The sequence below is a fragment of the Enterobacter sp. C4G1 genome (assembly GCF_052886895.1).
Map to the genome: position 1 here is coordinate 2,761,040 of NZ_JBQVVV010000001.1, position 56,036 is coordinate 2,817,075.

Consider the following 56,036-nt stretch of genomic DNA (forward strand, 5'->3'; position numbering starts at 1 on the left):
GGTTACTGAAAAATATTGCGTTATTACAGCCTGAACGCTAAGAGTAATTCCCGGATCGTCATAAAACAGACAATAAGGCGAAGGACATGAAATCACAATCACGCACTAACTTTACACTTTCTTTGTTAACCGCAGGCATCCTGTGCGCAAGCACGGCAAGCCAGGCGGCTAACGTGCCAGCAGGAACACAGCTGGCAGAGAAACAGGAACTGGTCAGGAATAATGGTAACGAACCGGCATCACTCGATCCGCACAAAGTCGAAAGCGATGTCGAATTCAATATTCTCAGCGATTTATTCGAAGGGCTGGTGAGTGTCTCCCCTACGGGTGAAATCCAGCCGCGGCTGGCAGATAAGTGGGAGAACAAAGACAACACCGTCTGGACATTCCACCTGCGCCCGGGCATTACGTGGAGCGATGGAACTGCCATTACCGCGCAGGATGTTGTGTGGAGCTGGCAGCGTCTGGTTGATCCGAAGACCGCCTCACCCTACGCCAGTTACCCGGGCAATATGCATATTGTGAATGCTGCCGCCATCGCTCAGGGCAAACAGGCACCCGACACACTTGGGGTGAAAGCCGTTAACGATACCACCCTGGAAGTGACGCTCACCCAGCCAAACGCCGCCTTCCTTGCCATGCTGGCGCACCCGTCGATGGTACCGGTTGATAAGGTGCTGATTAATCGCTTTGGCGAGAAGTGGACCAAGCCAGAGCACCTCGTCACCAGTGGGGCCTACAAGCTGTCACAGTGGGTGGTCAATGAGCGGATTGTCGCTGAGCGTAACCCGCGCTACTGGGATAACGCGCATACCGTTATCAACAAGGTCACCTATCTGCCAATCACCTCTGAAGCCGCTGATGTGAACCGCTATAAAGCCGGTGAGATCGACATCGTTTATACGGTGCCAATCAACCAGTTTGCCCAGCTGAAAAAAACCATGGGTACAGAGCTGGATGTCTCTCCGCAGCTGGCAACCTATTACTACGAATTCAACACCACCCGGCCACCGTTTAACGATGTTCGCGTGCGTAAAGCGCTGAACATGGCGCTGGATAAAGACATCATTGCCGACAAAGTGTTAGGGCAGGGGCAACGCCCGGCGTGGCTTATCAGCCAGCCTGATATCGGCGGTGTCACGCTGAAGAGCCCGGATTACGCCAGCTGGCCAATGGACAAACGTATTGCTGAGGCGAAAAAACTGCTGGAAGAGGCCGGGTTCAACGCCAGCCACCCGCTGAGCTTTAACCTGCTCTATAACACCTCTGAATCGCACCAGCGTATTGCGATTGCTGCCAGTTCTATGTGGAAGAAAAATCTCGGCGTGGAAGCGAAGCTGAAAAACCAGGAGTGGAAAACCATGCTGGACACCATGCATACCCACAACTTTGATGCGGTGCGCTATGCGTGGATTGCCGATTACGACGATGCCGCAACATTCCTGAATAACTTCCGTACCGGTGACAGCGAAAACACCAGCCAGTACAGCAACCCGGATTACGATCAGGCGCTGGTGAACGCGGCGAAAGCGAAAAGCACACAAGAGCGCGGGCAATTCTACCAGCAGGCGGAAGATCTGTTAGGGCGTGATGTGCCGGCGATCCCGGTCTATCACTATGTCCGTACGCACCTGGTCAAGCCGTGGGTGGGTGGTTTTACGCCAGACAAGTTGGGCTACTACTACACCAAAGATATGTACATCAAAAAACACTAGGCGTGAGCGGGCACGTTATGCTGATAAAATGGTCAATGCGTTGTCAATTCAACCGATTAAACACGTTTTGGCTATTTTTGAAGCGAACGGAAGCAATCACACTTTACAGAGCGCAGTGAGGTGTTTATAGTTCGCTTCACTTAGGAAGCGTGGCCGAGCGGTTGAAGGCACCGGTCTTGAAAACCGGCGACCCGAAAGGGTTCTAGAGTTCGAATCTCTACGCTTCCGCCAAATTCGAAAACCCTGCGATAGCAATATCGCAGGGTTTTTTCGTTTCTGACGCAAAACCCTGCCCGCAGTGGGCTGGGCGGGCTAACCCGCCGAACCGAGCGTCTTCCGCTTCACCAGCCGCGCAGTAAACAATCGGCTGGCCGGTTTACTGTCCTCCGGGGCCAGCAGCAATTCACAAACCGCCTGCGCCATCTCTGCCAGCGGCTGTGAGAACGTCGTTAGCTGATAGCCCAGCCAGCTGGCCTGCTCGATATCATCAAAACCTATAACGCTGATATCTTCAGGAACGCGCAGGCCAAACTCGTGGCGCGCGGCATCAATAAATCCACAGGCGATAAGATCCGTCACGCAGAACACCCCATCCGGGCGCGCCATCTGGCTGAGCAATTCACGTGCAGCAAGGACGCCCGTCTGATAACAGGTGCTGCCTGGCCGGGTGATCGCCACGTCGGTTCCGGTTTCAGCCGCCGCCTCCAGAAAACGCGTTTCACGGGTCACCATGCTCGGGGAGCGGGACGAGGACGAAACAATCGCCAGGCGCTGACATTTTGCGGCAATCAGGTGGTCAAATGCCTCTTTCATCGTCGAACTGTAATCGATGTCTATATTGTCTGCGCTGGGGAACTGGCCCATGCGGTTGATCAAAATTACCTGCTGCCCGCTTTGCAGACACAGCTCAATCAGCGAACCAGGCGGCTTGCCAGACAACACAATGGTGGCCGTTGAACGGTAATTCAGCGTTTGCTGCACGGCTTCTCTGGCGCTCGCTTCGTCGTCGTCGGTGTTGATCACCATCACCGCGCGTCCGGCCTGATGCAGGCGGCGGGTCAGATGTTCAAGCAGGCTGGACTGCCAGGGAAAAGCAAGATTACCGCCCAGAATACAGACCGGGCGGCTCTCCTCCCGGGAAAGCCCACGCGCCAGATGGTTGACGTGATAATTCAAAGCCCCGGCGGCGGCCAGCACCTTACGTCGGGTATCGTCAGACACGCTGCGACCGGGCGTAAAAGTCCGGGACACCGCAGAGCGGGACACGCCGGCAAGACGCGCCACTTCAGTGGCGCTGGCAAAACCGGGATTTTTTTTCTGGCTGCTACTGCTCATGACAGGTTTCCACTGCGGCAATTGCCCGTTCACGGATAATGGCATGTTCAGCCAGGCGGATCAGCGACGGCTTCGGCGTTTCAAACCACTCATCCGGGTGAAGCTCACGCCGGTCGCGGATCAGGGCGATCGCGTCATCCAGAGTGGGAAAGCGCTCAGGGCATTCCAGATGCATAAACAACGCCACCAGTGCCACAGAGCGGCTGCGCCCGCCGCGACAGTTGACAAGGATATTGCCGCGCTTGCGATTGCGGTAAGACGCTTTATCCGGGATCTGCTGTAACAGTGCCGAGCGCATCAGCTGATACCCGGCGTGCAGCATCTCCGGGGCATTACCTTCGCCGTCAATCAGCCCCAGTTTGTAATAGCGAACCGGGCCAGCGCCATGAGAGAGCAGATGCGGTGCAGCGCCCTTTTCAGGCGTGGATACCCAGTCGATATCCAGGTTGACCGCACAATTAATGACCACGCCGATATTATGTTCCGCCAGCAGAGCAACGTCGCTTACCCCACCTGAACCGCCAATGTAAATATCCATCCCCCAGCCGGGGAAATCTTCCACAATCAGGCTCATCGGCGGGCGCGGGTAGCGCACTGTCTCTGGTATCACTGGTAGTGACCCTGCCAGCGGAATGCCGGTGGCGCGGGCAAGCTCATCCGCAATACCGGGCGCAACGGCCAGCACCGGCAGGCCATTGAAGATCCCGTCGGCACTGTCAGGAATGCTCCCCGTCTTACCGCCTGCCTCACGTACCAGCAGCAGTCCTGCCAGGCAGTCCCAGGCATTCATATGGATTTCGATATACCCGTCGGTACGTCCTTCCGCCACCCAGGCCAGCGCCAGCGCGCCGGAGCCGCCCCGACGCACGCTGGCACCCAGACCGAGCAGGGACGCCATGACCTGAAGATAGTGCTCCTGGCTGTGACGTGAAGACCAGCCCAGCTCCACGGCCGCCCGCCGGGTGTCGGTAATGGCGGTACAGCGCAGGGGCTGATCGTTTTTCAGCGCATAATGGCCACGGCGCGCCAGATAAAGCTCCTGGCTGACCGGGTTATAAATCGCCCCCAGTTCGGTGACACCGTGGCAAACCCAGGCCATGCACACACAAAAATGGGGAATTCCACGGGCGAAGTTGGCGGTGCCATCAATCGGATCCACTACCCACAAGCTCTTCGTACTGGCGGGCTGACTGGCGGTTTCCTCACCGAGGATCAGATCCTCAGGGAAGGCGGCAGAAATAGCTTCTGACACCAGCTTCTCGACGAAGGTATCGGCCTCGGTCAGGATATCCTGATGCCCCTTGAGTTCATATTCGCCTGCTTTACGCGAGCGGAAGAAGCGCAGGGCGGTATCGCCCGCGTCGACGATAATGCGCCTGAGCGCCGCTTCACGTTGTTCAATATCGTGAGTCATCAAAGTGTGCTGCCTGTTCAGATTAAACAATGTTCGCTGAAGACTACTTTTTGTAGTTCAGGCTCCAGATATCCTGCCAGTCCTGGCGGCTTGCCCAGTCGCCCTGTACGGTGGCTGTCAGGTATTCCATCAGCTCGCTGCGGTGCGATTCAATGCCGGAGGCTTCATCGGCGGGCAGTTTCACCGTCTGGTTGGTGGACATTTTGCCGTCCACACCCTGCGGTGCGATACCTTCGGCGCTCAGCAGATAGTGAATAAACAGCTTCGCGGTGTTAGGGCTTTTGCTCCCCGTAGCCACCACGCCCAGGCTCGGGTAATTCCAGCCAATAAACGGCTTCAGGCCGCTGCACAGGCCCAGCTTCATGCCCTGTTTGTTGTCACGGAATTTTGCGGTAGACACCAGACCCACAAAGTCAGTTTTGCTGTCCGGCGCGCCGATGGCAGACGCGGCATCATTATCGGAATGGGTGAGCAGCACGCCGTTGCCCGCCAGCGCCTTCACAAAGGCTGCGGTGGCGGATTTCTCGTCGGTTTGCAACGGTTTGCCAAATTCCTGCTGATAGGCATCCCGCACCTGCTGGTCGTAGTGTGTTTCCATCTGGCTGAACCAGTCGGTATAGGCCGGTTTGCTGGTGGGATCCTGCATCGCGACGCGGCCACGCCATTTTGGCTCGGTCAGTTGCCAGAGATTCGTCACCGGGCAGGTGGTGTGATGATCGGTATTGTAGGCAAACACGTTCGGCGCCAGCACGACGGTTAACGGGGTCTGATAGCGGGCGGCAATATTGCCTTTCAGATCGTCCGGGACCCAGCTCTGCACATAACCTTTATCCAGCAGCTGCGTCACCCCGGCAGGGGCATCCTCAACAATCGCCACATCGGCACGCACATTTTTGGCCTGAGCTTCACGGCTCATGATTTCAATAATCTGCGGTGCATCGGCCTTCACGCCCACCGCCTGCAAGCCGTACTGTTCGCTGAACGCTTTCGCCTGCTGCACGATTTTCCCGGTAGAGGCGTAAACGGTGATCGGCTGCTCCTGCTTTGCAGCCGCAATCAATTTTTGCAGGTCGAACGTCTCAGCCTGCGCGGCGGTGCTGCTCAGCAGGGCACTGGCGATAAGTACGGCGGACAAATTGCGCTTCATTGTGATTCCTTAAGAGTCAATGGGAGTTAATTCGCGGTAACGTCGTGACGCAGTCCGTTGCTGTTGAAAAAGTGCAGGGAGGATGTCGGAAGCTGACAATGCACCTGCTGGCGCGCCTGCCAGCGCGGCCTTAACTGTGTGGAGTGGAACAGCCTGTCTTCTCCGGCAACCAGTTCAATCACCCAGCTTCCTCCGGTGGGCATAATGTTATCGATGGTCATCGGAATGGCATTGAGACTCGACTCATCGCTCAGCACGATCTCCTCCGGACGGATGCCGCAGAGCCGGGTCTGGTCGTGCAGGATGAAGCGTTGTTGCAGATGTTGTGCAAGGCGGCTCAAAGGCTGATGCAGCGTGATCATGTTCAGGCGCGGCGTGCCAATAAATTCCGCCACAAAGCGATTGGCCGGGGTCGCGTAAATCTCATCCGGCGTGCCCACCTGCTGCATATATCCGGCGCTCATCACGGCAATGGTGGTGGCTAAGGTCATGGCTTCCCACTGATCGTGGCTGACGAAAACAATCGTGGTGCCAAAGGTTTCATGCAGGCGGCGCAGTTCGGCGCGCATTTCCAGACGCAGCGTGGCATCGAGGTTAGAAAGCGGTTCATCCAGCAGCAGTACGCCGGGATTCACTGCCAGCATTCGCGCCAGGGCCACGCGCTGCTGCTGGCCACCGGAAAGCTGGGCCGGAAAGCGTTTGGCGTAATCAGCGATGCGCAGTTTTTCCATCACATCCTGGCAGCGGGCGATGCGCTCTTTGGTCGGCACTTTTTGTAAACGCAGGCCAAAATCCACGTTCTGCTCCACGGTCATGTGCGGCCACAGCGCGTAGCTCTGGAACACCAGGCCAATCCCGCGTTTTTCCGGGGGAACGTACGTGCCCCGGACCACGGAATCGACCACCTTGTCGCCGATACGGATCTCGCCACCGCTGGCGTGCTCAATGCCGGCAATCATCCGCAGGATCGTGGTTTTCCCGCAGCCGGACGGCCCCAGCAGGCACATAAACTCACCGTCTTTCACCGTCAGGTTGATACTGTTTACCGCCGGGGTATCACAGCCGGGGTAGGTTTTGGTGAGGTTCGTTAATTGGATATCAGGCATCTTATTTCTCCAGGCCATCAGCCAGACCGGTGCCGGTGATTTTCTGAATAATCACCGTGCCAGCCCATGAAATCAGCGCAATCATCAGCACCACGGCGTTGGCCGCTTGCTGGTAGTTGTAGTCAATCAGTCGCAGGGACCAGGTGGTCATCACATCCGTTGCCGGAGTGGCAAGGATCACAAACAGGCTGACTCCTTTAATTCCTGAGATAAACGGCAGCAGGATCCCGGTGGCCAGTGGCGCCGCCTGAATCGGGATAACGATGCGGCGGATACGGGCGAACCAGCCAGCCCCGGCGATCCGAGCCGCCTCTTCGGCCTCTTTCCCGAGCTGAGTCATCGCCGCGATCCCCGAGCGGCTGGCGTAGGGCATTTTTTCGGCAATCAGCGCCAGGATCAGGATAAACGGCGTACCGTACAGCGCCGGAACCGGCCCACGGGCCACGGCAAACAGCGAAAGAAAGGCGGTGGCAAAGGCAATGCCGGGCACCAGATATGGCAGGAAGGTCAGCTGGCGCAGGAAGGCGGCAACCCAGCGGAAGTGACAGCGCATCACCGCGTAACCCACCAGCAGGCCCAGCACGCCACAGGCGATGGAGGCCGAGCCGACAATCACCAGCGTGTTCCACACCGTGTGCCAGAACTCCGGCGTCAGCAGAATGCCGTTGTGCAGGGCTACGGTATCGAGGTTGTGGCCAATCCAGTAATCGAAGGTAAAGTTTTCGGCAGTAAAGCGGCCCGGCAGGATCATCACCGTCGACAGGAACAGAGTCAGCAGGGGGATTGCCACACCCAGCAGCACGAACAGCAGCGGCAGCGCGGCAGCGGCGGTGCGCCAGCGGCCCAGAGTGCGGCGGCGTTCCATCACGCCTTTACCGCCAAGCGTCACAAAGCGTTTTGCTTCGCGCAGCATTTTCATGTCCAGCATCAGGGTCAGCATCCCCATCAGCATAATGACTGTTGCAATCACCGCCGCCACGCCTGACTGGCGCGTACTTATCGCCCGGTACAGCCCGGTGGAGAGGGTATCGAAATGCACCGGCAGGCCAAGAATGTAGGGCAGGGCGAATTCGCCGATGCAGTCCGCGAAAATCAGCAGCGCGCTTGAAAGCAGCGCCGGGCGTACCAGCGGGATAATAATTTTAAAGGCGATAACCCCGCGAGAGGCACCAAGTACCCTGGCGCACTCTTCCATCTGGCTGTCCATGCGCTTCAGGGCGTTCCCGACAATCAGAATCACCAGCGGCGCGTAGTGCAGCACCATAATGGTGACTATCGGAAAATAGCCGTAGGCCATCCAGTTCGGGGTCTGGATCCCCATGGCCTCCAGCCAGCCCGGCTGGCCGCCGATGGCGTGGTTTTTGAAAATGGTGCTCCACGCCAGCGCAAAGGTCCACGAAGGCAGCATAAACGGCACGATAAGCAGGGTGGCAAACCATTTTCGGCCAGCGATATCGGTACGATTAATCAGCCACGCCAGCGCGACACCGACGATTAACGCTATGGCGACAGTGCTCAGCGCGACCGCCAGGGTATTGAGAAGTGGCGTCCAGAGCAGCAGCTCTGACATGCGTGATGTTAACGTACGCAGCAGATACCAGGCGGTAAATGTTCCTTCTGATGCCCCGGTGCGGCCTTCATCACCGCTCTGTACCAGAACGGCATTCAGCAACACCGACATCACCGGTGCGAGGATTATCCAGCTGAACAGCATCAGCAGCAGCGCACCCAGAAGATTGGCGGGCTCATGGCTGACAATTGACAGCGTATGGCGGACCTTGCGCCACGTGCTGTGGCGTGGGTTGATATCGGATTGGTAAGACACGCGTTTACCCCTGACTATGAAAGACAGTCGGGAATATATCGAGGCAATGTTACAGTTTTGCTAATTTTTTGCACATATGTGCAAAAATGTCCGGGACAGGAAAAACAGGAACACTTTCAAAATCTTCAATTCCCGCTTTACATAGCGCGCAGAGATGTTTATAGTGCGCCTCACTTTGGAAGCGTGGCCGAGCGGTTGAAGGCACCGGTCTTGAAAACCGGCGACCCGAAAGGGTTCTAGAGTTCGAATCTCTACGCTTCCGCCAAATTTGAAAACCCTGCGATAGCAATATCGCAGGGTTTTTTCGTTTTTGTTGTTTAACCCGTAAGCTGACGTGGTCCGCGCCTTGTCGCAAAGCGGTAGACCGGGATCTCTCAGGCCTCGTACTACAACTGGAAAGCGGCTGGATTTTCAATTTGACCATTCAGGCTGCTTAGTTCTGTCCCGGCTATAAATGGCGCGCGTTGGGCCAGGATTTGGTGCTGATCGTGCTGAATGCGGAGATCGTGACGTCGATAATTAATGGCGTCTTTGATTAGGGAATTAACCCCGTTCGCGGCGGGACTTGCGGATTAAGGTTATTCTAAACAAATCGTCACCAAAGCGAGATTTTAACTTTACTCGAATAATTGAATGACTATAATGAGCACAAATTCACGCAGGAGAAATATGTTGGACAGTCACCCTTACTTAAACATCAAGGCAAGCTGACGCTATTTTTTCTGCGCTGCTTGCCAACCGGCGGGCAGCAATCTCCTCATCCAGACGATTGCATCCCATAAAGAATAACGCAGCATGGCTGCGAGGATAATCGTCATGTTCATGTTTAAAAATACATTATTCCCTCCACCATCAACGCGACGTTAATCGCCTTTCCGGCGACAATTGGTCGTGTGCTTTAATAAAGCACATAGTTAATTCTTCCAGCATAAATGGAGGAAGCTATGTTGATGTTTCCTTATATCGCAAATTTACTCGCTGCGATGCTATTGGGCGCGCTGATTGGCGCTGAAAGACAGTGGCGTCAGCGTATGGCCGGCCTACGCACCAACGCGTTGGTCGCCACCGGCGCGGCAGTTTTTATTCTGAGCTCCATTTCTACATCGCCGGACAGCCCGGGACGTATTGCCGCGCAGGTAGTTTCTGGCATTGGTTTTCTCGGCGCCGGCGTCATCATGCGTGAAGGTATGAACGTGCGCGGCCTGAATACCGCCGCAACCTTGTGGTGCTCTGCGGCGATTGGCGTGCTGTGCGGACTGGGCCAGTTCTGGCAAGCGGCGGCGGCAACACTGATAATCCTCTGCGCCAATATTCTACTGCGCGAAGCGGCGCAGAGAATTAATCAGATCCCCGGCGCGACAGAAGAAGAGAAATGCTACGTTCTGAATATTGTCTGTCAAAGCGAATATGAAAACGCGATTCGTCAGCTATTGCTTAATATCAGTAAAGAGATGACGCTCAGCCTTCAGGGACTGATGTCGACAGCAGCAAAAGAACAAGGGCATAAAGAAATCCGCATCGAACTGGTGGGTAATACCGACTGCCGCAAAGCGCGAGATCTTATTATGTCGAGAATTGGCGGGAACGAAAACATTACGTCAGTCCGCTGGTGTGTCGAGGGGAGTTAATCTCACGGCTATTCTACTTTGACATTCATTTATCTAAGGAGGGAATAATGGATATTCCCAGGAAATTAAAGTAATAAGCGTTTAATAACGTAAAAATTAATTATGCATAAGTCATTTATGCAGGGATAACGACGTCTTAAATTTGAGGATTAATCATGACTGACATGAAAATAGAAAACCGGAAAATAAACCGGTCTGCGTCAGAAAATGATAAGCAGCATAAAAAAAGCTTTGCCATTGAAACCGAGGCATTTAACAGCCCGGATCATACGCTGGCGCGGTTAAACAGCAGTCGCCACGGGCTCACCACCGAAGATGCCCTGGAACGACTGGATGAATATGGCCGCAATGAAGTGGCGCATGAGCAGGCACCGCCGGCGTTGATCCAGCTTTTGCAGGCATTCAATAACCCGTTTATCTATGTCCTGATGGCGCTGGCCGCCGTCAGTTTCGTGACCGATTACTGGCTACCGCTGCGTAACGGTGAAGAGACCGATCTGACCGGGATCATTATTATCGTCACGATGGTTAGCCTGAGCGGGTTATTGCGTTTCTGGCAGGAGTTTCGTACCAACAAAGCGGCACAGGCGCTGAAATCCATGGTCCGCACCACGGCGACGGTGCTGCGTCGCGGTCCCGGGAATATGGGGCCGGTGCAGGAGGAGATTGCCATTGAGGAGCTGGTGCCCGGTGACATCATCTTCCTGGCGGCGGGGGATCTGGTTCCGGCGGACGTCCGTTTGCTGGAGTCCCTGGACCTGTTTGTCAGTCAGTCGATACTCAGCGGCGAGTCGCTACCGGTTGAGAAGTATGATGTTCTGGCCAGCGTTTCCGGCAAAGGGTGTGACAGGCTTCCTGAGCCGAACAAAGATAAAAGCCTGCTGGAGATGGGCAATATCTGTCTGATGGGCACTAACGTGACCAGCGGCAGGGCGCAGGCGGTGGTAGTGGCCACTGGAAACCGTACCTGGTTTGGTTCGCTGGCGAAATCTATCGTCGGCACGCGTACCCAGACGGCGTTCGACCGCGGGGTAAACAGCGTCAGCTGGCTGCTGATCCGCTTTATGCTGGTGATGGTACCGATTGTGCTGCTGATTAACGGCTTCAGCAAAGGTGACTGGGTTGAGGCCTCGCTGTTTGCCCTGGCGGTAGCGGTTGGCCTGACGCCGGAAATGCTGCCGATGATCGTCAGCTCCAACCTGGCGAAAGGCGCTATCGCCATGTCGCGGCGCAAAGTGATTGTCAAACGGCTGAACGCCATTCAGAACTTTGGCGCTATGGACGTGCTGTGTACCGATAAAACTGGCACGCTGACTCAGGATAATATCATCCTTGAGCATCACCTGGATGTTAGCGGTCATGAGAGCGACCGGGTGCTGACGCTGGCCTGGCTGAACAGCAGCAGCCAGAGCGGGGCGCGCAACCTGATGGACCGGGCGGTGCTGCGCTTTGGCGAGGGCAGGATTGCGCCAGCGACCAAAGAGCGTTTTGTCAAACTTGATGAACTGCCGTTTGATTTTGTACGCCGTCGGGTATCGGTTTCGGTGGACGATGTTCGCCACGGTGACAAAAGCCTGATCTGCAAAGGCGCTGTCGAAGAGATGCTGATGGTCGCCACGCATCTTCGTGAAGGCGATAACGTTGTGCCGCTGGATGAAACCCGACGCGATCTGCTGTTAGCCAAAACGAAGGACTATAACGCCCAGGGCTTCCGCGTGCTGCTGGTCGCAACCCGCAAGCTGGATGACTCCGCTCTGACCACGCCGCTGTGCAACGCCGATGAGCAGGGGCTGACGGTTGAAGGGATGCTGACTTTCCTCGATCCGCCGAAAGAGAGCGCGGGAAAAGCCATTACCGCGCTGCGCGATAATGGCGTGGCGGTGAAAGTGCTGACCGGCGATAATCCGGTGGTTACGGCGCGTATTTGTCTGGAAGTAGGCATCGATACCCATGGCATCCTGACCGGCGGCCAGATTGAAGCGATGACGGATCGCGAACTGGAGCGCGAAGTGGAAACGCGCTCGGTATTTGCGAAGCTAACGCCGCTGCAGAAGTCGCGCATCCTGAAAACGCTGCAGAAAAACGGCCACACCGTCGGCTTTCTCGGCGACGGCATCAACGATGCGCCGGCCCTGCGCGATGCTGACGTAGGCATTTCGGTCGACAGCGCGGCGGATATCGCTAAAGAGGCATCGGATATCATCCTGCTGGAAAAGGATCTGATGGTGCTGGAAGAAGGGGTGATCAAAGGACGTGAGACCTTCGGCAATATCATTAAGTACCTGAATATGACCGCCAGCTCTAACTTCGGCAATGTCTTCTCAGTACTGGTGGCCAGCGCGTTTATTCCGTTCCTGCCGATGCTGGCGATTCATCTGCTAATCCAGAACCTGATGTACGATCTCTCCCAGCTCTCGCTGCCGTGGGACAAAATGGACAAAGAGTTTCTGCGTAAGCCGCGCAAGTGGGATGCGAAGAATATCGGCCGTTTTATGCTGTGGATTGGCCCAACGTCGTCCATTTTTGATATCACCACCTTCGCGCTGATGTGGTACGTGTTTGCGGCAAATAACGTTGAGGCCCAGGCGCTGTTCCAGTCCGGGTGGTTTATTGAAGGGCTGCTGTCGCAAACGCTGGTGGTGCATATGCTGAGAACGCAGAAAATTCCGTTTATCCAGAGCCGGGCGACGTTGCCGGTGCTGCTCACCACCGCGGTGATTATGGCGATCGGGATCTACATTCCATTCTCGCCGCTGGGAGCGATGGTGGGACTGGAGCCGCTGCCGCTGAGCTACTTCCCATGGCTGGTCGCGACGCTGCTCAGCTATTGTCTGGTGGCGCAGGGTATGAAGAGTTTCTATATCAAACGTTTCGGTCAGTGGTTCTGATGATAAGGAGTCGCAGAGATGAATCGTTCTCCGGACACCATCATTGCGCTGATCTTTTTCCTGATGGGTTTGCTGGTGCTGCTGCTGGCAATCTGGCAAATCCCGTTCTGAAAGGGGGCGCGATGCGTAGAGGATCGCTGGATAAAGTCTTTATTCAGGTGGCGATTATTGCGGCCATCATTATTCTGCTGACAATCTGGATTAGATAAGAGGATTTTTGTCTCGTCTGTTTGCCGGGCGGCGGCTGACGTCTTGCCCGGCATACTGTTCACGTTAGGAAATTGAAATTCTTTCAGCCCTGCAACGTGGGCGTGCGTCGCTACTGCTGTGCCTCGCTGGACTGCATCAATGTCCGCTTCTGTTCAGTTGCATCTTCCAATACTTTTCTTATTCGGGGTCAGGGTCACAATGAAGACATTACTAACATCGGGGTGTATTAATCAACGGGGGGCAGGTCAAAGTAGTTGTAAAAACAATTGAATTGAGCTCTCTGCACCTTAAGCCAAATATGTTGTGAAAAATTATAGAGTTACATATTTTTACAAGTATTCACTTCTCACACACTTTTGGTGCGTGCAATAGTCATCTCGCACGAAATGATAAAAGAGGGATTTTGTGTATGGTTGGCGAGTGTCATTGGCCGCTGTTTAAATCATTTCAATCGGAGTCCGGTAATGATAATTCCAAAGAATAAAAATTACATTTCATTATTGTTGTCAATTGTTATCTCAGCAATACTAATAAAGAATTCATCATTGAATGTCCTTTCTGAAGGGAAAAATATCATGGACGGTATCATATCCGTTCTATGTTTTATTGGTGTATTTTTTGTTGCTAAGAAAGCGCTGTCATTGCGCGATATTGGTAACTAGTGTGATATGTTGTGGTCGCTTCTGCCTTTCCAGCCTTCATAAAATTTCAAATCTACTGGATAGGGCGATTTTGTCTTTATTTATCACATATGGATCAGTCTCGTTATCAAATATTATTTATAGAAAAGCTGAAAGTTTATTTAAATGGCTTTTTGTGACAAGTCATATCTAACTACCACGACGATATGACATCCTGGCCAGCCGTAACTGGCCAGGAGCAGGCCATTTATATCAACCTATGCTCCCGCCAGCACTTCACAACCCAATCACCAGCTCCCCCGAATGGCTCCGCGAGCAGCACAGCGCCACCTGCTGGTCACGGGCGCCTTTTTCTTCTGCCGATTGCACGGTATCCCGATGATCCACCACGCCGTCGATAACCGGCGTCAGACATGCACCGCAAATCCCCATCTCGCAGGACAGCGGGACCGCCACGCCATTTTCCAGCAGTACCTGAGCAATCGTTTTATCCGCAGGCACGGGCCAGCGTTCTCCGGTTGATGCCAGGGTGACGGTAAACACATCGCCTGTGTCTGCGTTAGCGGCGGGAACGACGGGCTGGAATGCCTCACTGTGGATATGCGTTTCGGCCCAGCCTTTCCCGGCCGCTACGTCACGGACTTTGGTCATAAATTCGACCGGGCCGCAGGTGTATACATGTAACCCGTCATGCGCTGCTGGCAGATCCTGGCTAAGCCGTGCGCGTGGGCTTTCTCCCTCGCAGGAGGCGTGAATGATACACTCGCCGTTACGCCATCCACCCGACACTTCGCGGACAAACGCCGCGTTTTCACGTTTTTTAACGTAATAGTGCAGGGTAAATGGCGTACCAGAGGCCTCAAGCTGAAGGGCCATTGCGTACAGCGGCGTAATGCCAATCCCTGCCGCCAGCAACACAACCCGTTCCGCCTGATTAAGCGGAAACAGATTGCGCGGGGAGGAGATAGACAGCTTCTGCCCCGGGCGCAGCGTCTCGTGGATATAGCGCGAACCGCCGCGTGACGCCGTTTCTCGCCCGACGCAGATAAGATAGCTTTCGTCCCCACACGCCCCGGTCAGGGAGTACTGGCGAATAATCCCGCAGGGCAGATGCACGTCAATGTGCGCCCCGGGCTGCCAGCCAGGCAGGGTTTCGCCGTTCTCTGCCACCAGCCTGACGGCCAGGCTCTTGTCGCCCTGGCGCCACAGCCCGTCAACAATAACGCTCAGCATCTCGCTCATCTTGCCCCTCCGTCATACCAGGAAAAATTCGCCAAATCCCATCTTTTTCAACCCACGACGGTAGGCAATAGAGCTTCTGTCCGCAGGTATATGGGCTTCCAGGGTCAAATCCAGCGGCAGGCTTTCCGGGCGCTGGGTTTCCACCATCAGGCGATCTTCCTCAAAGATACGCAGGTTAAAGGCATGAACATCCTCCACCGGAATATGCAGGTCAACGTTGCGCGCAATAGGGGCGAACATCCGCGTTACGCGTGCTGACACGGGCGATGCAGCATTCATGATAACCAGCCGGGAATCGCCCGGAAAATGGATGGTTAGCGTGGCGGTAAACGGCAGATGCATTTCAAAATGACGCAGCCATTCGAAACCTTCTGGTGCCTGTACATCCGAACTGGCGGGGTAGTTACTCACCGAGCTCCAGTAATCGGCGACAAAGCCAAAGGCGGTCTCCTGCGGCTGATAGGCGGGCACCTGCTGGTTATCCGGGTCGGCAAAGGTGGATGTGTGGATCCACGCGAAATGGGCGACATCGAGAAACCCCTCGACCTGGCGACCAGCAAAACCGTTCACCTCAAACGCCGGGCAGTTGATCTGCTGAAAACCGTCGTCATCCCAGTGCGGCATGGTGGGCAGCGGCACCGGGTTTTCCGGGTCAAACGCCAGACAGGTCCAGATCAGGCCAAAGCGCTCTTCCACGGCGTAGTTAATCAGATTTAGTTTCGCCGGTACGGGCTGGTCGGGGCTGGAGGGAATACGGTTACAGCGGCCATCTTCCCCAAAGCGTAAGCCATGATAGGGGCAAATAATCCCGTGTTCATCGTGAAAGCCCAGCGTCAGCGGCACGCCGCGATGGGGACAAACGTCCCGGGCGACCACCACCTGATCGTTAATCCGGTAGATAACCAGCTGTTCATCCAGTAGGGTGGCTTTTACCGGTGCCGGGCCGATGTCGCACGCCCGGGCAACCGGGTGCCAGCATTTTGCCAGGCGCAGCCAGTCCTCTGGCTCAAACGTGCAATGGGCAGGTGGTGTTGGGTGTTTTATCATGGTTGTCCCTCCTGTGTTCAGCCTAATGGGCCACCCTGAATGGTGTCGCACAGACCGTTAATAATGCGCTCGCCGGTCTCTTCGCTGAGCTCCTGATACCAGGCCCGGGTCAGCGCCATATCTTTACCGTGTGTGATGTCGCAACGTTTGCGGGCTTTCAGCACCAGGTCGCGAACCCGGTCGCAGCGCAGCGCTTCGTACTGGCGCAGTGCCAGCGTAATGTTGTGGTTGTCGCGCACGCAGTCGCCCAGCACCACGGCATCCTCCAGGGCGGCACAACCGCCCTGGCCGATATCCGGCGTGGTGCTGTGTCCCGCATCACCCAGCAGCGCCACTTTGCCGCGTACCAGGCTGTCGAACGGCTCAATATCGTGGATTTCGATGCGGTTGGTCGTCTCAGGATCCAGCGCGGCGATAAGCTTCTGCACCGGCGGTGCCCAGTCGAGGAAATAGCCGCTGAGATCGGCTTTAAGGGTAAGACGATCTTCCGCCAGACCGGCCGGGAGCGGGACATCGAAAAAGAAGTAGAAGCGCCCGCCGGAAACCGGCATCAGCGAGACGCGCTTACCTTCTCCGACAAACGTGGTCCACTGGTGGGCAGGGGCAATGTCCTCGTCAATCTTCACCAGACCATTCCAGTTGACGTATCCGGCGTAGCGGCGTTCTGGGGTATAACCCAGCACGTACGGGCGCACCGCCGAGTGGCTACCGTCAGCGGCAATCAGAAAATCACCGGTTGCCGTGGTGCCATCGGTAAAGGTGACGGTCACGCCCGCGTCATCTTCACGGACGCGTTCAACGCGCTTGCCGAACTGCACTGCGTCTCGCCCCCAGAAATTGAGCATTTCGCGCTGCAATTCGGCTCGCGAGACAGGGCAGGGACGATCGCCGGTGCGCGCCACCAGCGGAGCAAGGCTAAAGCGGGTCAGGGTATCGCCGCGCAGGTGATCCTTATACGCCATAAAACGCATTGGCCCGCCGTAGGTTTCCATCATGTCGCCCATGCCAAGATGCTGCATACATTTCACCCCGTTGGGCCAGATGGAGATGGCCGCGCCAACGGGTTTGATCTCTTTCACGGCCTCAAAGACGGTACAGTCGATCCCGGCTTTCTTTAACGCCACGGCCGCGCTCAGACCACCAATTCCCGCTCCAATGACAATCGCTTTCATGCTTCTCTCCTTTTGCAGGGGGTAATGAGAGTGAGCAATTTGCGTACCAGGATGCAGAGTGAAGAAAAGGGCGTTGTGATGGGTCGTTATGCACTGCTAAGGTGCGTTATTACGGTGAGAGTGCCTGTTTATGAATCAATAATTTCCAGTTTTGCTATGTGGAATCGACTGTTTCACGCCCGGCATAAGAGTGGCGTGTTTTGTGCAATGTTTTGTGCAATAGGGCTGAAGGATGATTTCAACGGAGCGACCATGACAGCACTGCATGACTTTAATCAACAGCGATACGAAGACGCGCTGGCGCGCTTACTGCCCTGCGTGGCGATCCCCACCTGGGCCGAGGCACTGGTGCGCGGGCGTCCTTATCCTGGCCGGGATGCACTGTTTGACGCCGCCAGCTCGCTGGCACAGCGCTGGGATGAAGATGCCCTGACGCTTGCCCTGAGCGCGCACCCGCGTATCGGTGAGAAACCCGCGGGCACGCAGGCCGAGGCGGCGCTTTCGCGTCAGGAGCAGGGGGCCGTTAACGAAAGCGACGCGGCGCTCGCCCGGGCATTGCGGGAAGGCAACGCTCACTACGAGGCGCGCTTCGGGCGCGTGTTTCTTATTCGCGCGAAAGGCCGCAGCGGAGAAGACATTTTACAGGCGCTGGAACGGCGGCTGAAAAACACCGACGCGCAGGAAGTGCAGGCCGCACTGGAACAACTGCGGGAAATTACCTTATTACGGCTGGAAGGAGTGATTGGCGAATGAGCACCCTAAGCACCCATATTCTGGATATTTCGACAGGAAAACCCGCCCAGGGCGTAACCGTTCGTCTGGAACGAGACGGGCTGGTGATTGCCACCGGGACGACCAACAGCGCCGGGCGCATTACGGAATTCGTGGCGCACCTGCCGGCAGGCCGTTACCGGCTGGTGGCCGACATTGGTGCATGGTTTATCCAGACCGGGCGCGAAACGATTTACCCCTGTGCGCAGATTGATTTTGTCACTAAAGAGGCGGCAGACGAGCACTATCATCTGCCGTTTGTGATTGCCCCAGGCGGGTGGTCAACCTACCGCGGCAGTTGACCACACCTGTTCACCGTTGACCCAGGTTTCACTGATATTACGCTCGTCGCCGAGCGTCATCAGCACAAACAGCTGCTCGTAAATATCCTTGCAGCGCCCGTTACGCAGGCGCTGCAGCGGCGTAACGGCCGGGTCGATAACGATAAAGTCGGCCTCTTTGCCTGGGGCAAAATTGCCAATCTTATCGTCCAGCCGCAGGGCGTGTGCGCCACCCAGGGTGGCATGATAAAACGCTTCGCAGGCTTGCAGGCGGTAGCTCTGCAACTGGCCCACTTTGTAGGCCTCACCCAGCGTACGCAACATGCTGAAGGTGGTACCGGCCCCGACGTCGGTGCCTATACCCATTCGCACCTTATGCTGCCAGCAGGCGGGTAAACGAAACAGCCCGCTGCCAAGAAACAGGTTGGAGGTTGGACAAAACGCCACGGCAGAACCGGTGTCGTGCAGGCACTGCCACTCGCTGTGGTGCAGGTGAATGCCGTGAGCAAACACGCTGCGCTCGCCGGTCAGGCCGTAGTGGTGATACACATCCAGATACCGCTCATGCTCAGGCCACAGATCGCTCACCCACGCCACTTCGTTGGGGTTTTCGCTCAGATGGGTCTGCATCCAGGTGTCGGGAAACTCCTCTCTGAGCAGGCTCACTGCTGCCAGCAGTTCCGGGGAAGAGGTCGGGGCAAAACGCGGCGTAATGGCATAGCCTAAGCGCCCGCGGTGGTGCCAGCGCTGGATAAGCTCCCGCGTTTGCCGGTAGCTCTGTTTGGCGGTTTCAGTCAGGTAATCCGGCGTGTGCCTGTCCATCATTACTTTCCCGGCAATCAGCCGCATGTTGAGGCGTAATGCTTCGGTAAACAGCGCATCGACAGATTCGGGGTGCAGTGTGCAAAATACCAGCGCCGTGGTTGTGCCGTGGCTGACCAGCTGATTAATGAAAAACTCCGCGATCTCTTTCGCGTAGGTCTCATCGGCAAACTGGCTCTCCACCGGGAAGGTGTAGGTGGTCAGCCACTCCAGCAGTTGCTCGCCAAAGGCGCCAATCATCTCTGTCTGGGGATAATGGACGTGGGTATCGATAAAACCGGGCAGCAGTAGCTTGCCGCGCAGGTCGGTGTAACCTTTGTGAGGGTCAAGGTATTGCTCGCCCTCCTGCCAGCTCATCTGCGCCAGAATTTTGCCGTTGTGAATAAACAGCAGCCCATCGTCAAGGTAGCGGGCGTGGCGGGGGATAGCATCTGCGCTGTCGCAGACCTGGGCAATATCGAAAAATGCACCGCGGATCGCTGTCTGGTAATCCATCATGGTTCCTGCCTTATTGTTTGCGTAGCGGGGTCAGGAGAATGAGCAAAAAGGATGCCAGCTTGAGAAAGGCCGCAGAAGGTCTGCGGCCAGGTGAAAGGATTACTCTTTTTGCGTCGCCACGCGGGAGTTGAATTGCGGGGCGGCAGCCGCTTCGCGGTCTTCCCGCGCCAGCCAGCGGTAAGTCACACCGCCCAGGAAGACGCCGATAAACCAGCTAAAGTTCGCCACTTCATGCAGGGCCGGGATAAAGCTAATCACCAGGCCTACGGCAACGGACGGGAGCAGTGCGCCGATGGCTTTCGGGTTAAAGCCGTTGCGATACCAGTATTTCCCTTTTGGCGTGTCGTCGAACAGGTCATCTACAGAGATTTTCCCGCGCTTAATCAGGTAGAAGTCGGCAATCAGGATGCCGAACAGCGGGCCGATAAAGGCGCCGAGCACGTCCAGGGTGTAGTGGATAAGCTCCGGAGAGTTGAACAGGTTCCACGGGGTTAACAGGATCGAGCCGACAGCGGCAATCATCCCCCCGGTGCGGAAGCTGATTTTCTGCGGCGAGCAGTTAGAAAAGTCGAACGCCGGGGAGACAAAGTTCGCCACAATGTTGATCCCGATGGTGGCGGTGATCATGGTCAGCAGGCCAATCGCCACGGCCAGATCGTTGCCCACGCGGCTAACGGTTTCAATCGGGTCGGTTATCATGCGGCCAAACAGCGACTGCGTGCCGGAGACAATCACCACGGTGACGATGGAAAACAGCAGGAAGTTAAACGGCAAGCCCCAGCGGTTTCCACGGCGAATTTCGCCCATGCTTTTGCCGTAGCGCGAGAAGTCACCAAAGTTGAGCAACGGTCCGGAGAAATAGGACACCACCAGTGCCGTAGCAGTGATCATCTGCCAGGTTTGCTCGCCTGCGCTCAGGGATTTGCTGGCGAGGGTAAAGGAGATCCCGTCAAAACCCGTCTTGTATACAATCCAGCCCGCAAGCGCCAGCATCACCACATAGACCGCCGGGCCGGCAATATCGATAAAACGCTTAATGGCGCTCATACCGTGCCAGAAGACCATCGCCTGCAATACCCACATAATGGAAAAGCAGATCCAGCCCAGATGCGACAGGCCAAGGAACGCACCGGTAGTGAGCGCCGACAGTGACGGCCAGAACTTCAGCGCCACCAGCATCAGGGCGTTGGCGGCCAGGTAGGTCTGAATACCGTACCACGCAAAGGCGATAAGCCCGCGGATCACCGCCGGAATATTCGCGCCAAAAACACCAAATGCCTGACGGCTGATCACCGCATAAGGCACGCCCGCCATCTGGCTCGGTTTTGCCACCAGGTTGGCGCACAGCTGCACAATACAAATCCCTATCAGCAGGCAAAGCAACACCTGCCAGCTGGCCAGCCCGAGCGTAAAGAAGCTCGCGGCAACCACATAACCCCCCATGCTATGCACGTCGGACATCCAGAAAGAAAAGATGTTGTACCAGCTCCAGTTCTGGTCACGCGTTGGTGCCAGATCCTCATTGCAAAGCCGTGGGCTGTAAACCGCACCGGAATCAGCGGCCGAACCTTGCTGCGCGTTTTGTGTATTTGGCATGAAACCTGCTCCTGTGAATGAAAACCCGTTAAGTGGGAGTGCAAACGGTGTTGCAGGATCCAGGCCAAAATAATAAATCTTGTATGCAATATTTTATTTTTATGTATACGATCCGATAGCGAAAAGTAAAAAATGGAGTGGGTAATGAACAACGTAAACAGTCTGCACGCCGCGCCAGACCTGCAAGACAAAGACGAATCCATCTTTCAGGCGCTGATGACCGCGATTGTCGAACATCAGTTGCTGCCGGGGAGTAAATTGCCGGAAGAGGCGCTGGCCGAAGTCTTCGGCGTGAGCCGCACGGGCATCCGCAAGGTGCTGCAACGACTCGCCGCTGTGCAAATGGTCACGTTAACGCCCAAACGTGGTGCACATGTCGCCAGCCCGACGGTAGAAGAGGCACAGCACATCTTTCGCACGCGCGCCCTGCTGGAGGTCGCCAACCTGCCGGACGTGCTGGCCCACTGCCAGTCGCCACATCTTGCTGCACTAGAAGCCATCATTGCTCAGGAGCAGCAGGCGCACGAGGCGTACGACGGCCCGGCGGCAATCCGCCACTCTGCCAATTTCCATATCCAGCTTCAGGCCATTTCCGGCAACCAGGTGCTGACGGAGATGGTGACAAGCCTTAGCCAGCGTTCATCGCTGGTGATTGCCGCGTGGGGCGCGCCGTGGCGTCAGGGTTGCCGCTGCAACGATCACGAACAGCTTGTGGATCTGCTGCGCCAGAAAGCGCTCCGGCCACTCAGCGATGCCTTAATGCACCATTTTGAACATATCGTCGCCAGCCTCTGTTTTGAACGGGCGGGCGAGTGCCTTCCTGATTTTGCCCGGCTGTTTGCCGGCCACAAGGAGTCGTAATGTCGTCTGTCTGTATACAAGTGATCAATCCCAATACCAGCCGTGGAATGACGGAAACCATCGGCGCGGCAGCGCGCGCGGTGGCAGCGCCGGGCACGGAGATCCTCGCGGTCTGCCCGGATGAAGGTGTGCCCTCGATTGAAGGCCATTTTGATGAAGCCATTGCGGCCGTAGGGGTGCTCGAACACATCAAGAAAGGCAGGCAGCAGGGCGTGGATGGCCACGTTATCGCCTGCTTTGGCGATCCGGGTTTGCTGGCGGCGCGCGAGCTGGCGCAGGGGCCGGTGATTGGTATCGCAGAAGCCGCAATGCATATGGCGACGCTGGTGGCGACACGCTTTTCCATCGTCACCACGCTGCCGCGTACGCTTGTCATCGCCCGGCACCTGCTGCACCAGTATGGCTTTCATGATCACTGCGCGGCCCTGCACGCGATCGATCTCCCGGTGCTGGCGCTGGAAGACGGCAGTGGTCTGGCGCAGGAAAAGGTACGCGCACGCTGTATCCAGGCACTGAAAGAGGACGGTTGCGGCGCCATTGTGCTGGGGTGTGGCGGTATGGCAACGCTTGCGCAGGAGCTGACGCGCGAGCTGCATGTCCCGGTGATCGACGGCGTTAGCGCGGCGGTGAAAATGGTCGAATCGCTGGTGGCACTTGGGCTATCCACCAGCAAGCACGGCGACCTGGCGTTCCCGGAAAACAAAGCGTTAAGCGGTAAATTTCAGGCACTGAATCTATTTTAATTATGAGGGGGCCACAATGGCGCTTTTTGAACAGGATTACCCGCGGGATCTGCGTGGCTACGCAGGCAACCCGCCGCACGCGCAGTGGCCGCAGCAGGCGCGTATTGCCGTGCAGTTTGTGCTTAATTACGAAGAAGGGGCCGAAAACCACGTACTACACGGTGACGCCGGATCGGAACAGTTCCTGTCAGACATCATCGGCGCGGCCAGCTACCCGGACAAACATATGTCGATGGACTCTCTCTACGAATACGGCAGTCGCGCCGGGTTCTGGCGGATCCACAACGCTTTCAGCCAGCGCGGCCTGCCGCTGACGGTCTTTGGCGTGGCGATGGCGCTGGCGCGTCATCCCGATATTGTCGACGCCATTAAAGCGGCAAATTACGATGTGGTCAGCCACGGCTGGCGCTGGATCCACTATCAGAATATGGATATCGACCAGGAGCGTGAGCATCTGCAAAAGGCGGTGCATGTGATGACCGATCTGTTCGGCAAACCGCCGACGGGCTGGTATACCGGGCGCGACAGCCCCAACACTCGTCAACTGGTGGCGGAACACGGCGGTTTTGACTACGACAGCGACTACTACGGCGACGATTTACCCTTCTGGACCGAAGTGGCGTGCAGCGACGGTACCCGCAAACCGCACCTGATTGTGCCTTATACGCTGGATACCAACGACATGCGCTTTGCGACCGCACAAGGATTTAATACCGCCGAGCAATTTTATACCTACCTGAAAGACAGTTTTGATGTGCTGTATGAAGAGGGGGAAAGTGCGCCGAAGATGATGTCCATCGGGATGCACTGCCGCCTGCTGGGACGTCCGGGGCGTTTTCGCGCGCTGCAACGGTTTCTCGATTATATCCAGCAGCACGACAAGGTATGGGTCTGCACCCGCCAGCAAATTGCCGACCACTGGCGGGAAGTGCATCCGTTTCAGAGATAGCGGTGTCGTATTGTGCCGGGTGGCGGCTGCGCCTTACCCGGCCTACGACTCTCCACTTTACACCATCAAACTCACCTGCGCCGCCACAATCCGCCAGCCGTACGGGAAACGCACCCACGTTTGCTGCTGGCGGCCAATGCTTTCTGTGCCCACCTGGGTAAATCTGGAACCTAAAAGAACGGCCTGATGTTGGTCGCTCCGCTAGCCATTTTCTGGTGTATCCACCACAGGGACATTAGGCTTTTTTTGCCTGAATGATTGATTTTTCGTCAGTTCAACCGGAAAATCCCTGTACTTTAAATGGGCAAGGAAGGAACCGGATGTTCACGCTCTACATGAGATGGGAAGCCCAGCGAACACTGGCGCCGAATGATATTCAGTTCATCCTCACGCCACGTGAAGCACTCGAGATGGCGAGCATATTTTACGAACTGGATTACCTGGAATACGACTACCAGCGTAACCCCCTATGCCGTAACAGCGTCCCGAATCGACGACAAGGCGTTCACCATCGCCACGCGACGCAGCCCTATAAACGCAAGCAGCGTTCCGAATATGACGGACTCTATGATGAAGTGAAATGGAATCTCGATCACGGCTGGATGGTCGGCGTGAACACGGGGGAAAAGTGGGATAAGTATTGCAATCCGTTCTCCTTCGATGACGACAGTAATCTGGTTTATGACTGTTTTATGGACACCTACGGCGAGAGTTTCCCGCAGGAAGTACGCCGGATTTACGAGTATGTTCTGAACGAACACCAGGGTAGAAAGCCCGCTCCGACCGTTAAACAGCACTATTCCGACGCCCCATTACAGCACGCGCAGGCAGCGAAAACCATCAACAACAAAGCAGCGGGAAGGCTTCTTGCTGCAGGTGGCATCTACAACGGTAACATAGAGGGATTTCATGAGACCGCACAGCAGCTAGGCGGCGATGCTCCAGCAGGTTACGATCAGGTTATGGACAACAAAGGGCTAATCATTGCTGGCGCTTCTGTTGTTGCGGGTCTTGGTCTTGGTCGATTAGGGACTGCTGGTGAGATTAACGATCTCCACGTTCTGGGAAAAGTCGAGGGTGAATACTCGATGATAAAGCTCGGACCATTACCTAAAGAGCTAGCAGAAACGTTTTCCAGTGGTACATACAAGGAGATCTCTCTATCAACAGATACAAGTTTTTATAGAAGTGGTGTTGAGGGCCGACCATTAGGTCAATTTTTCGGATATGAACAACCTCAAGGAGTACTTCAAACCAGGGTAGATAAGGCACTGCTACCTAAATGGCCCAATGGAAGTGAATCTCCTCTTGATAGCTATCACGAGATTCAAATACCCGCAGGAACAAAAGTATATGTTGGAAAGGTAGGTTATCAAACAGACCTTTATTCCGGTGGAACTGAGCAAGTTATAGTACCTACACCGTGGAAAATACCTGGCATTAAGATACTTGGACGTGGTGGTTTGAAATGAAAAATGAAATAAAGAAAACGGTAATTGATATTATCACCATACTGTCCTCAAATGATGAGGACTCTTGGGCAAAAACTTTTGAAAAACTGGGCTTCGAACTCGATGTTGATTATGAGTCATCCATTTACTCATTGAAGAAACTTTACGGTGGAATGGGATCATTTAACGATATTGTTCTTCATAAAAATGGAATACCTCTAATTCGAGAAAATGACGAGTTAGAAGATTTGAGACACATACTCTACAAGCAACTCGACCATGCCATCGGCTTGTTAAAGCAGGTGAATTACCATAACGGCTTATAACCTGCGTCGCAAAAATCGCTCAGGGCGATTTCCCGCCCTGAGCCGCAAAAGAGTATGGATCCCCTCGTCACGAGCGGAGGGACTTATGCAACAACAACTGGGAGTTAATATCTCAAGGGTAGCCTGGGGATGTAACTGTAAGCATCTTTTCATCACACCATCAAACTCACCTGCGCCGCCACAATCCGCCATCCATACGGGAAACGCACCCACGTTTGCTGCTGGCGGCCAATTTTCTCCGTCCCCTCGCGGGTAAATTCGGTGCTGCATACCGCATAATCGGCCCCGAAGGTGGTGATGACCGTATGACGCAGGGTTCTCTGCAACCCGGCGGAAGGGCGCGCCGCACGAAAGGCGCGGATTTCATCAATCCCGTACAGGTTTTCACCTGCGCCCAGCCGCACCGTGTTTTTGTCGTGCCAGAACAGTTCATCCAGCACTGCAATGTTGTTGCTCACCAGTGCATCTTCGTAGCGGTAAAACGCGGCCGTGACCTCAGCAACCACCCACGGGAGGTTTACGTCATCATGATTCATCATTGTGCTATCTCCGCAGGGCGGGCATCGGTTATCCCGCTTGCTTCCAGTACCCGGGCCACGCGCAGGCAGGCCTGTTCATTAAACGGTGCGGCAATCAGTTGCAGGCCAATAGGGGCACCGTCTGCCGTGCGCAGGGGCACCGTGGTGACGGGTAAACCCAAAAACGAAATCGGCTGAGTCAGCATTCCCATACTGGCGCGCACCGGCAGTGGCTGGCCGTTAATCTCCATGGTCTGCTCACCAATCAGCGTGGCGCTACGAGGTGTCGCCGGAGCAATCAGCACATCGGCGTAGGAGAATAACGTTTTAAACGCCTGCCGGGTGTGGGCGCGAAAACGCTGGGCCTGAATGTACCAGGCGGATGGGATCATCGCCCCTGCCAGTAGCCGCTCGCGGGAGTGAGGCTCAAATCGTGCGGGCTCGCTTCGCAGCGCAGGCAGGTACTGATTTCCCCCTTCGGACGCGCTGATGATAAACGCCGCTGAGCGGGCAAGCTCTGCGTCGGGGAACAGCAGTTCATCGTGCGCCTCGAGCGCTTTCGCCACCCGTGCAACGGCAGCCCGGGCGTCGGCGTCACACCATGTGCTGAAATAGCCGCCCAGCACCGCACAGCGCAGGCCTTCCAGACCGCGATCCAGCAGCGGGCGGGTTTGCTCTCGTGAGCTGTCGGCCTGAAAACTGTCGCTGGTGTCGCGGCCTTGCAGCGCATCGTATACCGATGCCAGGTCGCTCACGCGGCGGGCAAACGGCCCGATATGATCCAGGCTTGCAACGAACGGATGGCTGCCGGAACGTGACAGGCGGCCAAAGGTCGGTTTCAGGCCATATATCCCGCACAGGGAGGCCGGTACGCGAATCGAGCCGTTGGTGTCAGTGCCGAGCGAAAAATGGACCAGCCCGGCGGCGACGGCCGCAGCCGATCCCCCGGACGATCCTCCCGCAATGCGCTTCAGATCGTGCGGGTTATGCGTTGCGCCGTAGTGGCTGTTTTCGGTGGTAAACCCGTAGGCGTAAGCATCCATGTTGACCATCCCGGAAAGCAGCCCGCCCGCACTGCGCAGCTGGCGTACCGCAAAGCTGTCGGCGGCAGCAGCAGGGCGCTGGCTGAACAGTTCAGCCCCGGCGAGGGTGGTGTGCCCGGCGACATCAAACAGGTTTTTGACCGCGTAGGGAATGCCCGCCAGCGGCGGCAGGGGGCGCTTTTCCCGACGCAGGGTGTCGATATTCTCGGCTTCTGCCAGCATTCGTTCGGCGGTGATCGTCGTCCACGCGTTGAGCTGTGGGTTGATGCGGGTAATGGCATCCAGCGTCTGACGGGCGATTTCACCGGCGCTCAGCTCGCCGTTGCCAAGCGCCTTCTGGATAGCGCTGATACTCATCTCGTGTAGCGTCATGCTTTGTATACTCCTGCAATCTCCTGGCGGTCATCGAGCGGTAACGCCATCAGCGGTGCGGCCATGCTGGCTATGCGGCTGAACTGCAACTGAAGCTCCGCCCGACGGGCGTCATCCAGTTCAACGCCCAGCACGGATTCCATCTGCGCAAGGTATGCGCTCCAGTCGGGTGGTGTGGTGTTCATGGTTATCTCCTCAGTATCCGGCGGCAGAGCCGTTGCTGCGTGGGTCGAATGCCCCTTCAAGCAGGCCGTTGGGATGGCGAACAATCGCCCCCGCGTGCCCCATGGCTTCGCTAAAGTCCGGGAACACTTCTGTTTCGTGGCCCAGCGCCTGCAAGCGCGCGAGCGTCTGCGATGAGACGCGTCCTTCCAGTTTTAAGGTGTCGGAAGTTTGTCCCCAGGTGCGTCCCAGCAGCCAGCGCGGCAGGCTGATGCTCTCCTGAAGCGGCACACCCTGCACCACATAGCGGGTGAACAGCGCCGCCTGGGTTTGCGGCTGTCCGTCTCCTCCCATCGAGCCATAGACCATCACGCGCCCGTCGTGCAGGCGTGCGGCTGCCGGGTTCAGGGTATGGAAAGGCTGTTTACCCGGAGCCAGCGCCAGAAGATGAGCCGGGTTGAGGCTGAAAGAGGCTCCCCGGTTTTGCCAGACGATCCCGGTATCCGGCAGGACCACGCCGCTGCCGAACTCGTGATAAATACTCTGGATAAACGAGACAGCAAGCCCGCTTTTATCGATTACCCCCATCCAGACCGTGTCGCCGGGGCCTTTACCGGTGCCCCATTGGGCGGCCTGGCTGTCGTTAACCCGCGCAGCGAGCGCGTCCAGCCCGGTGGGGGCCAGCAGACGCTGGATATCGGTTTTCAGTTCCCGCGGATCGGTGATGTGGGTATCGCGCAGGCCAAAAGCCAGCTTGGTGGCTTCGACGATGCGGTGGATCGTGGTGGCTTCGTCGGCATCTGCCATCCCCAGCCGGTCGGTTATCCCGAGTATCGCCAGCGACACCAGCCCCTGCGTCGGCGGGGCCAGATTCCAGACCTCACCCTGCTGATGCTGCAATTTCAGCGGCGTGGTGCGCCGGGCGACGTGCGCGTTCAGGTCTGCAAGGGTCACGGGCAGACCGAGCTCCTCCATTCCACTGGCCAGACATTCCGCCAGCGGGCCACGATAAAAGCTGTCCAGACCTTCGTCCGCCAGGCGTTTCAGGGTGGTGGCCATCGCCGGTTGGTAAAAACGGCTCCCGGCCTGAGGTGGTTTACCGTCGATAAGCCAGGTTTCTGCAAAACCAGGCAGGTCTTTAAGTTCGTCAAATTTACTCGCCGTGGCGCTGGCCTGCGATGCGGTGACCGGCGTGCCGTTTTGCGCGTAGTCAATGGCATCTGCCAGCAGGCGCGCCAGCGGCAGCGCGGTGCCATGCATTTCCTGCGACACCTTAAGGGCTTCGTCCCAGCCGCTGACCGTTCCGGCCACGGTCAGCGCCGCGCGCGGGCCGCGATGGGGGATCTGCGTCAGACCATCATAGGCCGCAAGCGTCGCCAGCGAGCCTGCCGCGCCGCTGGCGTCAATGGCAATGGGTTCACCGCCGGGCGGGGCGATAAGCCAGAAGCCATCGCCGCCGAGGCCATTCATATGCGGGTAAACCACCGCGATGGTGGCTGCGGCGGCCACCATCGCTTCAATGGCGCTGCCGCCTTCGCGCAGAATCGCCAGAGCGCTCTGGCTGGCAAGATGATGGGGCGCTACGGCCATTCCGTGTGTTGAGACATTACTGTGCATGGGGAGTCCTCATGACCCTGAAAGTCACAAGGTGCTGCAAAAGCTGTTCCAGTTCTGAAAGAAAAGTTTCAGTAAACTGGCACGGATAATGAAACGTATAATAAAAGGCAAAATGTGATGAAACAAAAGTTACAGAGGCGCTATGGAACAGTTAGATGAACGTCTGAAAGCACAATACCCGTCGCTGTCGCCGCAAGAGCAGCGCGTGGCCGATTTTATCTTCGATCACTTTGACGACCTTATTAGCTATAACAGCGCCGAGCTGGCGCAGCTTAGCGGGGTGTCGAAAGCCACGGTGAGCCGTCTGTTTAAGCGCCTGGGCTATGAGAAATATAAAGACATGCGCGATGAACTGCGCACGCTGCGCCAGAGCGGGATGCCGTTAACCGACAACCGCGATGCGGTGCAGGGCAACACGCTGCTGGCGCGCCACTATAAGCAGGAGATGGCGAACCTGACCCAGTGGGTGAATGCGCTTGATGCGCAGCAGTTTGCCGAGGCCATGGCCTGCATGGTGAAGGCACAGCGGGTGGTGATTATCGGGATGCGCAATGCGTATCCGGCGGCGCTGCACCTGCGCCAGCAGCTGTTACAGGCCCGCGGGCAGGTGCTGGTGCTACCCCAGCCAGGGCAGAGCCTGAGTGAAGAACTGGTGGATTTAACCGCCGACGATCTGGTGGTGATGATGGCGTTTCGCCGCCGCCCGCGCATTATCCGCCCGCTGATGCAGCAGCTTCAGAGCCGTGGGGTTCCGGTGCTGCTGATGTGCGAGCCGCAGGCCCACAGCCTGTTCCCGCTGGCGAGCTGGCAGCTCTGCGCCCCGCTGGACAGCGTATCGGCCTATGACAGCTACTCTTCGGTGAACAGCCTGATTAACCTGCTGGCGAACGCCTTCCTGCATGAGATCCTCGATAAAGGCCGCCCGCGTATTCACGAGATAGCCTCCCTTTATCAGCAGCTGGATGAGCTGGAGCAACGATAATGGGGCGTCAGGCTGGTGCTTTGCATTAAATTGGTGCAATGAAACGGGGCGAAAAGGCCAGTTCTTTTCGCCCCGTTGTTATTTATTCCTCGTGACATCTGCCTTTCAAACAAAATTTGCCGTTTTGCTTCGCCTGGCACATTAGTTGCAAAAGTTAATTCAACGAATCTTTTGTTTCATGCTAACGTAACGGGTAAACACCATGAAAAAACTGTTGATTGCACTGGCCGGGGCCGCTTGTCTGTTCACACAACTGCCAGCAAAAGCTGACCAGCTTCAGGATATTGAAAAGCGCGGTACGCTGCGCATCGCCGTCCCGCAGGACTTCCCTCCGTTCGGCTCGGTGGGGACCGACCTCCAGCCGCAGGGTTACGACATCGATATGGCGCGCTATCTGGCAAAACAGATGAAGCTCAAGCTGCAACTGGTGCCGGTGACCAGCGCCAACCGCGTACCGTATCTGCAAACCGATAAGGTGGATCTGGTTATCTCAAGCCTGGGTAAAAACGCCGAGCGTGAAAAGGTGATCGACTTTAGCCGCGCCTATGCGCCTTTCTTCCTCGGCGTATTTGGCCCGAAAGGGGCTGAGCTGAAAGATGCTGCCGCGCTGAGCGGAAAAACCATCGGCGTGACGCGCGGTGCGGTGGAAGACATGGTGCTGACCAGCCTGGCGCCGAAAGATGCCGATGTAAAACGCTATGAGGACAACAACACCACGCTGTCGGCCTACCTTTCCGGTCAGGTGCAGTATGTGGCGACCGGCAACCTTGTGGTGGCGGCGATTTCACGTCAGAACGCGGATAAAGCGCCGGTGCCGAGCTTTATGCTGAAAGACTCACCGTGCTTTATCGGCCTGAAGAAAAACGAACCGGCCCTGAAAGCGAAAGTGGACGCTCTGATTGAGCAAGGGATCAAAGACGGCACGCTGAATGGGCTGTCTGAGCAATGGCTGAAAGCGCCGCTGCCGGCAAACCTTGGCGTATAAGGCATGTCTGAGCAACTGCATTTTTCTGAGCTCTGGCCGCACTGGCCGGAGCTGCTGGCAGGGCTGTGGGTCACGATTCAACTGACCGTACTGGCGACCCTCGGCGGCCTGGCAATCGGTATTTTCGGGGCGGCCATTCGCAGCGGGCGGGCGACGTGGTTTAGCCGGGTCTGGGGCGGTTACGTGGAAATCATCCGTAACACGCCGTTTGTGGTGCAGCTGTTTTTTATTGTTTTTGGCCTGCCGAATATGGGGCTGAAAATGACCGCCGGGGAAGCGGCGCTGCTGGCGATGGTGGTGAATCTGGGGGCGTACAGCACCGAGATCATCCGCGCGGGTATTCAGGTCACGCCAAAAGGGCAGTGGGAAGCCGGGCGGGTGCTGGGGTTAACGCGTTTGCAGACCTTTATCCGGGTGGTGTTACCGCCCTCGTTGCAGCGCATTTATCCGGCGCTGGTGAGCCAGTGCATCATCGTGATGCTGGGTTCGTCGGTGGTGTCGCAGGTTTCTTATGAAGAGCTGACCTTTGCCGCCAACCTGATCCAGTCCAGAACCTTTCTGAGCTTTGAGGTGTATCTGGTGACCACCGGGATTTACTTAGTGCTGTCGATTACCCTGCGCCAGTTGATGATGGCGGCAGGACGCAAATGGCTGGGGGTGCAGGCATGATGACCACCTTTACGGACTGGGACATTATTCGCAATCTGCTGCTCGCCGGGCGCTGGACGGTACTGCTGTCGCTGGTGGCGTTTGTCGGCGGGGCGGTGGTGACGCTGCCGTTGTTGCTGCTGCGTATGACGGGCGGGCGCACGGTAAAACACCTGATCCGCGGCTATATTGAGCTGTTCCAGGGCACGCCGCTGCTGATGCAGCTGTTCCTGGCCTTTTTCGGCGTGGCGCTGTTTGGCATCGATGTTTCAGCCTGGACCGCCGCGTCGCTGGCGCTGACGTTTTACACCAGCGCCTTTTTGCTCGACATCTGGTTTGGCAGTATTCGTGCGCTGCCAAAAGGGCAGTGGGAAGCTTCGCGCTGCCTGGGGTTGAGCTTTGGTCAGACTCTGTTTCGCGTGGTGGCGCCGCAGGCGTTACGCATCGCTATCGCCCCCACGGTGGGGTTTGCCGTGCAGGTGATTAAGGGCACTGCGCTGGCATCGATTATCGGTTTTATCGAGCTGACAAAGGCCGGGACGATGCTGACCAACGTGACCTACCAGCCATTTAAAGTCTTTGCGCTGGTAGCGCTGGGCTATTTCATTCTGTGTTACCCGCTGTCGCGCTACAGCCGTTATCTGGAGACTAAATTCAATGCCTCTCATCACCATTAATCAGGTGCAGAAGTTTTACGGCGATAACCACGTGCTCAAGGGCGTGGATCTGGATATCGACATGGGCCAGGTCATTTCGATTATCGGGCGTAGCGGGTCCGGCAAAAGCACGCTGCTGCGCTGTATCAACGGCCTGGAAGGGTATCAGGACGGCAGCATTAAGCTCGGCGGCATGACCATTACTGACCGTGATTCCCAGGCGCGTGAAATTAGCCGTTCGGTCGGGATGGTGTTCCAGAACTTCAACCTGTTCCCGCACATGACCGCGCTGGAAAATGTGATGCTCGCCCCGCGCCGGGTGCTGAAGAAAAGCGCCGCCGAATGTCGGGTGCTGGCGCAGCAGATGCTGGAGAAAGTCGGCTTAGGCGATCGCCTGGACTATTACCCGTCGAGCCTCTCCGGGGGCCAGCAGCAGCGCGTGGCCATTGCCCGCGCGCTGGCGATGACGCCAAAAGTTTTACTCTGTGACGAGATAACCTCCGCGCTTGACCCGGAACTGGTGGGCGAAGTGCTCAGGGTGCTGGAGCAACTGGCGGCAGAGGGGATGACGCTGATCCTCGTCACCCATGAAATGAATTTTGCCCGCGAAGTGGGCGACCGCGTGGTGTTTATGCATCAGGGGAAAGTGTGGGAGCAGGGCGACAGCAAAACGCTGTTTGCTAACCCGCAGACCACTGAACTGAAACAGTTTATCTCCTCCGTGCGCGGCCTCAATTAACCTAAGGACACAAAGATGGACATCGCTCAATTTCCGCAAATCAATCCACCCCAGCGCCTGCTGATGGGGCCGGGGCCGATCAATGCCGATCCGCGCGTGCTGCGCGCCATGTCGAGCCAGCTGATTGGTCAGTACGATCCGGCCATGACCCACTACATGAATGAGGTGATGGCGCTTTATCGCGGGGTGTTCCGCACCGAAAACCGCTGGACGATGCTGGTGGATGGCACCTCCCGCGCGGGGATTGAAGCGATTCTGGTGTCGGCCATTCGTCCGGGGGACAAAGTGCTGGTGCCGGTGTTTGGCCGCTTTGGTCATCTGCTGTGCGAAATTGCCCGCCGCTGTCGCGCCGAAGTGCACACCATTGAAGTGCCGTGGGGAGAGGTTTTCACGCCGGATCAGGTTGAAGACGCCATCAAACGCGTGCGTCCGCGCCTGCTGTTGACCGTACAGGGCGATACCTCAACCACCATGCTGCAACCACTGGCCGAACTGGGGGCCATTTGCCGCCGTTACGACGTGCTGTTTTACACCGATGCCACCGCATCGCTTGGCGGTAACCCACTGGAAACCGATGCCTGGGAGCTGGATGCCGTCTCGGCCGGGATGCAGAAATGCCTCGGCGGTCCGTCCGGTACTTCGCCCATTACCCTGAGCGCAAGGATGGAAGAGGCGATCCGCCGCCGTAAGTGTGTGGAAGAGGGCATCCGTACCGATGCTCATCAGCACGGCGTGGATGAGATGGTCTACTCCAACTATTTCGATCTTGGCATGGTGATGGACTACTGGGGCCCCGAGCGCCTGAACCACCATACTGAAGCCACCACCGCGCTGTTCGGCGCGCGCGAATGCGCCCGGCTTATCCTCCAGGAAGGGCTGGATAACGGCATCGCCCGCCACAAGCTGCACGGCGATGCGCTGCTGAAAGGCATTCAGGCGATGGGGCTGGAAACCTTCGGCGACCTGAAGCACAAAATGAACAACGTGCTGGGCGTGGTTATTCCGCAGGGCGTGAACGGCGATCAGGTGCGTAAGCTGATGCTGGAAGATTTCGGTATCGAAATTGGCACCTCGTTTGGCCCGTTGCACGGCAAAGTGTGGCGCATTGGCACCATGGGCTATAACGCTCGTAAAGACTGCGTGATGACCACCCTGAGCGCGCTGGAGTCGGTGCTGAACTACCTGAAATTCACCACCACGCAGGGCGCTGCAATGCAGGCCGCGTGGGATCACTACCGCAGCGAGACGGCGCTATGAGTCAAGCGACACGCCAGCAGGCGGCAGACCGTGTGATGGCGCGCGCCGATGCGCTGGCCACGATTAGCGAAACCCCGGATGCCCTGACACGGGTGTATCTCTCCACGCAGCATTTACAGGCCAACCAGCTGGTCGGGCAGTGGATGAGCCAGGCGGGCATGACCGTCTGGCAGGACAGCGTGGGCAATATTTGCGGGCGCTATGAGGGGGCACAGGAAGGCGCACCGGCGGTATTACTCGGATCGCATCTGGATACCGTGCGCAATGCCGGGCGATACGACGGGATGCTCGGCGTGCTCACCGCCATTGAAGTGGTGGACAGCCTGCATCAGCAGGGGTTGCATCTGGCTCAGGCCATCGAGATTGTCGGTTTTTGCGATGAAGAAGGCACTCGCTTCGGCATTACCCTGCTGGGCAGTCGCGGCCTGACGGGCACCTGGCCTGAGAGCTGGCTCGATAAATGCGATGCCAGCGGCGTCAGCGTGGCGCAGGCGATGGTGCAGGCGGGGCTTGATCCTGCCCGCGTGTTACTTGCCGCCAGAAACAAAGACGATTTCAGTGCCTATCTGGAGCTGCATATCGAGCAGGGGCCGTGTCTGGAGCAGGCACAGCTGGCGCTGGGCGTGGTGGAAGCCATTAACGGCGCACGCCGCCTGAACTGCCGCTTTACCGGTGAGGCCGGGCACGCCGGTACCGTGCCGATGGCCCATCGCAAGGACGCCCTGGCCGCCGCCGCCGAATGGATGGTGATGACCGAAAGCACCACGCAGCGCCACGGCGGCAATCTGGTGGCGACGGTAGGGGAGCTGCGCTGCCTGCCCGGCGCGGTGAATGTGATCCCAGGCGAAGTGGCGCTGTCTCTGGATATTCGCGGCCCGCAGGATGCCCCGCTGGATGTGCTGCTCAACGAATTGCTGACGCAGGCGCAGGCCATCGCCGCCCGTCGTGGGCTGGATTTCAGCGCCGAGGAGTTTTACCGGATCGCCGCTACGCCGTGCGATGCCCGTTTACAGGCATTGCTGGGCGAGGCCGTTGAATCGGTACAGGGGCGCACGCTGTCACTGCCCAGCGGTGCCGGGCACGACGCCATCGCCATGGCAGAGCGCTGGCCCGTGGGTATGTTGTTTGTGCGCTGTAAAGGCGGTGTCAGCCACCATCCGGCGGAGTCGGTGATGGCTGAAGATGTCGCCCAGGCGATTGAGGCGTTTAAGGGTGCGGTTGAGAGGCTGGCGAGTTAGGCCACCGAACGCACCGCATCTTCGATATCTGCACTGACGCGGACATCCTGTTCGTCAAAGACCATGCAGTGACGATCGTCGAAGGCCACATCAATCTTCTGCCACGGGGCGAACTTCACGTCTCCTGGCAGCAAGATTTTAACGTTGTCGTGACCGTAGCACTGACCAAACAGGTAGGTGTTGTTCCCGAGGCGTTCCACCACTTCACAGTTAAATTCCAGCCCCGTACCCTGGCGCGTGTCGGTGGTCAAATGTTCCGGGCGAATGCCCAGCGTCACCTGGCTTCCCGGCGTCAGCGGGGTAGTGGTCAGGGCAAGCGTCAGCGATTTCTGCTGCGACAGCCGCACGGTCAGCTCGCCCGGTTGCCAGGCTTCTACAGTAGCGGGCAGGAAGTTCATCTTCGGTGAGCCAATAAACCCGGCCACAAACTTGTTAACCGGCTTGTAGTAGAGATCCATCGGCGCACCCATCTGCTCAACCTTGCCGTAGTTCATCACCACGATTTTATCGGCCAGGGTCATGGCCTCAATCTGATCGTGGGTGACATACACCATGGTGGTTTTTAGCTCCTGGTGCAGGCGGGCCAGGTGCAGGCGCATCTCAACGCGCAGTTCAGCATCCAGGTTTGAGAGCGGTTCATCGAACATAAACACACGCGGGTTGCGCACGATGGCACGGCCAATCGCCACGCGCTGTCGCTGGCCGCCGGAGAGTTGCTTTGGTTTACGGTCCAGCAGATGGGAAAGTTGCAGCGTTTTAGCCACCATCTCCACCTGATGGCGGATCTGATCCTTCGGCACCTTATTCACTTTTAGCCCATAGCCCATGTTTTCCGCCACCGTCATGTGCGGATAAAGCGCGTAGGACTGAAACACCATCGCCACGCCGCGGTGTGACGGGGCGACATCATTCATCACTTCGTTACCAATTAATACTTCCCCGTCGCTGATCTCTTCCAGACCGGCAATCATGCGCAGCATGGTTGATTTACCGCAGCCGGAAGGGCCAACAAAAACGGCGAACTCGCCGTCCTCAATGTCAAGATTCACGTTGTGCAAGGTAACGGTGTCGCCAAAGCGTTTGGTGACATTCCTCAATTGTATGTTCGACATCAGTGTTCCCCGAGTAAGTCGCCAGTTATGTTTTACGTATAACAATTGTGCTTAACATGGCTGGACGGCGCAATTTGTCTGTACTGACTATAACTTCCAGTATTCACGCGCCCTATACAGATATTCCATTAATGTTATGACGATCACACAACTTACAGTTTTTTGTAGAGTTATCATGATGTGAAGGGTAGCGTATAACAAACCAAATGCATTTGACGTCATACGTACACCACCGGTTTTTACAGGTTGTTCGGCGAAGGTGAGTGATGTTTGAATGCGATAAAAACCATAAATTGTTATACCTTCACATGAGGTTGATAATGAAAAAGAACATACTCGCTGCTCTGATCCTCTCTACGCTCGCGGTGCAGGTACACGCCACCACGCAGCTTAACGTCTGGGAAGACATCAAGAAGTCGTCCGGCATTAAAGATGCGGTCGCCGATTTTGAAAAACAGTACGACGTGAAGGTCAACGTCCAGGAAACACCTTACGCTCAGCAGCTGGAAAAGTTGCGTCTGGACGGCCCGGCAGGGATTGGTCCGGATGTGCTGGTCATCCCTAACGATCAGCTAGGCGGCGCCGTTGTGCAAGGGTTATTGACCCCCCTGAATCTGGAGGCTAAGCAGACCGAACAGTACACCCCGGCCTCGATCAACGCCTTCAAAATGGATAACGCCCTGTACGGTGTGCCAAAAGCGGTCGAAACGCTGGTGCTTATCTACAACAAAGATCTCATCGACAAACCTCTGAACTCGCTTCAGGACTGGTATGACTTTTCTAAACAGCAGCGCGCCAAAAACCAGTACGGGTTGCTCGCCAAATTTGACCAGATTTATTACAGCTGGGGGGCTATTTCCCCGATGGGCGGCTACATCTTTGGGCAAAACGGCAAAGGTGGCTATAACGCCAGCGACGTGGGTCTGAACAAACCAGGTGCGGTAGAGGCCGTTACGTACCTGAAAAAATTCTATGCGGACGATGTCTTCCCGGCGGGGATCGTCGGCGATAACGGGCTGAATGCCATCGACTCCCTGTTCACCGAGAAAAAAGCGGCCGCCGTGATCAACGGCCCGTGGGCGTTCCAGCCGTATGAGGCGGCAGGGATCAACTACGGCGTTGCGCCACTGCCAACGCTGCCAGACGGTAAGCCAATGAGCTCCTTCCTCGGGGTGAAAGGTTATGTCGTCTCCACCTGGAGCAAAGACAAAGCGCTGGCGCAGAAATTCATCGAATTTATCAATCAGCCTCAGTACGTGAAAACGCGCTATATCGCGACGCGTGAAATCCCGCCGCTGACGGCGATGATTGACGATCCGGTTATCAAGAATGACGAGAAAGCCAGCGCCGTGGCGGTGCAGGCCGCACGCGCCACCGCCATGCCGGGCATTCCTGAAATGGGTGAAGTCTGGGGTCCGGCCAACGCCGCGCTGGAGCTGAGCCTGACCGGTAAACAAGATCCAAAAGCCGCGCTGGATAGCGCAGAAAAACAGGTTCAGATGCAGATCGAAGCCATGCAGGCCAGCAACCAGTAATTTTCTGTTGTCGCAGAACGGGAGTACAGGCTCCCGTTCTTTTTGAAAGGAGTTGTCTGTGAGTATCATCCCGGAAAATTTTGCCAAACCGCGCGCTGGCGGGCGTCACGCCTGGACCGGCCTGCTGATGGCTGTCGTACCCGGCTTCGGTCAGTTCTATCATCGCCAGTGGCTGAAAGGGATTATCTTCTTGGTGCTGCTTGCCAGCTTTATCGGCGTATTTGCTGATTTTCTGCGTGAAGGGTTGTGGGGGCTGGTGACGCTGGGCGAAGAAGTGCCGCGTGACAACTCCATCTTCCTGCTGGCCGAAGGGATCATCAGCGTCTTAATCGCCGCGTTTGGCGTGATGGTCTGGTATCTGTCGATGCGTGATGCGTGGGTTAACGGCCGTAAACGCGATGAAGGCCTGCCGCTAAATAGCGTGCGCAAACAGTATCAGATGCTGCTGAGCGACGGCTTCCCGTATCTGATGATCACCCCGGGTTTTATCCTGCTGGTGTTTGTGGTGGTTTTCCCCATTCTGTTTGGCTTTGCTATCGCCTTTACCAACTACAACCTCTACCACACGCCACCGGCTAAGCTGGTGGACTGGGTTGGCTTTAAGAACTTTATCAATATTTTCACGCTCTCCATCTGGCGTTCGACCTTCTTCGACGTACTCCAGTGGACGGTGGTCTGGACGCTGCTGGCTACCACGCTGCAATGTTCCGTGGGCGTGCTGCTGGCCATCCTGGTGAACCAGAAAGATCTGCGCTTTAAGCCGCTTATCCGCACCATCTTTATTCTGCCTTGGGCGGTGCCGGGATTTGTCACCATTCTGGTATTCGCCGGGATGTTTAACGACTCCTTCGGGGTGATTAACAATGCGATTCTGGCCTTCTTTGGCATTGCGCCAAAAGCCTGGATGACCGACCCGTTCTGGACCAAAACGGCGCTGATTATGATGCAGACCTGGCTCGGCTTCCCGTTTGTGTTCGCCATGACCACCGGCGTGTTGCAGGCGATCCCGGAAGATTTGTATGAAGCGGCCACCATGGACGGCGCCAGCAGCGCGACCAAGCTGCGCACCATTACGCTGCCGCTGGTGCTGTACTCGATTGCGCCGATCCTTATCACGCAATACACCTTCAACTTCAATAACTTCAACATTATCTATCTGTTTAACAACGGCGGGCCGGCGGTGGTCGGGTCGAATGCGGGCGGGACCGACATTCTGGTGTCGTGGATCTACAAACTGACGATGTCCTCTTCGCAGTACGCGATAGCAGCGACCATCACCATCCTGCTGTCGATTTTCGTCGTCGGCCTGGCGCTGTGGCAGTTCCGCGCCACCAAATCTTTCAAAAATGACGACATGGCGTAAGGGACGTAACAATGGCTCAATCACCAAGTATTAAACGTGAGAAGTGGGTACGCCTCTCGCTCTCCTGGCTGGTTATCGTGCTGGTGTCGACGATTATCATTTATCCGCTGGTGTGGACGGTCGGGGCGTCATTCAACGCCGGTAACAGCCTGCTCAGCTCGTCGATTATTCCGGAGAACTTCTCGGTGCAGCATTACGCCGACCTGTTCAACGGCCAGGTGAACTACATGACCTGGTACTGGAACTCGATGAAAATCAGCTTCCTGACCATGGTGCTGACCTTAATCAGCGTCAGCTTTACGGCCTATGCCTTCTCGCGCTTTCGCTTTAAGGGGCGTCAGAATGGTTTGATGCTGTTCCTGCTGCTACAGATGATCCCGCAGTTTTCGGCGCTGATTGCCATCTTCGTGCTGTCGCAGCTTCTGGGGTTAATCAACAGCCATCTGGCGCTGGTGTTGATCTACGTCGGTGGCATGATCCCGATGAACACTTATCTGATGAAAGGCTATCTCGATGCCATTCCGAAAGATCTGGATGAATCCGCGCGCATGGACGGGGCCAGCAACTTCCGTATTTTCATCGAAATCATCATGCCGCTTTCTAAACCGATTGTGGCCGTGGTGGCGCTGTTTTCCTTCACCGGGCCGCTGGGGGATTTCATCCTCTCCAGCACCATTTTGCGCACCCCGGACAAATACACCTTACCCATCGGGCTTTATAACCTGGTGGCGCAAAAAATGGGTGCCAGTTACACCACCTACGCGGCAGGCGCGGTACTGATTGCTGTGCCGGTCGCTGTCCTCTACCTGGCGTTGCAAAAATACTTCGTCTCCGGTCTTACCTCCGGGAGTACTAAAGGATAATCATGAAAAGACTCAAACCCGCCTTGCTTGCTGTTTGCCTCTCATGTGGCCTTGCCGCGAGTGCTTTTGCTGCGGATGCGGTGAAAACGCGTCCGTTTAACGCCATGCCTGCGGATTTTATTAAGGGCGCGGATATTTCGACCCTGCTGGAAGCAGAACAGCACGGCGCTAAGTTTTATAACGCGAACGGTCAGCAGCAGGATGCGATTGCTGTCCTCAAAGCGAACGGCGTGAACTATGTGCGCCTGCGTTTATGGGTTGACCCGCAGGATGCCGAAGGCAATACCTACGGCGGCGGCAGTAACAATCTGGAAAACACCATTACGCTTGCGAAGCGCGTGAAAGCGCAGGGCATGAAACTGCTGCTTGATTTCCATTACAGCGATTTCTGGACCGATCCGGGCAAACAGTTCAAACCGAAAGCCTGGGAAAAGATGGATTACCCGCAGCTCAAAACGGCGATCCATGACTACACCCGCGACACCATTGCCCGCTTTAAGAAAGAGGGCGTGCTGCCGGACATGGTGCAGATCGGTAACGAAATCAACGGCGGAATGCTGTGGCCAGAAGGGAAAAGCTGGGGGCAGGGCGGCGGTGAGTTTGATCGCTTAGCCGGGCTACTCAACGCTGCCATTGGTGGGATGAAAGAGAACCTGACCGGTGGCGAGCAGGTGAAAATCATGCTGCACCTGGCGGAAGGCACCAAAAATGACACCTTCCGCTGGTGGTTTGACGAAATCACCAAACGCGACGTCCCGTTCGATATTATCGGCCTGTCGATGTACACCTACTGGAACGGCCCGCTCAGCGCGCTCAAAAGCAATATGGATGACATCAGTAAGCGCTACAACAAAGACGTGATCGTGGTGGAAGCGGCCTACGGCTATACGCTGGAAAATTGTGATAACGCCGAAAACAGCTTCCAGGCTAAAGAAGAGAAGGACGGCGGCTATCCGGGCACCGTTCAGGGCCAGTACGATTATATTCACGATTTAATGCAGTCCGTCGTCGACGTGCCTGACCATCGCGGGAAAGGTATTTTCTATTGGGAGCCGACCTGGATTGCCGTTCCTGGTACCACCTGGGCGACCAAAACCGGCATGAAATATATCCATGATGAATGGAAAGAGGGAAATGCCCGCGAGAATCAGGCGTTATTTGATTGCAAAGGAAAAGTGCTGCCGTCAATAACGGTATTTAAATAGTTTTTAATCTTCATTCAGGATGTATTTATGATGAATAAATTTGCGCCTTTAAGTTCAAAGGTCGCTGCGTTATTGCATGGCGCCGACTATAACCCGGAGCAATGGGAGAATTACCCCGGTATTGTTGAAAAAGATATCGCCATGATGAAGCAGGCGAAATGTAATGTTATGTCGGTCGGGATATTTAGCTGGGCGAAACTTGAACCACGCGAGGGGGAATATGATTTCGCCTGGCTGGACACTATTATTGAAAAGCTTTATGCGGCAGGTATTCATATTTTCCTGGCGACGCCAACCGGCGCGCGCCCGGCATGGATGTCGCAAAAATACCCCGAAGTGCTGCGCGTGGGGCGTAACCGCGTGCCCGCACTGCATGGCGGGCGTCATAACCACTGTATGACGTCTCCGGTGTATCGCGAGAAGACCCTGAAAATCAACAGCCTGCTGGCGGAACGCTATTCGCAACACCCAGCGGTGCTGGGCTGGCATATTTCGAATGAGTATGGTGGGGAATGCCACTGTAACCTGTGTCAGGAACGTTTCCGCGACTGGCTGAAGGCGCGCTATAAAACCCTGGATGCGCTGAACCATGCGTGGTGGAGCACCTTCTGGAGTCATACCTACACCGACTGGTCGCAGATTGAGTCACCTGCGCCGCAGGGAGAGGTGTCGATCCACGGCCTGAACCTCGACTGGCGACGCTTTAATACTGCACAGGTGACCGATTTCTGCCGCCATGAAGTGGCTCCGCTGAAAGCCGCGAATGCGGAACTGCCGGTGACGACCAACTTCATGGAGTATTTCTACGATTACGACTACTGGCAGCTGGCCGAGGCGATCGACTTTATCTCCTGGGACAGCTACCCGATGTGGCACAGGGAGAAAGACGAAACGCAGCTCGCCTGCTATACCGCCATGTATCACGACATGATGCGCAGCCTGAAGGGCGGTAAACCCTTTGTGCTGATGGAGTCCACGCCGAGCACCACCAACTGGCAGCCGACCAGCAAGCTGAAAAAACCGGGGATGCATATTCTCTCCTCGATGCAGGCGGTGGCCCACGGTGCGGATGCGGTGCAGTACTTCCAGTGGCGCAAGAGCCGCGGGTCGGTGGAGAAATTCCACGGGGCGATTATCGACCACGTGGGTCACCTTGATACCCGCGTCGGGCGGGAAGTGACGCGCTTTGGCGAAATGCTTGAACGTTTGCCGGATGTCGTGGGCTGTCGTACTGAAGCCCGGGTGGCGATTATCTTCGACCAGCAAAACCGCTGGGCGCTGGACGATGCCGAAGGGCCGCGCAACAAGGGAATGGAATACGAGAAAACCGTAAACGAGCACTATCGTCCGTTCTGGGAGCAGGGCATCGCGGTGGACATCATTGACGCTGACTGCGATCTCAGCCCGTACGCGCTGGTCATCGCGCCAATGCTCTACATGGTACGTGAAGGTTTTGCCGAACGTGCAGAGGCGTTTGTCGCTGCGGGCGGGCATCTGGTGACGACCTACTGGAGCGGAGTGGTGAATGAAACGGATCTTTGCCATCTGGGTGGATTCCCGGGGCCGCTGCGTAAGCTTGTTGGGGTCTGGGCTGAGGAGATTGACTGCCTGGATGACGGTGAACGTAACCTGGTTCAGGGGCTGGCGGGCAATGCGTCAGGGTTGCAGGGGCCGTATCAGGTTCGTCATCTGTGTGAGCTGATCCACGCTGAGTCCGCGCAGGTGCTGGCGACCTACCGTGACGACTTTTACGCTGGCCGGCCTGCCGTCACGGTGAACCGCGTTGGTAAAGGTAAAGCGTGGCATGTGGCCTCGCGCAACGATCTGCCGTTCCAGCGTGATTTCTTCGCCGCCATTATCAATGAGCTGGCGCTGCCGCGGGCCATCGACGGCGATTTCCCGCCGGGTGTGGTTGCAACAGCGCGCACGGACGGCGAAACCACCTGGGTGTTTGTGCAGAACTTTACCGCCCAGCAGCAGCTCGTCACGCTGCCGCTGGGGTATACCGACTGCATGACAGACACCGCTGCCGCGGGCGATACCGTGCTGCTGGCGTGGGACTGCCGGGTGCTCAGGCGTAAGGCGTAAGAACCGCCCGGCGGCGCTGCGCTTACCCGGCCTACCAAACCCGTAGGCCCGTGCAAGCGCAGCGCCGCCGGGCAAAAAAGGCACAAAACGCCTGCTCCCCGAGCAGGCATTTTTTTATCTGCATAAAAGAGAGGCGTATTATGGACAGTCAAATTACTCAGCGTTTAATTCCAGCGTTTGGCGGTGACGATAATATCGAGCACATTGAAGCCTGTATTACCCGCCTGCGCGTCACGGTAAAAGATTTAAATAAGGTTAATTCAAAGGCGTTACAGGAGGAGGGTGCGCTTGGTGTGATTATTATCGGTCAGCAGGTGCATGCGATATTTGGCAGGCAGTCTGATACCTTGCGTCAGTTATTAGAAAAGCATTTTAATCATTAAATATAAAAAAGGGATAGCCAAAATAATGGCTATCCCGAAACAGGAGAATAGACTGCCAGTTGTTGGAGATACAATAACGATTAACGCATTTTAAAAATTAATTACCACCAGGCTTCGACCTGCACGCCAAAGTTCCAGGTATTATTTGCGGTACCATCTTCGAAGGATTGCCCTTTTTCAGAGTCATTCAGGTAAGACGCAAACACGCGCAGCTCAGGACGCGACATAAAGTCGGGACCATCGGCCAGGCCCAGGGCAATGGTGTACTTCTCGCCGCTCTGCTTGTATTTCGAACCGTCGGTATAGGTATCTTCCTGGTAGAAGCCACCCACCTCGCCAATCAGGCGGACATATTCCGTAAACTGATACTGGGCGCGACCCACCAGCGAGACGAGGCGTGATTTGTCTGTGTACTGGGTGGTGTCATCCGCCGAGCCCCAGGTCAACACGTGGTTGAAGGAGAACTTGTCGGTGATCGGAATCAAGCCGGTATTGATTACGCGGTAGCCTGTCGCATCGTTCACGTAGTTCCACATGTCATACCAGCCGCCACCCTGTGACACCATGTTCTGCGCCAGACCTTTGTTAGCGTACTGCAGCACCAGCTTGTTATAGCCGCCAAACATATCCTGGCTGATCTCGCCGGTGACCATCACGCCATTATCGGCTTCATACAGCCCGCCATAATCCTTCTGCTTGTTGGTGGGGTTTGGCATGGCGTAATCAATACCCACTTCTGTCCATGCCCCTGCCCATGGTTTCCAGCCTGCGTAGCGAAGGTCGATATAGTTGATATTCACGTCGTTGTCGCCATCTACGCGGTAGTCTACATCGTTGGCATCGCCACGGATCCACGCCACGGAGACAGCGCCCGGGCCAAGGGTATAGTTCTCAATACCCGCACCGGAGCCGGAGATGTTCCAGTATTTGGTGTCGATAATGTGCAGGTCATGGCGCTGGTAGTAACGCTTACCGCCCCAAATTACCGCATTCGGATCGCCCGGGATCAGGCCTTTTATCTGGAGATTTAACTGGCGCAGCCCAAACTGCGCATCGTCACCAAACGTGGTTTCGTTATCGTTTGAACCGTCAGAGACCATGCTCACCATGCTGTCGAGGTAGAAGCTGACGTCGTTCTTTTTGTACACCTCAGAACCCAGCTCCAGCTCGCCGTAGGTATCGGCTTCGTTACCCAGACGGCCAATTTTATTTTTTTGCCACTCCTCCATCCCACCATCCCGTGAGACGCCCACACCAGAGCGAAGATATCCATGAAAATCAATCGGTACAGAAGACGCTGCAAACAGCGAAGGAGACGCTAACGCGGCAGCCAACGCAACGGATACAGATCGGATCGTCGTGTTCATTGTTACCCTCTTATTGTTTTGTAATACGTTCACAAATCCGCAGTCATAAAATGCCTAAACCTGTTATCTGGCAATTACACGATCGTGAATGTGTGATTAAGTGCAAATAAAATAGACAATTTTGTTACGAATGATGAGATGGGCCATGAAATGTGGCATTGTGAGCGTCATACTTTTTGATGGTGTTAGGTGCGTGAAAAGAGAGCGGTGTGCGTTTTTTTACATCACCCCTGTTACAATCAGCGCATAACAACATAAGGAACCGGACCATGAAGTCGAAAAGCGCGACGTTAGAGGATGTGGCACGCCATGCGGGCGTCTCCTATCAGACCGTGTCCAGGGTACTGAATAAATCTGCCAACGTATCCGAAGCCACGCGTCACAAGGTGGAGAAATCCATAGAGTTATTGCGGTATGTTCCAAACCGACTGGCTCAGCAGCTGGTAGGCAAGCAGAGCCAGACGGTCGGGCTGGTGACTATTTCGTTGGCCTTACACGCCCCCTCACAGGTGGCGGCTGCGGTAAAACGCTACGCCAATGTGGAAGGATACCAGGTGCTGATCTCAATGATTGATGAGAACGTCAACCATAGTATTCAGGATTCCATCAACGAGCTGAAGTCTCAGCTGGTCAGCAAAGTGATCATCAACGTCCCGCTGGAGGCCGAGCAGGCGCAGAAAATCGCGACAGACAATGACGATATTGTCTGTCTGTTTCTCGATGTGGACCCGTACAGTTCCGTGTTTAACGTTTCGTTTAACCCGGCAGATGGCACGCGCGCCAGCGTCAAATATCTCTATGAACTGGGCCATCGGGAGATTGCCCTGCTGGCCGGGCCGGAGTCCTCCGTGTCGGCACAGCTGAGGCTGAAAAGCTGGATCGAAACGCTGAAGGGCTATGGGCTGGAGCCGGCATCGGTCATTCGCGGTAACTGGGATGCGCAAAGCGGCTATTCCGGTGCCCTGCAAATGCTGCGCGAAACGGCACAATTTTCCGCCGTGCTGGTCGCCAACGACCAGATGGCGCTCGGCGTATTGAGCGCTTTCCATCAGCAGCAAATTTCCATTCCGGCGGAGAAGTCGGTGATTGGTTACGATGACACCTACGAAAGCTCGTTCTTCTACCCGGCGTTAACCACGGTATCGCTCGATCTGATTTGCAGGGCAAAGAGGCCGTGCGGCGTATTCTGGACAGCGGTGACGACAATGTGCTGCGCATGTCGTCAATTCTGCCTGCCCGGCTGGTGGTGCGCCAGTCCACCGGGCAAAAAGGGGAGAAGGGGAAAAACCTGCAAGCGCTGGCTCAGCAGCTGCGCGAGATAGCACATCAGCTGGGTGATATGTAACGGCGTGGGCACCTCTGCCAGAGGTGCCCATCGCGTCAGGCCAGCCCCAGCGTGTGCTGGGCAATTTTGAAGTAGATAATCAGCCCGGTACCGTCGATAAGCGTGGCGATAAACGGGGCCGACACCACGGCAGGATCGATGCCGCAGCGCTTGAGCACCATCGGGATCACGGACGAGACAATCGCACTCCACAGCGTAATGCAGACCAGCGTCAGGCTGACGATAAGGGTAATTTCCATACCGATGCCCATCATCCAGGCGCGAATGCAGCCCGCCAGCCCCAGAGTGACAGCAATCATCAACGAAGTTGTCATCTCTTTTCGCAGCACCCGTCCGACATCGCGTAAATGCACTTCGCCCAGCGCCATCGCACGCACCAGCGTGGAGGTGATCTGCGTGCCGCTGTTGCCACCGGTACCAATCAGCAGAGGAATAAAGAACGCCAGGGCGATGGCGGATTCCAGCGCCTCTTCAAAATGCTGAATGACAGAGCTGGTGTAAGCTTCGGCAATAAACAACAACAGCAGCCAGACGGCGCGTTTTTTCCACAGGCTAAATGGACTGGTTTCCAGATAGGGTTTCTCCAGCGGCAGCGTAGCGCCCTGGCGCTGGGCATCTTCGGTTACGTCATCTTCCAGCAGATGCGCGATTTCACGCTCGGTGAGGCACCCGACCAGCTTACCGTGCGTGACCACCGGTACCACATCCGCTCCGCCGTGAGCCAGTTGCCCGGCAACGTCTGAACGTTCATCTTCCGGTTTCAGCTGAATAAATTCCGCTATCATCAGCGCCCGGACCGGCTGCACCGTATCGACAGCCTGCAATAATTTGCGTACGGCAACCATGCCCGCCAGACGTCCCTGGTCTTCGATAAAAATATGCGACGGAATATCATCGTCTTTTAATTTTTCGAAAAACTGTTCACGAGCCAGCGCCACGCATAATGAAATATCGAGAACGATAAAATCGGTATTCATATATTGCGCGACCGCGCTTTCAGTGAATGCCAGATTATTGTTGTGAATGGAGTAAGACATAGTAAATTCCCTTTGAAGAATAAAATCTCTCAGGGGCGAGCAAGACAGGGCATGTCGAAGAAGAGATCCCCACGTCCTGGGTTCAGCACTGTACACCGTATCCCGTAAGGGAAGTTATACTGACAAAGCCTTGATTCGACAGTGCCTGTTTTACCCTGTGCCGGTTCTCTCGAACCCACCAGAGCGATAACGTGTATTTGTACAGGAGCCTCGCCATAACGAGATCGTTGTAAACGAGAGGGATAATACGCTTATTCTGTCGCGCTGCTGGAGAATCTAAATAATGTTTATGAAATGTTTAGAAGCATATCTTATCAACAGTGTTGAGGCATTATTTAAGGTCGGTCCTTTTAAATAGAAAAAATAATAATCAGACGAGGGATGAAGTATGGAGTGGTTAAACAATTTACTCAGCCACTTTGCCGTTCATCCCGCGCATCTGTTTGCCCTGCTTTTTGTGATGGCGCTGAGCAAATCAACGGTGCTTGTCTCGTCGGTACTGCCACCCGCATCGGTGATGCTGATTGCGGGCATTAGCGTCAGCCAGTCGGCGCTGCATCCGGGCCTGACATGGCTTGCGGTGGTGATGGGCGCAGCGCTGGGGTCAGTGGTGAATTACCATATTGGTCAGCTGATGGGGCAGTCGCGGCTGGTCACGCGTTTTACGACCAAACATGCGGATAAATTTTTACGCGTGCAGCACCAGCTGCAAAAAAATGGCGTGGTTGTGCTGTTCACCGCCCGCTTCCTGGCGGTATTGCGCTACATCGTGCCGCTGGCGGCGGGGACGCTGCGCGTAAGCGCCGTGAAGGTTTACGTCGTTAGCCTGCTTTCTGCCGCCGTGTGGGCGGCGCTGTATGTCGGTGCCGTGACCGGCATCAGCGCCTTCTGAATTACAGACTTCCCGTGCCGCCATCCACCAGCAGTTCCGTGCCTACGGTATAGCTCGATTCATCCGATGCCAGATACAGCGCGGCTTTTGCCAGCTCCGTCGGCGTGCCCATGCGCCCCAGCGGCACCAGATTTGCGATATCGCCCTGCAAGGCTTTTTGCGCCGCTTCGCTTAACCCCAGTTTATGCAACGCGGGAGTTTCTACCGGGCCAGGGCTAAGGCCGTTAACACGAACCCCACGGGATAAAAGCTCTGCTGACAGGGTTCGCGCCAGAGAGAGCAAACCGGCTTTGCTTGCCGCATACACGCTGCTGGTGGGCAGGCCGATACGGGCGCTGACCGAGCCGCACAAAATCACCGATGAGGGGTTATTCAGCAGCGGCAGCAACGCCTGAATCAAAAAGAATGGGCCTTTAAGGTTGATGCGCATCAGCCTGTCCCAGGCCTCTTCCTGCCACTCTTCCAGCAGGCCGTGGGTGACATCTCCGGCGTTGATAAACACCGCGTCCAGCCGTGGCCAGCGGGATGCGAGCGTCTCCGCCAGCGCTTTTTGTGCCGTGATATCACCGGCATCGGCAGGAATAACCCATGCGCTATCCCCGAGAATGCGTTGTGCTTCGGCCAGGGTTTCCGGGTTGCGCCCGGTGACGGCCACCTGCGCCCCTTCGGCAATAAATTCCTGTGCGGTAGCCAGCCCAATGCCGCTGGTTCCGCCTGTAATCAAGGTGTATTTACCTGCTAAACGTCCCATGAATGCCTCCTGAATTCGCTCTGGAGAAAGCACTATAGAAACGTTAGTATCGAAAGGAAACCAGGTACCATTTGGATACTAAAGAGGCAAGAGGTGTGCTATGGCGGAAATACTCACTGAACCCTGCGAAAAAAAATCTGCGGTCCACGCCTGCCCGATGACGCGGTTTGTGAATCTGATTGCGGGCAAATGGGCAATCCCGATCCTGTACCGGCTGATTGTGCTTAACACCCCGGTGCGCTTTGGTGATCTGCTGCGTGCCGTTGCGCCCATTACGCAAAAAGAGCTGACTAAACAGCTGCGTTTGTTCGAACAGCGCGGGCTGGTGTCACGCACCGTCTACCCGGAAATCCCGCCGCGCGTGGAGTATCAGATAACCGAACTGGGGCTGACGCTTCAGAATGCGCTTTCCCCGCTGGCCGCCTGGATGAACGAGTATGGCGACCAGCTGGAGCGCTAAATCAGTGGCTTAAATAGCGCGGGGCCGGTTCACCGGTACGCGCACTGGCAAACAGCTCCAGACGCGCGGCTTCGAAACGTTCCCATAACCGGGTATCGTGCATGGGCGGTATGGTGATCAGCTCGCCCTGATCCAGCCCGGCAAGTGCGGCATCCACCAGGTTGTCGGTGGTCATGACCGAGCCTTCAGGCAGGTCGGTAATGGAAACACCGGACAGATCCCAAATCTCCGTTGCCGTGGCGGCAGGCAATACCGCCTGAATGCGCACGCCACTCTCTGCAAACTCTTCCTGCAACCCGCGGGTGAAATTGAACACCCAGGCTTTGGTAGCGCTGTAAAGTGCGCTACCGGCGCGGGCGTGAAGGGAAAGCACTGAGGCAATGTTGATCACTGTACCGCTGTTGTTCTGCGCCAGACGCGGAAGAATGGCGTAGGTTAAGCGCATCAGCGCGGTGGTATTCAGGGTGTTAATGGCCTGATGCTGGTCAACGTCGCCGGATAAAAAGGGGGCCATCTGCGCCGTTCCGGCATTGTTCACCAGCGTATCAATACGGGTGTCGTTTCTCAGCGTCTCTTCAACAGCGCGAATGCCGTTTTCATCGCTCAGATCGGCGGTCAGGATCTGCACATCGACCCCGTAGCGGCCAGAAAGGTCTGCCGCCAGCGCCTGAAGGCGGGCTTCACGACGGGCAACCAGTACCAGGTTGTAGCCGCGTGCCGCAAGACGATCGGCATAAACGGCACCGATCCCCGAAGAAGCTCCCGTGATTAAAGCGGTTGAATGTTGCGTGGTCATGGCTTGTTACCTCAAAGCAAAGTGGTTAATTGGTTTCATGTTGAAACTGAATTCACTGTGAGATATTTGGTTTTATAATGCAACCATTTTGCGCGGTATTTTTTATTCCTGCCGTCAGAAACGGGGCTAATCTGGCTTTAATGAACTGAAATTACGGGAGTTTAAGCTCAATGTCTTCGGGCGCTAATTCACGGCCATCGTTGGCAACCAGCGCCAGTTTACGCAGCGGCTGTTGGTTTTTGACATCGACCAGCACGCTGCCCGGCTGGTTCTGGCTAAACAGGAATTCATTCCCCCATTGCGACAGCGCAACCAGCACCGTTTGCAGGGCGCGACCTTTGTCGGTGAGCACATATTCCTGCCAGGCGCTGCCGTCAGAGGCGGGCTGGAGTGTCAGAATGCCTTCCTCGACCAGCAGTTTAAGGCGCGCGGTCAGCATGTTTTTGGCGATGCCGAGGCTTTTCTGAAACTCGCCGAAGCGTTTCACGCCGCGCAGCGCATCACGAACAATCAGTAACGACCACCAGTCGCCGATGATGTCCAGCGAACGGGCGACAGGGCAGGTGCTCTCTTCAAGGCGGGTACGTTTCACAGCGGATCCTCCGGGTAGTATGGTTTTATTATAAAACTAATCTGAGGCGCGGTTAAGAGCGTTATTTATCAGTTTGAGAAATGCTTCCCGGAAAAATGTCATAAATCTGTCACACTTAAGCGACATTAAAACCGAGTGAGGAATTAGGGATGAGAAAAGCACTACTCGCTGTTGCAGTGGCAGGGACCCTTTCCGTGACCTTTGGCGCCCAGGCGCAGGACGCGCCGGAAGGATACCAGTTAGAGCAAGTTTTAATCATGAGCCGCCATAATCTGCGCGCGCCGCTGGCCAATAACGGCAGCGTGCTGGAACAATCCACGCCGAATAAGTGGCCGGAATGGGAAGTACCCGGCGGGCAGCTCACCACCAAAGGTGGCGTTCTTGAAGTGTATATGGGGCACTATATGCGCGAATGGCTGGCCGGGCAGGGGCTGGTCACCACCGGGGAATGCCCGCCTGCAAACACTGTTTATGCCTACGCCAATAGCCTGCAACGCACCGTGGCGACCGCGCAATTCTTTATCACCGGGGCTTTCCCGGGGTGTGACGTGCCGGTGCATCACCAGCCAGAAATGGGAACGATGGACCCCACCTTTAACCCGGTCATCACCAACAACTCACCGGAATTCCGCGATAAAGCGCTGAGCGCAATGGCGTCAGAGCGGCAGAAAATGCAGCTTGATGAAAGCTACAAACTGCTGGAACAGATGACGAACTACGCCGAATCCCCGTCCTGCAAAGAGAAAAAAGTCTGCTCGCTGACCGAGGCCAAAGACACCTTCAGTGCCGATTACGAAAAAGAGCCGGGCGTGTCCGGGCCGCTGAAGGTGGGGAACTCCTTAGTGGATGCGTTCACCTTGCAGTATTACGAAGGTTTCCCTGCCGATCAGGTGGCGTGGGGCGAGATCAAAACCGATCAGCAGTGGCGGGTGCTGTCGAAGCTGAAAAATGGCTATCAGGATTCGTTATTCACCTCGGGTGAAGTGGCGCGCAATGTGGCGAAACCGCTGGTGAAATACATCGATAACGCCCTGGTGACTGAGCAGGGGAAAGCCGCAAAGATAACGCTGCTGGTGGGACACGATTCCAACATCGCCTCGCTGCTGACAGCGCTCGATTTCAAACCTTATCAGCTGCATGACCAGTACGAACGCACCCCGATTGGCGGCAAAATTGTCTTCCAGCGCTGGCATGACAAGAACGCAAACCGGGAGCTGATGAAAATCGAGTATGTCTATCAAAGCACTACGCAGCTGCGTAACGCCGAGGTCCTGTCGCTGAAATCACCCGCGCAGCGTGTCACGCTGGCGCTTTCAGGGTGTCCGGTGGATGAGAACGGTTTCTGCCCGGTAGAGAAGTTTAATACGGTGTTGAACAACGCGGCGAAATAAGAATAACCCCCCGCGCTGGCGGGGGGAAACGTTCAGACGTTTTTACGTTCGATGGTTTGCTCACCCCAGAAGAGTGAGTCTTTGTCCGTTTTATCGAAGGCACGCATCAGTACCTCATCACTGCCTTCTTCCCAAATCTGCTCGGCCAGCTTTTCGTCATATTTCGCAACTTCAAAAATGGCTTCGGCGATTTCTGGCGAGGTATTACGTAAACTTGCCCATTCGCCCACGTGGTGAGCTTTGGATTCTTGAGTTGGCATGATTGTCCTCCTGTTGGGTTAGCCGTTCAGTTTTTTGGCAAGACCCGCGACATGTTCACCCTGGTAACGGGCGATCGTCAGCTCTTCATTCGTCGGCTGGCGTGATCCATCGCCACCGGCAATGGTGGTTGCGCCATAGGGTGTACCACCACGAACCTGAGACACATCAAACAACTCCTGAGCGCCATAACCGATTGGCACAATCACCATTCCGTGATGCGCAAGAGTGGTCCAGGTTGAGGTAATGGTCTGTTCCTGGCCGCCGCCTGTACCTGTAGAGCTGAATACGCTGGCGAGCTTGCCGTACAACGCACCAGATGCCCAAAGTCCCCCGGTCTGGTCGAGGAAGGTTCGCATCTGCCCTGACATATTGCCGAAACGGGTTGGGGTGCCAAAGATGATGGCATCGTAGTCAGCCAGTTCTTGCGGGGTGGCCTGCGGGGCATTTTGTGTTTTTCCCCCGGCTTTGGCGAAGGCCTCGGCGTGCATGGTTTCCGGTACGCGTTTCACCACAACCTCTACGCCATCCACTCGGTTTGCACCTTCTGCAACTGCGTGAGCCATGGTTTCAATATGTCCATACATGGAATAATAGAGCACCAGAACTTTTGCCATTTTGCATCACTCCTCGTTTGTTTTTTCTGGCAGCGGATCGCTGCGTTCATTTAAAGATAAGTCGTGATGGCCAGACTGCAACTCTGAGCACCATTTCTTTGATTTATAACAAGTTATTTAACGTCTGGCGCTGTAGCAAAATGAAACACATTTACGAAAACAAAATTCCGGAATGATAAGAAAGGCTTATTGATAACCGCGCCGCCCGTCCTGGCGAATGCGGGGGATCATGTTGCAGAATATTACCGTTTAGGCTCGCGACAGAGGCTTTCCACTAAGCTTAGTGTCACGCGACGTAAAAAGTGGCACGGCCATTCGTCGTCAGGTGAAAGAATCCTCTTTTACTGAATGCAGTATGATGTTGAATGTTTCACACCCTGGAGGTTAGAGATGGCAAACCATCGTGGTGGTTCAGGTAATTTCGCTGAAGACCGTGAAAGAGCATCAGAAGCAGGTCGTAAAGGTGGCCAACACAGTGGGGGTAACTTTAAAAATGACCCTCAGCGTGCATCTGAAGCAGGTAAAAAAGGGGGTAAAAACAGCCACGGCAGCAGCAATAAGTAATACGCCGGGTTGATCCTCTGCCGCCGGGGCTCCCGGCGGTTTTTTTATTTCTGCAACATTGAACTGTAACCAAAGGCAACGCACACTACAGAATTGACCTTTATTGCTGGTGCACCATGTCGTCTTCTCGTTTCAAATTCTCCGTAAAACCGCAGGAAGCCATCCTCATTCTGATCACCATGTTCTGGGGCGGGACGTTTCTGGCCGTCCAGTATGCGGTCACCCTGAGCGATCCGTTCTTCTTTGTCGGCCTGCGTTTTGCCACCGCGGCGATTGCCGTGGCGCTGATTTCACTGAAAACCTTACGGGGGTTGACGCTTAAAGAGCTGAAGGCCGGTGTGGCGATTGGTATTGCCATTGCGATGGGCTACAGCCTGCAAACCTGGGGCTTGCAGTCTATCTCCAGCAGTAAATCGGCGTTTATCACCGCGATGTACGTGCCGCTGGTGCCGCTGCTGCAATGGCTGTGTCTGGGCAGAATGCCGGGGCTGATGTCCTGTATTGGCATTGTGCTGGCGTTTATCGGCCTGATCCTGCTGGCTGGGCCCGGCGATAACCTGCTGGCGTTGGGGCCGGGCGAGATGATTACCCTGGTGGGCGCGGTGGCGATTGCTGCGGAAATTATTCTGATCAGCGCCTGGGCCGGGAAGGTGGACGTGAAGCGGGTGACTGTTGTGCAACTGGCGACCGCATCGCTGGTGGCGTTTGTCGCCATGGTACCGGCGGGGGAATCTGTGCCGCCGATGTCTACCGGGCTTGTGGTGGTTGCTCTGGGGCTTGGGATCTTCAGCGCCATTATTCAGGTGACGATGAACTGGGCGCAGCGCAGCGTTTCCCCGACGCGGGCAACGGTTATCTACACCGGTGAGCCGGTCTGGGCGGGCGTGTTCGGGCGCATTGCCGGGGAGCGTTTACCGCTGCTGGCGCTGGTGGGTGCGGCCTTTATTGTTGCCGGGGTACTGGTGAGTGAGTTAAAGCTAAAAAAACGACGTAAGGCAATAGCCGGGTTGGGCGCTGAACAAGGGGCAGATAGCTAACAACGCTCATGCTGCCCGTTTTGCCCGGCGGCGCTTCGCTTGCGCGGGCCTACATGCCCATTGTAGGCCGGGTAAGCGTAGCGCCACCCGGCAAGAAAGCGGCACTTATTTCAGGTTGAGGGGGTGATGGCTTCCGCTTGCGCTTCATCCACTTTCCCGCGGCTTAGCAGGGCGTTTAACAAAATAGCGCCAAACGTCGCCGTACCAATCCCGCCAATGGTAAACCCGCCCAGCGTCAGGGCAAAATCACCCGCGCCGAGCACCAGCGTTACCGCCACCATAATCAGGTTGCTGTTCAGGCTAAGATCGACCCGGTGTTGTACCCAGATACGCGCCCCGGCTACGGCTATCAACCCAAACACCACAATGGATGCCCCGCCAATCACCGGCGCCGGAATGGTGTGGATCAGCGCGCCAAATTTCGGTGAAAAGCCTAACAGCATGGCAATCACGGCCGCCGCGACAAAAACCAGCGTGGAGTAGACTTTGGTTACC

Annotated in this window: 53 protein-coding genes, 2 tRNA genes, 2 pseudogenes and 1 riboswitch (1 of these 58 cut by a window edge); of the genes and pseudogenes, 33 read left to right on the forward strand and 24 right to left on the reverse strand. The window is 56.1% G+C overall.

Features of this window, described 5'->3' with window-relative positions:
• Positions 1 to 86: 86 nt before the first annotated feature.
• Positions 87 to 1,715: an ABC transporter substrate-binding protein gene (locus ACT9TW_RS13225; RefSeq protein ID WP_446492616.1), complete on the forward strand. Its 1,629-nt coding sequence runs from the start codon at positions 87 to 89 to the stop codon at positions 1,713 to 1,715.
• Positions 1,716 to 1,858: 143 nt separating this feature from the next.
• Positions 1,859 to 1,946, forward strand: a tRNA-Ser gene (locus ACT9TW_RS13230).
• 81 nt (positions 1,947 to 2,027) lie between these two features.
• On the opposite strand, the gene ACT9TW_RS13235 is transcribed toward ACT9TW_RS13230, so the two are convergent.
• Genes ACT9TW_RS13235 through ACT9TW_RS13255 form a run of 5 tightly spaced genes read right to left on the reverse strand, consistent with a single transcriptional unit; the run spans position 2,028 to position 8,542 of the window.
• Complete coding sequence (locus ACT9TW_RS13235) at positions 2,028 to 3,050, reverse strand: LacI family DNA-binding transcriptional regulator (protein WP_446492617.1); 1,023 nt, start codon at positions 3,048 to 3,050, stop codon at positions 2,028 to 2,030.
• Complete coding sequence (locus ACT9TW_RS13240; protein ID WP_446492618.1) at positions 3,040 to 4,464, reverse strand: inositol monophosphatase family protein; 1,425 nt, start codon at positions 4,462 to 4,464, stop codon at positions 3,040 to 3,042. Before ACT9TW_RS13240 ends, ACT9TW_RS13235 begins: the two co-directional genes overlap by 11 nt.
• A 43-nt stretch (positions 4,465 to 4,507) precedes the next feature.
• Positions 4,508 to 5,611: an ABC transporter substrate-binding protein gene (locus tag ACT9TW_RS13245; protein WP_446492619.1), complete on the reverse strand. Its 1,104-nt coding sequence runs from the start codon at positions 5,609 to 5,611 to the stop codon at positions 4,508 to 4,510.
• 26 nt (positions 5,612 to 5,637) lie between these two features.
• Positions 5,638 to 6,717, reverse strand: a complete 1,080-nt coding sequence (locus ACT9TW_RS13250; protein ID WP_446492620.1) for an ABC transporter ATP-binding protein — start codon at positions 6,715 to 6,717, stop codon at positions 5,638 to 5,640.
• A 1-nt stretch (position 6,718) separates the two neighbouring features.
• On the reverse strand, positions 6,719 to 8,542 hold the full coding sequence (locus tag ACT9TW_RS13255; protein WP_446492621.1) for an ABC transporter permease: 1,824 nt from the start codon (positions 8,540 to 8,542) through the stop codon (positions 6,719 to 6,721).
• Positions 8,543 to 8,719: 177 nt separating this feature from the next.
• Between ACT9TW_RS13255 and ACT9TW_RS13260 the strand changes: the two genes are divergently transcribed.
• The 5 genes from ACT9TW_RS13260 (at position 8,720) to mgtU (ending at position 13,267) form a co-directional block, all read left to right on the forward strand.
• Positions 8,720 to 8,807 (forward strand) — tRNA-Ser (locus ACT9TW_RS13260).
• A 667-nt stretch (positions 8,808 to 9,474) separates the two neighbouring features.
• Positions 9,475 to 10,170 (forward strand): MgtC family protein, encoded by a 696-nt coding sequence (locus ACT9TW_RS13265; protein ID WP_446492622.1) that lies wholly within the window; start codon positions 9,475 to 9,477, stop codon positions 10,168 to 10,170.
• Between the two features lie 155 nt (positions 10,171 to 10,325).
• Positions 10,326 to 13,058: a magnesium-translocating P-type ATPase gene (mgtA, locus tag ACT9TW_RS13270; RefSeq protein ID WP_446492623.1), complete on the forward strand. Its 2,733-nt coding sequence runs from the start codon at positions 10,326 to 10,328 to the stop codon at positions 13,056 to 13,058.
• An 18-nt stretch (positions 13,059 to 13,076) separates the two neighbouring features.
• Positions 13,077 to 13,169, forward strand: coding sequence for a protein MgtR (gene mgtR / locus ACT9TW_RS13275; protein ID WP_182060358.1), 93 nt, complete (start codon positions 13,077 to 13,079; stop codon positions 13,167 to 13,169).
• Between the two features lie 11 nt (positions 13,170 to 13,180).
• Positions 13,181 to 13,267 (forward strand): magnesium transporter protection protein MgtU, encoded by an 87-nt coding sequence (gene mgtU, locus ACT9TW_RS13280; RefSeq protein ID WP_251009858.1) that lies wholly within the window; start codon positions 13,181 to 13,183, stop codon positions 13,265 to 13,267.
• A gap of 918 nt (positions 13,268 to 14,185) precedes the next feature.
• Here the strand turns inward: mgtU and ACT9TW_RS13285 are convergent.
• The 3 genes from ACT9TW_RS13285 to hpxO are packed head-to-tail and all read right to left on the reverse strand — an operon-like array spanning position 14,186 to position 17,370.
• Positions 14,186 to 15,151: a PDR/VanB family oxidoreductase gene (locus ACT9TW_RS13285; RefSeq protein WP_182060359.1), complete on the reverse strand. Its 966-nt coding sequence runs from the start codon at positions 15,149 to 15,151 to the stop codon at positions 14,186 to 14,188.
• 12 nt (positions 15,152 to 15,163) lie between these two features.
• On the reverse strand, positions 15,164 to 16,198 hold the full coding sequence (gene hpxD / locus ACT9TW_RS13290) for a molybdenum cofactor-independent xanthine hydroxylase subunit HpxD (RefSeq protein ID WP_182060360.1): 1,035 nt from the start codon (positions 16,196 to 16,198) through the stop codon (positions 15,164 to 15,166).
• A 17-nt stretch (positions 16,199 to 16,215) separates the two neighbouring features.
• Positions 16,216 to 17,370 (reverse strand): FAD-dependent urate hydroxylase HpxO, encoded by a 1,155-nt coding sequence (gene hpxO, locus ACT9TW_RS13295; protein WP_446492624.1) that lies wholly within the window; start codon positions 17,368 to 17,370, stop codon positions 16,216 to 16,218.
• Between the two features lie 252 nt (positions 17,371 to 17,622).
• On the opposite strand from hpxO, the gene uraD reads away from it, so the two are divergent.
• Both uraD and uraH read left to right on the forward strand, forming a co-directional pair.
• Positions 17,623 to 18,123, forward strand: a complete 501-nt coding sequence (uraD, locus tag ACT9TW_RS13300; protein ID WP_446492625.1) for a 2-oxo-4-hydroxy-4-carboxy-5-ureidoimidazoline decarboxylase — start codon at positions 17,623 to 17,625, stop codon at positions 18,121 to 18,123.
• Complete coding sequence (gene uraH / locus ACT9TW_RS13305; RefSeq protein WP_217187058.1) at positions 18,120 to 18,443, forward strand: hydroxyisourate hydrolase; 324 nt, start codon at positions 18,120 to 18,122, stop codon at positions 18,441 to 18,443. The genes uraD and uraH overlap by 4 nt, the downstream gene beginning before the upstream one ends.
• On the opposite strand, the gene guaD is transcribed toward uraH, so the two are convergent.
• Entirely contained in the window at positions 18,423 to 19,739 is a 1,317-nt protein-coding gene (gene guaD, locus ACT9TW_RS13310; protein WP_446492712.1) for a guanine deaminase, read from the reverse strand. The two genes, uraH and guaD, sit on opposite strands and share 21 nt — an antisense overlap.
• 102 nt (positions 19,740 to 19,841) lie before the next feature.
• Entirely contained in the window at positions 19,842 to 21,338 is a 1,497-nt protein-coding gene (locus ACT9TW_RS13315; RefSeq protein ID WP_182060365.1) for an NCS1 family nucleobase:cation symporter-1, read from the reverse strand.
• 144 nt (positions 21,339 to 21,482) lie between these two features.
• On the opposite strand from ACT9TW_RS13315, the gene ACT9TW_RS13320 reads away from it, so the two are divergent.
• From ACT9TW_RS13320 to puuE, 3 genes are read left to right on the forward strand one after another with little or no spacing between them, the layout of a single operon-like run.
• Positions 21,483 to 22,199, forward strand: coding sequence for a GntR family transcriptional regulator (locus ACT9TW_RS13320; RefSeq protein WP_182060366.1), 717 nt, complete (start codon positions 21,483 to 21,485; stop codon positions 22,197 to 22,199).
• The gene (hpxA, locus tag ACT9TW_RS13325) at positions 22,199 to 22,942 is read left to right on the forward strand and encodes an allantoin racemase (protein WP_446492626.1); all 744 of its coding nucleotides are present in this window, start codon (positions 22,199 to 22,201) and stop codon (positions 22,940 to 22,942) included. The genes ACT9TW_RS13320 and hpxA overlap by 1 nt, the downstream gene beginning before the upstream one ends.
• A 16-nt stretch (positions 22,943 to 22,958) precedes the next feature.
• Positions 22,959 to 23,891, forward strand: a complete 933-nt coding sequence (gene puuE / locus ACT9TW_RS13330) for an allantoinase PuuE (protein ID WP_446492627.1) — start codon at positions 22,959 to 22,961, stop codon at positions 23,889 to 23,891.
• Positions 23,892 to 23,948: 57 nt separating this feature from the next.
• Here puuE and ACT9TW_RS13335 read toward each other — a convergent pair.
• Positions 23,949 to 24,053: pseudogene (locus ACT9TW_RS13335) on the reverse strand (AtzH-like domain-containing protein); the annotation flags it as partial.
• Positions 24,054 to 24,211: 158 nt separating this feature from the next.
• On the opposite strand from ACT9TW_RS13335, the gene ACT9TW_RS13340 reads away from it, so the two are divergent.
• Together ACT9TW_RS13340 and ACT9TW_RS13345 are read left to right on the forward strand one after the other, a co-directional pair.
• Complete coding sequence (locus ACT9TW_RS13340; protein WP_446492628.1) at positions 24,212 to 25,363, forward strand: hypothetical protein; 1,152 nt, start codon at positions 24,212 to 24,214, stop codon at positions 25,361 to 25,363.
• A complete protein-coding gene (locus ACT9TW_RS13345) occupies positions 25,360 to 25,668 on the forward strand; it encodes a DUF6966 domain-containing protein (RefSeq protein ID WP_315688269.1) in 309 nt (102 codons plus the stop codon). The genes ACT9TW_RS13340 and ACT9TW_RS13345 overlap by 4 nt, the downstream gene beginning before the upstream one ends.
• 152 nt (positions 25,669 to 25,820) lie before the next feature.
• On the opposite strand, the gene hpxZ is transcribed toward ACT9TW_RS13345, so the two are convergent.
• From hpxZ to ACT9TW_RS13365, 4 genes are read right to left on the reverse strand one after another with little or no spacing between them, the layout of a single operon-like run.
• Positions 25,821 to 26,207 (reverse strand): oxalurate catabolism protein HpxZ, encoded by a 387-nt coding sequence (hpxZ, locus tag ACT9TW_RS13350; protein WP_446492629.1) that lies wholly within the window; start codon positions 26,205 to 26,207, stop codon positions 25,821 to 25,823.
• Entirely contained in the window at positions 26,204 to 27,601 is a 1,398-nt protein-coding gene (locus ACT9TW_RS13355) for an AtzE family amidohydrolase (protein ID WP_446492630.1), read from the reverse strand. Before ACT9TW_RS13355 ends, hpxZ begins: the two co-directional genes overlap by 4 nt.
• Complete coding sequence (hpxX, locus tag ACT9TW_RS13360) at positions 27,598 to 27,786, reverse strand: oxalurate catabolism protein HpxX (RefSeq protein WP_182060371.1); 189 nt, start codon at positions 27,784 to 27,786, stop codon at positions 27,598 to 27,600. The genes ACT9TW_RS13355 and hpxX overlap by 4 nt, the downstream gene beginning before the upstream one ends.
• 10 nt (positions 27,787 to 27,796) lie before the next feature.
• Positions 27,797 to 29,380 (reverse strand): gamma-glutamyltransferase family protein, encoded by a 1,584-nt coding sequence (locus ACT9TW_RS13365; RefSeq protein WP_446492631.1) that lies wholly within the window; start codon positions 29,378 to 29,380, stop codon positions 27,797 to 27,799.
• A 142-nt stretch (positions 29,381 to 29,522) separates the two neighbouring features.
• Here ACT9TW_RS13365 and hpxU point away from each other — a divergent pair, with 142 nt between their 5' ends.
• The 7 genes from hpxU to hpxK all read left to right on the forward strand — a co-directional run bounded on the left by hpxU (position 29,523) and on the right by hpxK (position 35,885).
• On the forward strand, positions 29,523 to 30,362 hold the full coding sequence (gene hpxU, locus ACT9TW_RS13370) for a MurR/RpiR family transcriptional regulator HpxU (RefSeq protein WP_446492632.1): 840 nt from the start codon (positions 29,523 to 29,525) through the stop codon (positions 30,360 to 30,362).
• 202 nt (positions 30,363 to 30,564) lie between these two features.
• A complete protein-coding gene (locus ACT9TW_RS13375) occupies positions 30,565 to 31,347 on the forward strand; it encodes a transporter substrate-binding domain-containing protein (protein ID WP_182060374.1) in 783 nt (260 codons plus the stop codon).
• A gap of 3 nt (positions 31,348 to 31,350) precedes the next feature.
• The gene (locus ACT9TW_RS13380) at positions 31,351 to 32,016 is read left to right on the forward strand and encodes an amino acid ABC transporter permease (protein ID WP_446492633.1); all 666 of its coding nucleotides are present in this window, start codon (positions 31,351 to 31,353) and stop codon (positions 32,014 to 32,016) included.
• Positions 32,016 to 32,672 (forward strand): amino acid ABC transporter permease, encoded by a 657-nt coding sequence (locus ACT9TW_RS13385; RefSeq protein ID WP_182063547.1) that lies wholly within the window; start codon positions 32,016 to 32,018, stop codon positions 32,670 to 32,672. Before ACT9TW_RS13380 ends, ACT9TW_RS13385 begins: the two co-directional genes overlap by 1 nt.
• Positions 32,653 to 33,390 (forward strand): amino acid ABC transporter ATP-binding protein, encoded by a 738-nt coding sequence (locus ACT9TW_RS13390; RefSeq protein ID WP_446492634.1) that lies wholly within the window; start codon positions 32,653 to 32,655, stop codon positions 33,388 to 33,390. Before ACT9TW_RS13385 ends, ACT9TW_RS13390 begins: the two co-directional genes overlap by 20 nt.
• 15 nt (positions 33,391 to 33,405) lie before the next feature.
• On the forward strand, positions 33,406 to 34,647 hold the full coding sequence (locus ACT9TW_RS13395; protein WP_182060377.1) for a pyridoxal-phosphate-dependent aminotransferase family protein: 1,242 nt from the start codon (positions 33,406 to 33,408) through the stop codon (positions 34,645 to 34,647).
• Positions 34,644 to 35,885 carry an allantoate amidohydrolase gene (gene hpxK / locus ACT9TW_RS13400; protein ID WP_446492635.1) on the forward strand — a complete coding sequence of 414 codons (1,242 nt, stop codon included), beginning with the start codon at positions 34,644 to 34,646 and terminating at the stop codon, positions 35,883 to 35,885. Before ACT9TW_RS13395 ends, hpxK begins: the two co-directional genes overlap by 4 nt.
• On the opposite strand, the gene ACT9TW_RS13405 is transcribed toward hpxK, so the two are convergent.
• Positions 35,882 to 36,997, reverse strand: a complete 1,116-nt coding sequence (locus tag ACT9TW_RS13405) for an ABC transporter ATP-binding protein (RefSeq protein WP_259836472.1) — start codon at positions 36,995 to 36,997, stop codon at positions 35,882 to 35,884. The two genes, hpxK and ACT9TW_RS13405, sit on opposite strands and share 4 nt — an antisense overlap.
• 320 nt (positions 36,998 to 37,317) lie before the next feature.
• Between ACT9TW_RS13405 and ACT9TW_RS13410 the strand changes: the two genes are divergently transcribed.
• The 6 genes from ACT9TW_RS13410 to ACT9TW_RS13435 all read left to right on the forward strand — a co-directional run bounded on the left by ACT9TW_RS13410 (position 37,318) and on the right by ACT9TW_RS13435 (position 44,434).
• The gene (locus ACT9TW_RS13410) at positions 37,318 to 38,532 is read left to right on the forward strand and encodes an extracellular solute-binding protein (protein WP_446492636.1); all 1,215 of its coding nucleotides are present in this window, start codon (positions 37,318 to 37,320) and stop codon (positions 38,530 to 38,532) included.
• 58 nt (positions 38,533 to 38,590) lie between these two features.
• Positions 38,591 to 39,895, forward strand: a complete 1,305-nt coding sequence (locus ACT9TW_RS13415; RefSeq protein ID WP_182060381.1) for a carbohydrate ABC transporter permease — start codon at positions 38,591 to 38,593, stop codon at positions 39,893 to 39,895.
• A gap of 11 nt (positions 39,896 to 39,906) precedes the next feature.
• Positions 39,907 to 40,758, forward strand: coding sequence for a sugar ABC transporter permease (locus tag ACT9TW_RS13420; protein ID WP_182060382.1), 852 nt, complete (start codon positions 39,907 to 39,909; stop codon positions 40,756 to 40,758).
• A gap of 2 nt (positions 40,759 to 40,760) precedes the next feature.
• Positions 40,761 to 41,963 carry a glycoside hydrolase family 53 protein gene (locus ACT9TW_RS13425; protein WP_446492637.1) on the forward strand — a complete coding sequence of 401 codons (1,203 nt, stop codon included), beginning with the start codon at positions 40,761 to 40,763 and terminating at the stop codon, positions 41,961 to 41,963.
• Between the two features lie 30 nt (positions 41,964 to 41,993).
• Positions 41,994 to 44,051, forward strand: a complete 2,058-nt coding sequence (locus ACT9TW_RS13430) for a beta-galactosidase (protein WP_446492713.1) — start codon at positions 41,994 to 41,996, stop codon at positions 44,049 to 44,051.
• A gap of 140 nt (positions 44,052 to 44,191) precedes the next feature.
• Positions 44,192 to 44,434: a glucose PTS transporter subunit EIIB gene (locus tag ACT9TW_RS13435; RefSeq protein ID WP_182060384.1), complete on the forward strand. Its 243-nt coding sequence runs from the start codon at positions 44,192 to 44,194 to the stop codon at positions 44,432 to 44,434.
• A gap of 101 nt (positions 44,435 to 44,535) precedes the next feature.
• Here ACT9TW_RS13435 and ACT9TW_RS13440 read toward each other — a convergent pair whose 3' ends face one another.
• Positions 44,536 to 45,801, reverse strand: coding sequence for a maltoporin (locus ACT9TW_RS13440; RefSeq protein WP_182060385.1), 1,266 nt, complete (start codon positions 45,799 to 45,801; stop codon positions 44,536 to 44,538).
• Between the two features lie 269 nt (positions 45,802 to 46,070).
• On the opposite strand from ACT9TW_RS13440, the pseudogene ACT9TW_RS13445 reads away from it, so the two are divergent.
• Positions 46,071 to 47,146, forward strand: a pseudogene (locus ACT9TW_RS13445) (LacI family DNA-binding transcriptional regulator).
• 35 nt (positions 47,147 to 47,181) lie between these two features.
• Here ACT9TW_RS13445 and ACT9TW_RS13450 read toward each other — a convergent pair.
• Complete coding sequence (locus ACT9TW_RS13450) at positions 47,182 to 48,183, reverse strand: magnesium transporter (protein WP_446492638.1); 1,002 nt, start codon at positions 48,181 to 48,183, stop codon at positions 47,182 to 47,184.
• A 60-nt stretch (positions 48,184 to 48,243) separates the two neighbouring features.
• A riboswitch (M-box (ykoK) riboswitch) is annotated at positions 48,244 to 48,413 on the reverse strand.
• Positions 48,414 to 48,571: 158 nt separating this feature from the next.
• On the opposite strand from ACT9TW_RS13450, the gene ACT9TW_RS13455 reads away from it, so the two are divergent.
• The gene (locus ACT9TW_RS13455; protein WP_259836489.1) at positions 48,572 to 49,075 is read left to right on the forward strand and encodes a DedA family protein; all 504 of its coding nucleotides are present in this window, start codon (positions 48,572 to 48,574) and stop codon (positions 49,073 to 49,075) included.
• A 1-nt stretch (position 49,076) separates the two neighbouring features.
• On the opposite strand, the gene ACT9TW_RS13460 is transcribed toward ACT9TW_RS13455, so the two are convergent.
• Positions 49,077 to 49,826, reverse strand: coding sequence for an SDR family oxidoreductase (locus ACT9TW_RS13460; protein WP_446492639.1), 750 nt, complete (start codon positions 49,824 to 49,826; stop codon positions 49,077 to 49,079).
• Between the two features lie 100 nt (positions 49,827 to 49,926).
• On the opposite strand from ACT9TW_RS13460, the gene ACT9TW_RS13465 reads away from it, so the two are divergent.
• A complete protein-coding gene (locus ACT9TW_RS13465; protein ID WP_182060390.1) occupies positions 49,927 to 50,286 on the forward strand; it encodes a winged helix-turn-helix transcriptional regulator in 360 nt (119 codons plus the stop codon).
• A 1-nt stretch (position 50,287) separates the two neighbouring features.
• On the opposite strand, the gene ACT9TW_RS13470 is transcribed toward ACT9TW_RS13465, so the two are convergent.
• Together ACT9TW_RS13470 and ACT9TW_RS13475 are read right to left on the reverse strand one after the other, a co-directional pair.
• Positions 50,288 to 51,082, reverse strand: coding sequence for an SDR family NAD(P)-dependent oxidoreductase (locus tag ACT9TW_RS13470; RefSeq protein ID WP_182060391.1), 795 nt, complete (start codon positions 51,080 to 51,082; stop codon positions 50,288 to 50,290).
• Positions 51,083 to 51,233: 151 nt separating this feature from the next.
• Positions 51,234 to 51,674, reverse strand: a complete 441-nt coding sequence (locus tag ACT9TW_RS13475) for a winged helix-turn-helix transcriptional regulator (RefSeq protein ID WP_436353371.1) — start codon at positions 51,672 to 51,674, stop codon at positions 51,234 to 51,236.
• Between the two features lie 149 nt (positions 51,675 to 51,823).
• Between ACT9TW_RS13475 and agp the strand changes: the two genes are divergently transcribed.
• Positions 51,824 to 53,065 carry a bifunctional glucose-1-phosphatase/inositol phosphatase gene (gene agp / locus ACT9TW_RS13480; RefSeq protein WP_446492640.1) on the forward strand — a complete coding sequence of 414 codons (1,242 nt, stop codon included), beginning with the start codon at positions 51,824 to 51,826 and terminating at the stop codon, positions 53,063 to 53,065.
• 32 nt (positions 53,066 to 53,097) lie between these two features.
• Here agp and ACT9TW_RS13485 read toward each other — a convergent pair whose 3' ends face one another.
• Positions 53,098 to 53,325: a YccJ family protein gene (locus ACT9TW_RS13485; RefSeq protein WP_182060394.1), complete on the reverse strand. Its 228-nt coding sequence runs from the start codon at positions 53,323 to 53,325 to the stop codon at positions 53,098 to 53,100.
• Positions 53,326 to 53,343: 18 nt separating this feature from the next.
• Positions 53,344 to 53,940 (reverse strand): NAD(P)H:quinone oxidoreductase, encoded by a 597-nt coding sequence (gene wrbA, locus ACT9TW_RS13490; protein WP_182060395.1) that lies wholly within the window; start codon positions 53,938 to 53,940, stop codon positions 53,344 to 53,346.
• 390 nt (positions 53,941 to 54,330) lie between these two features.
• Here wrbA and ACT9TW_RS13495 point away from each other — a divergent pair, with 390 nt between their 5' ends.
• Both ACT9TW_RS13495 and ACT9TW_RS13500 read left to right on the forward strand, forming a co-directional pair.
• Complete coding sequence (locus tag ACT9TW_RS13495; protein WP_014069705.1) at positions 54,331 to 54,504, forward strand: general stress protein; 174 nt, start codon at positions 54,331 to 54,333, stop codon at positions 54,502 to 54,504.
• A gap of 116 nt (positions 54,505 to 54,620) precedes the next feature.
• On the forward strand, positions 54,621 to 55,541 hold the full coding sequence (locus ACT9TW_RS13500; protein WP_182060396.1) for a DMT family transporter: 921 nt from the start codon (positions 54,621 to 54,623) through the stop codon (positions 55,539 to 55,541).
• Between the two features lie 110 nt (positions 55,542 to 55,651).
• On the opposite strand, the gene rutG is transcribed toward ACT9TW_RS13500, so the two are convergent.
• Positions 55,652 to 56,036, reverse strand: partial view of a pyrimidine utilization transport protein G gene (gene rutG / locus ACT9TW_RS13505; protein WP_182060397.1) — the final stretch only. Its footprint extends 944 nt past the window's final position; only the last 385 of its 1,329 coding nucleotides appear in the window; its start codon lies beyond the right edge, outside the window; the stop codon is at positions 55,652 to 55,654.

Bases quoted from the DNA above. Each gene is read 5' to 3' on its own strand.
- ACT9TW_RS13425 (WP_446492637.1), top strand. From the start codon at position 40,761: ATGAAAAGACTCAAACCCGCCTTGCTTGCTGTTTGCCTCTCATGTGGC.
- ACT9TW_RS13395 (WP_182060377.1), top strand. From the start codon at position 33,406: ATGGACATCGCTCAATTTCCGCAAATCAATCCACCCCAGCGCCTGCTG.
- ACT9TW_RS13245 (WP_446492619.1), bottom strand. From the start codon at position 5,611: ATGAAGCGCAATTTGTCCGCCGTACTTATCGCCAGTGCCCTGCTGAGC.
- ACT9TW_RS13265 (WP_446492622.1), top strand. From the start codon at position 9,475: ATGGAGGAAGCTATGTTGATGTTTCCTTATATCGCAAATTTACTCGCT.
- ACT9TW_RS13430 (WP_446492713.1), top strand. From the start codon at position 41,994: ATGAATAAATTTGCGCCTTTAAGTTCAAAGGTCGCTGCGTTATTGCAT.
- ACT9TW_RS13495 (WP_014069705.1), top strand. From the start codon at position 54,331: ATGGCAAACCATCGTGGTGGTTCAGGTAATTTCGCTGAAGACCGTGAA.
- ACT9TW_RS13405 (WP_259836472.1), bottom strand. From the start codon at position 36,997: ATGTCGAACATACAATTGAGGAATGTCACCAAACGCTTTGGCGACACC.
- ACT9TW_RS13345 (WP_315688269.1), top strand. From the start codon at position 25,360: ATGAAAAATGAAATAAAGAAAACGGTAATTGATATTATCACCATACTG.
- hpxU (WP_446492632.1), top strand. From the start codon at position 29,523: ATGGAACAGTTAGATGAACGTCTGAAAGCACAATACCCGTCGCTGTCG.
- mgtR (WP_182060358.1), top strand. From the start codon at position 13,077: ATGAATCGTTCTCCGGACACCATCATTGCGCTGATCTTTTTCCTGATG.
- ACT9TW_RS13470 (WP_182060391.1), bottom strand. From the start codon at position 51,082: ATGACCACGCAACATTCAACCGCTTTAATCACGGGAGCTTCTTCGGGG.
- ACT9TW_RS13320 (WP_182060366.1), top strand. From the start codon at position 21,483: ATGAACAACGTAAACAGTCTGCACGCCGCGCCAGACCTGCAAGACAAA.
- ACT9TW_RS13250 (WP_446492620.1), bottom strand. From the start codon at position 6,717: ATGCCTGATATCCAATTAACGAACCTCACCAAAACCTACCCCGGCTGT.
- ACT9TW_RS13420 (WP_182060382.1), top strand. From the start codon at position 39,907: ATGGCTCAATCACCAAGTATTAAACGTGAGAAGTGGGTACGCCTCTCG.
- puuE (WP_446492627.1), top strand. From the start codon at position 22,959: ATGGCGCTTTTTGAACAGGATTACCCGCGGGATCTGCGTGGCTACGCA.
- hpxD (WP_182060360.1), bottom strand. From the start codon at position 16,198: ATGATAAAACACCCAACACCACCTGCCCATTGCACGTTTGAGCCAGAG.
- ACT9TW_RS13315 (WP_182060365.1), bottom strand. From the start codon at position 21,338: ATGCCAAATACACAAAACGCGCAGCAAGGTTCGGCCGCTGATTCCGGT.
- hpxA (WP_446492626.1), top strand. From the start codon at position 22,199: ATGTCGTCTGTCTGTATACAAGTGATCAATCCCAATACCAGCCGTGGA.
- ACT9TW_RS13340 (WP_446492628.1), top strand. From the start codon at position 24,212: ATGTTCACGCTCTACATGAGATGGGAAGCCCAGCGAACACTGGCGCCG.
- ACT9TW_RS13375 (WP_182060374.1), top strand. From the start codon at position 30,565: ATGAAAAAACTGTTGATTGCACTGGCCGGGGCCGCTTGTCTGTTCACA.
- ACT9TW_RS13465 (WP_182060390.1), top strand. From the start codon at position 49,927: ATGGCGGAAATACTCACTGAACCCTGCGAAAAAAAATCTGCGGTCCAC.
- ACT9TW_RS13460 (WP_446492639.1), bottom strand. From the start codon at position 49,826: ATGGGACGTTTAGCAGGTAAATACACCTTGATTACAGGCGGAACCAGC.
- hpxO (WP_446492624.1), bottom strand. From the start codon at position 17,370: ATGAAAGCGATTGTCATTGGAGCGGGAATTGGTGGTCTGAGCGCGGCC.
- ACT9TW_RS13500 (WP_182060396.1), top strand. From the start codon at position 54,621: ATGTCGTCTTCTCGTTTCAAATTCTCCGTAAAACCGCAGGAAGCCATC.
- ACT9TW_RS13435 (WP_182060384.1), top strand. From the start codon at position 44,192: ATGGACAGTCAAATTACTCAGCGTTTAATTCCAGCGTTTGGCGGTGAC.
- ACT9TW_RS13365 (WP_446492631.1), bottom strand. From the start codon at position 29,380: ATGCACAGTAATGTCTCAACACACGGAATGGCCGTAGCGCCCCATCAT.
- uraH (WP_217187058.1), top strand. From the start codon at position 18,120: ATGAGCACCCTAAGCACCCATATTCTGGATATTTCGACAGGAAAACCC.
- hpxK (WP_446492635.1), top strand. From the start codon at position 34,644: ATGAGTCAAGCGACACGCCAGCAGGCGGCAGACCGTGTGATGGCGCGC.
- uraD (WP_446492625.1), top strand. From the start codon at position 17,623: ATGACAGCACTGCATGACTTTAATCAACAGCGATACGAAGACGCGCTG.
- ACT9TW_RS13390 (WP_446492634.1), top strand. From the start codon at position 32,653: ATGCCTCTCATCACCATTAATCAGGTGCAGAAGTTTTACGGCGATAAC.
- mgtA (WP_446492623.1), top strand. From the start codon at position 10,326: ATGACTGACATGAAAATAGAAAACCGGAAAATAAACCGGTCTGCGTCA.
- mgtU (WP_251009858.1), top strand. From the start codon at position 13,181: ATGCGTAGAGGATCGCTGGATAAAGTCTTTATTCAGGTGGCGATTATT.
- ACT9TW_RS13440 (WP_182060385.1), bottom strand. From the start codon at position 45,801: ATGAACACGACGATCCGATCTGTATCCGTTGCGTTGGCTGCCGCGTTA.
- hpxX (WP_182060371.1), bottom strand. From the start codon at position 27,786: ATGAACACCACACCACCCGACTGGAGCGCATACCTTGCGCAGATGGAA.
- ACT9TW_RS13355 (WP_446492630.1), bottom strand. From the start codon at position 27,601: ATGACGCTACACGAGATGAGTATCAGCGCTATCCAGAAGGCGCTTGGC.
- ACT9TW_RS13240 (WP_446492618.1), bottom strand. From the start codon at position 4,464: ATGACTCACGATATTGAACAACGTGAAGCGGCGCTCAGGCGCATTATC.
- wrbA (WP_182060395.1), bottom strand. From the start codon at position 53,940: ATGGCAAAAGTTCTGGTGCTCTATTATTCCATGTATGGACATATTGAA.
- ACT9TW_RS13285 (WP_182060359.1), bottom strand. From the start codon at position 15,151: ATGAGCGAGATGCTGAGCGTTATTGTTGACGGGCTGTGGCGCCAGGGC.
- hpxZ (WP_446492629.1), bottom strand. From the start codon at position 26,207: ATGATGAATCATGATGACGTAAACCTCCCGTGGGTGGTTGCTGAGGTC.
- ACT9TW_RS13235 (WP_446492617.1), bottom strand. From the start codon at position 3,050: ATGAGCAGTAGCAGCCAGAAAAAAAATCCCGGTTTTGCCAGCGCCACT.
- agp (WP_446492640.1), top strand. From the start codon at position 51,824: ATGAGAAAAGCACTACTCGCTGTTGCAGTGGCAGGGACCCTTTCCGTG.
- ACT9TW_RS13225 (WP_446492616.1), top strand. From the start codon at position 87: ATGAAATCACAATCACGCACTAACTTTACACTTTCTTTGTTAACCGCA.
- ACT9TW_RS13410 (WP_446492636.1), top strand. From the start codon at position 37,318: ATGAAAAAGAACATACTCGCTGCTCTGATCCTCTCTACGCTCGCGGTG.
- ACT9TW_RS13385 (WP_182063547.1), top strand. From the start codon at position 32,016: ATGACCACCTTTACGGACTGGGACATTATTCGCAATCTGCTGCTCGCC.
- guaD (WP_446492712.1), bottom strand. From the start codon at position 19,739: ATGGATTACCAGACAGCGATCCGCGGTGCATTTTTCGATATTGCCCAG.
- ACT9TW_RS13485 (WP_182060394.1), bottom strand. From the start codon at position 53,325: ATGCCAACTCAAGAATCCAAAGCTCACCACGTGGGCGAATGGGCAAGT.
- ACT9TW_RS13450 (WP_446492638.1), bottom strand. From the start codon at position 48,183: ATGTCTTACTCCATTCACAACAATAATCTGGCATTCACTGAAAGCGCG.
- ACT9TW_RS13455 (WP_259836489.1), top strand. From the start codon at position 48,572: ATGGAGTGGTTAAACAATTTACTCAGCCACTTTGCCGTTCATCCCGCG.
- ACT9TW_RS13380 (WP_446492633.1), top strand. From the start codon at position 31,351: ATGTCTGAGCAACTGCATTTTTCTGAGCTCTGGCCGCACTGGCCGGAG.